This window comes from Paenibacillus sp. FSL W8-1187, assembly GCF_037965485.1.
In the GTDB taxonomy this organism is placed as follows: Bacteria; Bacillota; Bacilli; order Paenibacillales; family Paenibacillaceae; genus Paenibacillus_O; species Paenibacillus_O pasadenensis.
In genome coordinates this window covers 15001-71558 of record NZ_CP150181.1, presented here as the reverse complement: position 1 = coordinate 71558, position 56558 = coordinate 15001, and the positions used below count along the sequence as shown (strand labels likewise).

General features: G+C 63.6%; 54 protein-coding genes, 2 rRNA genes and 1 riboswitch (2 of these 57 only partly in view). Of the genes, 7 read left to right on the top strand and 49 right to left on the bottom strand.

The genetic code is table 11. The features are described 5' to 3' along the window. On the bottom strand, positions 1–1048 hold the 5' portion of the coding sequence (locus tag NYE40_RS00335) for a PilT/PilU family type 4a pilus ATPase (protein ID WP_028598236.1). The gene continues 2 nt to the left of window position 1, outside the view; the window shows 1048 of its 1050 coding nt (coding positions 1–1048); the start codon lies at positions 1046–1048; its stop codon straddles the left edge of the window (only 1 of its three bases is visible, at position 1). Between the two features lie 119 nt (positions 1049–1167). Further along, on the bottom strand, positions 1168–2832 hold the full coding sequence (locus NYE40_RS00330) for an ATPase, T2SS/T4P/T4SS family (protein ID WP_028598237.1): 1665 nt from the start codon (positions 2830–2832) through the stop codon (positions 1168–1170). A gap of 318 nt (positions 2833–3150) precedes the next feature. On the opposite strand from NYE40_RS00330, the gene NYE40_RS00325 reads away from it, so the two are divergent. Further along, positions 3151–7398 (top strand): DUF5057 domain-containing protein, encoded by a 4248-nt coding sequence (locus NYE40_RS00325; RefSeq protein WP_194843227.1) that lies wholly within the window; start codon positions 3151–3153, stop codon positions 7396–7398. A 101-nt stretch (positions 7399–7499) separates the two neighbouring features. Here the strand turns inward: NYE40_RS00325 and NYE40_RS00320 are convergent, their stop codons facing one another. From NYE40_RS00320 to NYE40_RS00270, 11 genes are all read right to left on the bottom strand, one after another. Beyond that, positions 7500–9590, bottom strand: coding sequence for a hypothetical protein (locus NYE40_RS00320; protein ID WP_339279146.1), 2091 nt, complete (start codon positions 9588–9590; stop codon positions 7500–7502). 12 nt (positions 9591–9602) lie between these two features. Beyond that, entirely contained in the window at positions 9603–10148 is a 546-nt protein-coding gene (locus NYE40_RS00315) for a prepilin-type N-terminal cleavage/methylation domain-containing protein (RefSeq protein ID WP_028598240.1), read from the bottom strand. Continuing rightward, complete coding sequence (locus NYE40_RS00310) at positions 10132–10704, bottom strand: type II secretion system protein (RefSeq protein WP_028598241.1); 573 nt, start codon at positions 10702–10704, stop codon at positions 10132–10134. Before NYE40_RS00310 ends, NYE40_RS00315 begins: the two co-directional genes overlap by 17 nt. A gap of 194 nt (positions 10705–10898) precedes the next feature. After that, complete coding sequence (locus tag NYE40_RS00305) at positions 10899–11450, bottom strand: S1 domain-containing RNA-binding protein (protein WP_028598242.1); 552 nt, start codon at positions 11448–11450, stop codon at positions 10899–10901. A gap of 158 nt (positions 11451–11608) precedes the next feature. Then, positions 11609–11902 carry a septum formation initiator family protein gene (locus NYE40_RS00300; RefSeq protein WP_043111124.1) on the bottom strand — a complete coding sequence of 98 codons (294 nt, stop codon included), beginning with the start codon at positions 11900–11902 and terminating at the stop codon, positions 11609–11611. Between the two features lie 58 nt (positions 11903–11960). Beyond that, positions 11961–12569 carry a spore cortex biosynthesis protein YabQ gene (yabQ, locus tag NYE40_RS00295; protein WP_028598244.1) on the bottom strand — a complete coding sequence of 203 codons (609 nt, stop codon included), beginning with the start codon at positions 12567–12569 and terminating at the stop codon, positions 11961–11963. Further along, complete coding sequence (gene yabP, locus NYE40_RS00290; RefSeq protein WP_028598245.1) at positions 12566–12850, bottom strand: sporulation protein YabP; 285 nt, start codon at positions 12848–12850, stop codon at positions 12566–12568. Before yabP ends, yabQ begins: the two co-directional genes overlap by 4 nt. A gap of 237 nt (positions 12851–13087) precedes the next feature. Further along, a complete protein-coding gene (locus NYE40_RS00285; RefSeq protein ID WP_028598246.1) occupies positions 13088–13369 on the bottom strand; it encodes an RNA-binding S4 domain-containing protein in 282 nt (93 codons plus the stop codon). After that, the gene (locus NYE40_RS00280) at positions 13370–13642 is read right to left on the bottom strand and encodes an HU family DNA-binding protein (protein WP_028598247.1); all 273 of its coding nucleotides are present in this window, start codon (positions 13640–13642) and stop codon (positions 13370–13372) included. 267 nt (positions 13643–13909) lie between these two features. Next, positions 13910–15601 (bottom strand): nucleoside triphosphate pyrophosphohydrolase, encoded by a 1692-nt coding sequence (gene mazG / locus NYE40_RS00275; protein ID WP_101808268.1) that lies wholly within the window; start codon positions 15599–15601, stop codon positions 13910–13912. A 1205-nt stretch (positions 15602–16806) separates the two neighbouring features. Continuing rightward, entirely contained in the window at positions 16807–16938 is a 132-nt protein-coding gene (locus NYE40_RS00270) for a hypothetical protein (RefSeq protein WP_339279145.1), read from the bottom strand. 191 nt (positions 16939–17129) lie between these two features. Between NYE40_RS00270 and NYE40_RS00265 the strand changes: the two genes are divergently transcribed. The 3 genes from NYE40_RS00265 (at position 17130) to NYE40_RS00255 (ending at position 20159) form a co-directional block, all read left to right on the top strand. Beyond that, positions 17130–17393 carry a hypothetical protein gene (locus tag NYE40_RS00265; protein WP_339279144.1) on the top strand — a complete coding sequence of 88 codons (264 nt, stop codon included), beginning with the start codon at positions 17130–17132 and terminating at the stop codon, positions 17391–17393. Positions 17394–17515: 122 nt separating this feature from the next. After that, entirely contained in the window at positions 17516–17800 is a 285-nt protein-coding gene (locus tag NYE40_RS00260) for a hypothetical protein (RefSeq protein ID WP_339279143.1), read from the top strand. Positions 17801–18734: 934 nt separating this feature from the next. Then, positions 18735–20159 carry a DUF4397 domain-containing protein gene (locus tag NYE40_RS00255; protein ID WP_339279142.1) on the top strand — a complete coding sequence of 475 codons (1425 nt, stop codon included), beginning with the start codon at positions 18735–18737 and terminating at the stop codon, positions 20157–20159. Positions 20160–20264: 105 nt separating this feature from the next. Here NYE40_RS00255 and spoVT read toward each other — a convergent pair whose 3' ends face one another. From spoVT to NYE40_RS00200, 11 genes are all read right to left on the bottom strand, one after another. After that, on the bottom strand, positions 20265–20807 hold the full coding sequence (gene spoVT / locus NYE40_RS00250; RefSeq protein WP_028598250.1) for a stage V sporulation protein T: 543 nt from the start codon (positions 20805–20807) through the stop codon (positions 20265–20267). Between the two features lie 413 nt (positions 20808–21220). Further along, positions 21221–21922, bottom strand: coding sequence for an urea ABC transporter ATP-binding subunit UrtE (gene urtE / locus NYE40_RS00245; RefSeq protein ID WP_339279141.1), 702 nt, complete (start codon positions 21920–21922; stop codon positions 21221–21223). Beyond that, positions 21916–22677 carry an urea ABC transporter ATP-binding protein UrtD gene (urtD, locus tag NYE40_RS00240; RefSeq protein ID WP_153782514.1) on the bottom strand — a complete coding sequence of 254 codons (762 nt, stop codon included), beginning with the start codon at positions 22675–22677 and terminating at the stop codon, positions 21916–21918. Before urtD ends, urtE begins: the two co-directional genes overlap by 7 nt. Continuing rightward, on the bottom strand, positions 22649–23707 hold the full coding sequence (gene urtC / locus NYE40_RS00235; RefSeq protein WP_339280001.1) for an urea ABC transporter permease subunit UrtC: 1059 nt from the start codon (positions 23705–23707) through the stop codon (positions 22649–22651). Before urtC ends, urtD begins: the two co-directional genes overlap by 29 nt. A gap of 61 nt (positions 23708–23768) precedes the next feature. Next, on the bottom strand, positions 23769–24674 hold the full coding sequence (gene urtB / locus NYE40_RS00230; RefSeq protein ID WP_028598253.1) for an urea ABC transporter permease subunit UrtB: 906 nt from the start codon (positions 24672–24674) through the stop codon (positions 23769–23771). Positions 24675–24814: 140 nt separating this feature from the next. Further along, positions 24815–26104 (bottom strand): urea ABC transporter substrate-binding protein, encoded by a 1290-nt coding sequence (gene urtA, locus NYE40_RS00225; RefSeq protein ID WP_339279140.1) that lies wholly within the window; start codon positions 26102–26104, stop codon positions 24815–24817. A gap of 511 nt (positions 26105–26615) precedes the next feature. After that, positions 26616–27692: a peptidylprolyl isomerase gene (locus NYE40_RS00220; RefSeq protein ID WP_028598255.1), complete on the bottom strand. Its 1077-nt coding sequence runs from the start codon at positions 27690–27692 to the stop codon at positions 26616–26618. 142 nt (positions 27693–27834) lie between these two features. Beyond that, positions 27835–31371, bottom strand: coding sequence for a transcription-repair coupling factor (gene mfd, locus NYE40_RS00215; RefSeq protein WP_028598256.1), 3537 nt, complete (start codon positions 31369–31371; stop codon positions 27835–27837). Between the two features lie 224 nt (positions 31372–31595). Beyond that, a complete protein-coding gene (locus NYE40_RS00210) occupies positions 31596–31829 on the bottom strand; it encodes an anti-sigma-F factor Fin family protein (RefSeq protein WP_028598257.1) in 234 nt (77 codons plus the stop codon). Positions 31830–31897: 68 nt separating this feature from the next. Beyond that, positions 31898–32458 carry an aminoacyl-tRNA hydrolase gene (gene pth, locus NYE40_RS00205; RefSeq protein WP_028598258.1) on the bottom strand — a complete coding sequence of 187 codons (561 nt, stop codon included), beginning with the start codon at positions 32456–32458 and terminating at the stop codon, positions 31898–31900. Between the two features lie 179 nt (positions 32459–32637). Next, entirely contained in the window at positions 32638–33282 is a 645-nt protein-coding gene (locus tag NYE40_RS00200) for a 50S ribosomal protein L25 (protein ID WP_028598259.1), read from the bottom strand. A 219-nt stretch (positions 33283–33501) separates the two neighbouring features. Between NYE40_RS00200 and NYE40_RS00195 the strand changes: the two genes are divergently transcribed. Then, positions 33502–34404 (top strand): AraC family transcriptional regulator, encoded by a 903-nt coding sequence (locus NYE40_RS00195; RefSeq protein WP_028598260.1) that lies wholly within the window; start codon positions 33502–33504, stop codon positions 34402–34404. A 131-nt stretch (positions 34405–34535) separates the two neighbouring features. On the opposite strand, the gene glmU is transcribed toward NYE40_RS00195, so the two are convergent. The 13 genes from glmU to NYE40_RS00130 form a co-directional block, all read right to left on the bottom strand. After that, complete coding sequence (gene glmU, locus NYE40_RS00190) at positions 34536–35933, bottom strand: bifunctional UDP-N-acetylglucosamine diphosphorylase/glucosamine-1-phosphate N-acetyltransferase GlmU (RefSeq protein WP_028598261.1); 1398 nt, start codon at positions 35931–35933, stop codon at positions 34536–34538. A 133-nt stretch (positions 35934–36066) separates the two neighbouring features. Beyond that, on the bottom strand, positions 36067–36354 hold the full coding sequence (gene spoVG, locus NYE40_RS00185; protein ID WP_020620824.1) for a septation regulator SpoVG: 288 nt from the start codon (positions 36352–36354) through the stop codon (positions 36067–36069). Between the two features lie 129 nt (positions 36355–36483). Continuing rightward, the gene (locus NYE40_RS00180) at positions 36484–36873 is read right to left on the bottom strand and encodes a RidA family protein (RefSeq protein WP_028598262.1); all 390 of its coding nucleotides are present in this window, start codon (positions 36871–36873) and stop codon (positions 36484–36486) included. A 13-nt stretch (positions 36874–36886) separates the two neighbouring features. Then, positions 36887–37717, bottom strand: coding sequence for a pur operon repressor (purR, locus tag NYE40_RS00175; protein WP_028598263.1), 831 nt, complete (start codon positions 37715–37717; stop codon positions 36887–36889). A gap of 65 nt (positions 37718–37782) precedes the next feature. Beyond that, positions 37783–38655: a 4-(cytidine 5'-diphospho)-2-C-methyl-D-erythritol kinase gene (ispE, locus tag NYE40_RS00170; RefSeq protein WP_028598264.1), complete on the bottom strand. Its 873-nt coding sequence runs from the start codon at positions 38653–38655 to the stop codon at positions 37783–37785. A 112-nt stretch (positions 38656–38767) separates the two neighbouring features. Further along, positions 38768–38950, bottom strand: coding sequence for a small, acid-soluble spore protein, alpha/beta type (locus NYE40_RS00165; protein ID WP_028598265.1), 183 nt, complete (start codon positions 38948–38950; stop codon positions 38768–38770). Positions 38951–39118: 168 nt separating this feature from the next. After that, positions 39119–39391, bottom strand: a complete 273-nt coding sequence (locus NYE40_RS00160) for a Veg family protein (RefSeq protein WP_028598266.1) — start codon at positions 39389–39391, stop codon at positions 39119–39121. A 136-nt stretch (positions 39392–39527) separates the two neighbouring features. After that, positions 39528–40418 (bottom strand): sporulation peptidase YabG, encoded by an 891-nt coding sequence (gene yabG / locus NYE40_RS00155; RefSeq protein WP_028598267.1) that lies wholly within the window; start codon positions 40416–40418, stop codon positions 39528–39530. An 87-nt stretch (positions 40419–40505) separates the two neighbouring features. After that, a complete protein-coding gene (gene rsmA / locus NYE40_RS00150; protein ID WP_028598268.1) occupies positions 40506–41384 on the bottom strand; it encodes a 16S rRNA (adenine(1518)-N(6)/adenine(1519)-N(6))-dimethyltransferase RsmA in 879 nt (292 codons plus the stop codon). Further along, complete coding sequence (gene rnmV / locus NYE40_RS00145; RefSeq protein ID WP_028598269.1) at positions 41381–41929, bottom strand: ribonuclease M5; 549 nt, start codon at positions 41927–41929, stop codon at positions 41381–41383. Before rnmV ends, rsmA begins: the two co-directional genes overlap by 4 nt. A 147-nt stretch (positions 41930–42076) precedes the next feature. Next, entirely contained in the window at positions 42077–43231 is a 1155-nt protein-coding gene (locus NYE40_RS00140; RefSeq protein ID WP_028598270.1) for a 3D domain-containing protein, read from the bottom strand. A 236-nt stretch (positions 43232–43467) separates the two neighbouring features. Beyond that, positions 43468–43691: riboswitch (cyclic di-AMP (ydaO/yuaA leader) on the bottom strand. Positions 43692–43871: 180 nt separating this feature from the next. After that, entirely contained in the window at positions 43872–44645 is a 774-nt protein-coding gene (locus tag NYE40_RS00135; protein WP_028598271.1) for a TatD family hydrolase, read from the bottom strand. 13 nt (positions 44646–44658) lie between these two features. Continuing rightward, positions 44659–45975, bottom strand: coding sequence for an HD domain-containing protein (locus tag NYE40_RS00130; RefSeq protein ID WP_043111125.1), 1317 nt, complete (start codon positions 45973–45975; stop codon positions 44659–44661). A 274-nt stretch (positions 45976–46249) separates the two neighbouring features. Here NYE40_RS00130 and NYE40_RS00125 point away from each other — a divergent pair, with 274 nt between their 5' ends. Next, complete coding sequence (locus NYE40_RS00125) at positions 46250–46504, top strand: AbrB/MazE/SpoVT family DNA-binding domain-containing protein (RefSeq protein ID WP_028598273.1); 255 nt, start codon at positions 46250–46252, stop codon at positions 46502–46504. A gap of 108 nt (positions 46505–46612) precedes the next feature. Here NYE40_RS00125 and rsmI read toward each other — a convergent pair whose 3' ends face one another. The 10 genes from rsmI to NYE40_RS00075 all read right to left on the bottom strand — a co-directional run bounded on the left by rsmI (position 46613) and on the right by NYE40_RS00075 (position 53975). Then, the gene (gene rsmI, locus NYE40_RS00120) at positions 46613–47482 is read right to left on the bottom strand and encodes a 16S rRNA (cytidine(1402)-2'-O)-methyltransferase (RefSeq protein WP_043111126.1); all 870 of its coding nucleotides are present in this window, start codon (positions 47480–47482) and stop codon (positions 46613–46615) included. Continuing rightward, the gene (locus NYE40_RS00115; RefSeq protein ID WP_028598275.1) at positions 47448–48233 is read right to left on the bottom strand and encodes a tRNA1(Val) (adenine(37)-N6)-methyltransferase; all 786 of its coding nucleotides are present in this window, start codon (positions 48231–48233) and stop codon (positions 47448–47450) included. Before NYE40_RS00115 ends, rsmI begins: the two co-directional genes overlap by 35 nt. Before the next feature lie 81 nt (positions 48234–48314). Further along, entirely contained in the window at positions 48315–48716 is a 402-nt protein-coding gene (locus NYE40_RS00110) for a DNA replication initiation control protein YabA (protein ID WP_028598276.1), read from the bottom strand. Between the two features lie 55 nt (positions 48717–48771). Further along, entirely contained in the window at positions 48772–49575 is an 804-nt protein-coding gene (locus NYE40_RS00105) for a stage 0 sporulation family protein (protein ID WP_028598277.1), read from the bottom strand. 3 nt (positions 49576–49578) lie between these two features. Next, complete coding sequence (gene holB / locus NYE40_RS00100; protein WP_028598278.1) at positions 49579–50559, bottom strand: DNA polymerase III subunit delta'; 981 nt, start codon at positions 50557–50559, stop codon at positions 49579–49581. Positions 50560–50577: 18 nt separating this feature from the next. After that, positions 50578–51021, bottom strand: coding sequence for a YaaR family protein (locus tag NYE40_RS00095; RefSeq protein ID WP_028598279.1), 444 nt, complete (start codon positions 51019–51021; stop codon positions 50578–50580). 15 nt (positions 51022–51036) lie between these two features. Then, the gene (locus tag NYE40_RS00090; RefSeq protein WP_028598280.1) at positions 51037–51366 is read right to left on the bottom strand and encodes a cyclic-di-AMP receptor; all 330 of its coding nucleotides are present in this window, start codon (positions 51364–51366) and stop codon (positions 51037–51039) included. 42 nt (positions 51367–51408) lie between these two features. Next, the gene (tmk, locus tag NYE40_RS00085; RefSeq protein ID WP_028598281.1) at positions 51409–52047 is read right to left on the bottom strand and encodes a dTMP kinase; all 639 of its coding nucleotides are present in this window, start codon (positions 52045–52047) and stop codon (positions 51409–51411) included. Positions 52048–52124: 77 nt separating this feature from the next. Further along, entirely contained in the window at positions 52125–53696 is a 1572-nt protein-coding gene (locus tag NYE40_RS00080; RefSeq protein ID WP_043111127.1) for an aminotransferase class I/II-fold pyridoxal phosphate-dependent enzyme, read from the bottom strand. A gap of 102 nt (positions 53697–53798) precedes the next feature. Beyond that, on the bottom strand, positions 53799–53975 hold the full coding sequence (locus NYE40_RS00075; RefSeq protein WP_323744212.1) for a sigma factor G inhibitor Gin: 177 nt from the start codon (positions 53973–53975) through the stop codon (positions 53799–53801). Between the two features lie 228 nt (positions 53976–54203). Here NYE40_RS00075 and NYE40_RS00070 point away from each other — a divergent pair, with 228 nt between their 5' ends. Next, a complete protein-coding gene (locus NYE40_RS00070; RefSeq protein WP_028598284.1) occupies positions 54204–54746 on the top strand; it encodes a hypothetical protein in 543 nt (180 codons plus the stop codon). A gap of 110 nt (positions 54747–54856) precedes the next feature. On the opposite strand, the gene rrf is transcribed toward NYE40_RS00070, so the two are convergent. Next, positions 54857–54973, bottom strand: a 5S ribosomal RNA gene (rrf, locus tag NYE40_RS00065). Between the two features lie 84 nt (positions 54974–55057). Further along, positions 55058–56558 (bottom strand): 23S ribosomal RNA (locus NYE40_RS00060); it runs 1440 nt beyond the window's last position.

Here is a 56558-nt window from a genome sequence, read left to right as displayed (position 1 = left end):
ACTCCCCTCTCTCCTGCAGGTAAGCCCTGGCGTCGGCCGGATCGGCCGCGCCCTGGCGCAGCAGCTCCTGCACGCTGCTCTCCAGCGTAGCCATCCCCTGCTGCCGGCCCGTCTGCATGACGCCGCGCAGCTGATGGACCTTCTCGGTCCGGATCAGATTGGCGACGGCCGGCGTGTTGACGAGGATCTCCGCGGCGCAGACGCGCCCGCGTCCTCCCGCCCGGCGCAGCAGCCGCTGGGCGTGCACGCCGATCAGCAGCGAGGCGAGCTGCGCCCGAATCTGGCCTTGCCTGTCCGCTCCGAAAGCATCCACGATCCGGTCGACCGCCTGCGGCGCGTCCGCCGTATGGAGCGTGGACAGCACGAGATGCCCCGTCTCCGCCGCCGTCAAGGCGGCCGCCATCGTCTCCGCGTCGCGCATCTCGCCGACGAGGATGACGTCCGGCGCCTGCCGCAGCGCGGCCCGCAGGCCGCTGGCGAAGCTCGCCGTATCGCGGCCGATCTCCCGCTGGTCGATCAGCGAGCGCTCCTGCGGGTACACATGCTCGATCGGATCCTCCAGCGTGACGATGTGCAGGCTGCGCGTCCGGCTCAAGTGCCCGACGAGCGCCGCCAGCGTGGACGACTTGCCGCTGCCGGTCGGGCCGGTGACGAGCAGCAGCCCTTGCCGCCGCTGCGCCCAGTCCGTCAGCATGCGCGACAGGCCGAGCTCCTCCAGCGTCGGCGTCCCGTCCGGCAGCACGCGCGCCGCGAGCCCGAGGCCGCCGAGACGGCGGAATACGTTCAGCCGGTAGCGGCTGCCGTCCGTCTCGCAGGCGAGATCGGCCTCGCCCTCCGCGTCGAAGCGCTCCCTGCGGCTGCCGAGCAGCGGCAGCAGCAGCGCCTCCGCTTGCTCGCGCCCGAGCGGCGCCGCCAGCGAGACGGCTGGCGCCAGCGCCCCGTCGATTCGCAGCAGCGGCGGCGCTCCGGCCGCCAGATGCAGATCCGAGGCGCCCCGCTCGCGGGCCTCGCGCAGCAGCTCCCGCAGCAGTCCCTGCGGTTCGTTCATATCGGTCCAGCCTCCTTTTGCCCTTGCAGGCGCAGCCTGATGCGGTTCCCCGCGCGAGGCCGGCCGAGCCTGGCGCGCCGGCGCCCTGCTGCCCGCCTCGGACGCTCCATGGTCCATCCTCAGCGCAGCGCCGCCTCGCGCATCACTTCCTGCACGGTCGTCTGTCCCTGCAGCACCTTGTCCATGCCGTCCTGCAGCAGGCCGGCCAGGCCGGCCCGCTCCGCGGCTGCCCGCAGCTCGAGCACCGAGGCGTCGTCGCCGATCATCCGGCGCAGCTCGTCCGTCACGGCCAGCACCTCGTGGATCGCGATCCGGCCGCGGTAGCCGGTCTTGCTGCAGCTGCCGCAGCCGGCGCCGCGGTACAAGCGGTCCGTCTCGATGCCGTAGCTGCGCAGCAGGATCCGCTCCTGCTCGGTCGGCTCATGCGCCTGGCGGCAGTCCGGGCAGATTCGCCGGACGAGCCGCTGCGCGACGACGCCGACGAGGGAGCTGGCGATCAGATAGCTGGCGATGCCCATGTCGCGGAACCGGGTCACCGTGCTGACCGCGTCGTTCGTATGCAGCGTCGACAGCACGAGATGGCCGGTCAGCGACGCCCGGATGGCGATCTCCGCCGTCTCCGAGTCGCGGATCTCGCCGACCATGACGATGTTCGGGTCCTGGCGCAGGATCGAGCGCAGCCCGGCGGCGAACGTCAGCCCGATCGCCGGGTTCACATGCACCTGGTTGATGCCTTCCAGCTGGTATTCCACCGGATCCTCGACGGTGATGATGTTCTCGCTGTCGCGGTTGAGATGCTGCAGCGCCGAGTACAGCGTCGTCGTCTTGCCGCTGCCGGTCGGCCCGGTGAGGAGCACGATGCCGTAAGGCGACTCGACCATTCCTTTGAACAGCCGGTAGTTGTCCGGGCTGAAGCCGAGCTGCTCGATGCCTTTGACGCCGACGCTCAGATCGAGGATCCGCAGCACCAGCTTCTCGCCATGGATCGTCGGCAGCGAGGAGATCCGGATGTCCACCGTGCGGAAGTCGACCTGCATCTTGATCCGGCCGTCCTGCGGCAGCCGCCGCTCGGCGATGTTGAGCTTGGCCATGATCTTGAGACGCGCCGTAATGTAGCCCTGCATCGCCTTGGGAATGACCCGCTCCGTGCGCAGCTCGCCGTCGATCCGGTACCGGATGAGCACCTGCGTCTCGCCCGGATCGACATGGATGTCGGACACCTGCAGCTGCACCGCCTGCTGGATCATGCCGTTCACCAGCCGCACGACCGGCGAGTCCTCGTCGGTGATCTCCATCTCGCCGATCTCGTCCTGCGTCGGCAGCTCGCCCAAGATCTGGCTCATGGAGTCCTGCAGGCCGTAGAAGCGGGCGATGGCGCGCTGCAGCTCCTCTTTGGTGGAGATCGCCGGCTCGATCCGGAAGCCGGTGCTCATCCGCAGCTCCTCGATCGCGAAGTAGTCGAGCGGATCGGCCATCGCCACCATCAGCTTGCCGCCCTCTTTATGAAGCGGGATGACTTGATAGCGGCGCGCCAGGCTCTCCGGGATGATCTGGGCGATGGAAGGATCGATCTGGTACTTGAACAGGCTCACATGCGGAATTCCCAGCTGGAATTCCAGCACCTCGATGAGCTGCTGCTCGGTCATGTAGCCTTGGGCGATGAGCAGATCGCCCAGCTTCTGTTTCGTCCGTCCCTGCTCGCGCAGCGCCTCCTGGAGCTCCGTCTCCGTAATGACGCCGCTCTCGACCAGCAGGTCGCCGAGCCTTTTCCTCACCCTGTTCATCCCGCTTCCCCGCCTTCCTCTCTCCCCGCCGTCGCGGCTTGTCCTCCTAATTATCGAAAGGAAATATCGATAAGTTTAGGTCTTTAGTCTCAACTCGAAAAATAAATGAACGATTTTTCATAAATCGCATAGATATTATCGTTTAATCAATAAATATCGTCTTTTTATTTCAATATGTGAATAAAACCAGGTCTTTAACTTCCAATATGTGTTTTTTCGATGTCGAATCGATTATAATCAAACTATCCAAAATTAGTCTATATGAACTATGACCTTTTTCCGTATTCCACCATTCCATTCTGGAGGTAGATGCTCCCCATGGCCGCCCGTCTCCGCTCCGCGCTCTGCGCCCCTTTGGCGATCCTGCTGCTGCTGGCATCGCTGCTGTCGCTCTGGCCGCCATCCGTTCCTTCGGCGTCGGCGGCATCCGCCGCCAAGATCCGGCTGCTCGAACTGACGGACGCCGGCACGTCCGATCTGAAGCCGCTGCTCGGCTCCGCCGACTACGAGATCACGACGATGAAGATGAAGACGTTTGTCGCCTCCCGCGTCGACATCGACGGCCTGTACGACGCCGTCTACATCGGCAAGGGCAAGTACAATCCCGAGTCGATGTCCTATCTGTCCACGTCCGACGCACGCAATGCGGCGCATGACACGTCCAAGAAGCTCAACGACATCACGAACCTCAAGGCGCAGGAGCTGATCGACGGCTACGTCAACCGCGGCCTGCTCGTGCTTCTCTACAGCGACAAAGCGACGTCCGACGGCCTGCTGTATCAGCCGGCCCTCCCGAACGGAGAGTCAGGCGTGCTGAAAAAAAGATTTTCCATCTACCAGGAGAGCGGCAAGCAGCGGGAAAACGTGCTGTTCCTCGACAAGCAGGGGCTGAGCGCGATCGCCTCCACCTTGAAGCAGAACAAGTACGCGCGCCTGCTCTCGCTGAGACCGGAGCTGAACGTGACGGAGGCGCCGACCGACTATGTGACGAATCCGTCCCATTTCTACCGCGCGGGCGACACGCTCGTCTTCCGCTACGAACAGCCGGCCGAATCCCGCCTGCGCGCGAACCTGTACCTCAACCTGGACGCGTCGCTGCGCTTCCAGGCGGAGCAGGTCGTGGCGACTTCCGACGCCTCCGGGCCGTCCGGCGAGCTGCGGTACCGCATGCCGCGAGGCTACTCCGGGCTGTACTATTGGAAGCTGGAGCTGGTCGAGCTCGAGACCGGGCTGAAAAGCTACGCCTCCGGCGCCGTCCGCTTCCGCGACCGCCAGACGGAAATCAGCGTCCTCCAGGTGCTGCCGGGCAACGCCAACAGCGACTTGACGAAGGACACGGTGCTGAAGCAGAGCTACCTGAGCACCGAGGACTACCGGATCGCGCTGAAGACGGCCACGATCCAGGCGTTCAACACCAAGGGCGGCCCGTACGGGTACGACTCCATCGGCGGCAAGTACGACATGCTGATCTTCGGCTTCAAGGACTCGTACAACGGCAGCGCCCCGATCAGCGAGACGGCCGCCAAGGCCGTCAAAGACTTCATCGAGACCGGGCAAAGCGTCCTGTTCACTCACGATACCGTGTTCATCTCCGACGGCACGACCGACAACGTCTGGACGCGGAACTTCAAGCCCGTCACCGGACAGACCGGCCTCCACACGAACATCGGGCTGGGAGCGCCCAAAACATCCTCGACCGTCGCCAAAGTCAACGACGGCCTGCTGACGAAGTTCCCGTTCAACCTGGATGCCGGCACGCCGTCCGTCGCGACGACGCATGACCAGTACTTCATGCTCGATCTGGAGGATCCGACGCTCGTGCCGTGGTACAACATCACCGGCGGCACGCGGGACAACAGCGACAGCTGGAATCATTACTACACCTATTCCAAAGGCAACGTCACCTACTCCGGCACCGGCCACCAGGGCGACAGCGGCACGTTCCCCGATTGGGAGCAGCGCCTGTTCGTCAACACGATGTACCGCGCCTTCATGGGCTCCAACCATAAGCCGGAGCTGGCCGTCCACGCTCCCGCCGCCTACTCGGCCCAAGCAGGCAACTACATCCCGCACTACCAGCAGATCCCGGTCAGCTTCACCGCGGAGGATCCCGACTACAAGGACCGCCGGATCAGCGCCAAGGTGGAGTTCCTGTACACGGGCACGGACGGCAAGCCGGTCGTCCGCACGATGTCCGAAAACGCCTCGCTGCTGTCGGGCACGCTCGTATCCGAGTCGTATCCGAATCCGCTGCCTCAGGGCGGAGAGCTGACGGTACGCATCACCGCGACCGACCGGCAAGGCGCCTTCTCGACCGAGTCGGTGCGCGTCGTCGTGCGGCCCGTGACGGCCGGCCTGCAGGTCGACCGCTCCGTGACCGGCACGTTCAAGGAAGCCTATGTCGAAAAGGGCAAGGACTTCACGCTGAGCTACGTCGTCCGACCGCAGCCGGTGACGGCGGCCAAAGGCCAGTCGGATCTCGTCATCGCCGCTCCGGCGTTTCAGGAAAAGCTGCCGCCGAATCTCGAGCCGGTCTCGCTGCCGCCCGGATTCCAAAAGAGCGGCACGCTCGCAAGCGGCTACACGGTGACGGGCACGCTGCCCGACATCCGCTACGCCGCCGATCCGTCCGGAGACGGCACGCGCTACGTGGCGGATCAGGTCCCGTTCTCGATTACGGCCAAAGCCGCCGCGATCGGCAGGCTGCCGCTCGACCAGGCGACGCTGACGTACCGCAATCTCGGCCAGATCGCAGGCACGTCGCTCCGCTTCAACGCCCTCACGCTCGAGGCGATCGTCAAGCCGACCGCGCTGTCGCTGCCGGCGGAGGTCGACATCGCGTTCGGCCAGAGCTTCAAGCTGCTGCTGACGATGGATCCCGCGGAAGCGTCGGTCATCGGCTTGAAATGGACGACGAGCCAGCCGGCCCATGTATCCATCGAGGAGAGCGTCATCGGCGGCATCATGGTGAAAGGCTTGAAAATCGGCCAGTCCTCCGTCGTCCAGGTGACGGACGAGCTGACCGGCCTCAGCGCCAGCACGAAGGTGAATGTGATTCAGCCGGGCTTGTCGCTGAGCACCGCGGACGGAGCCTCCGTCTACACGCTCGGCAGCCGGATCGGACTGAAGTCGGTGCTCACCAAGGTGACGAGCGACGTGGTGCCGAGCGGCGCGCAGGTCGAATGGTCCGTCAGCCCGCAGCAGGCGGGTGCGGAAAGCATTCGAGAAAGGCAGCGTACGCCGGGCGTCTGGGAGTGGACGTCAGGCTTCTATCCCTCGAGCCCCGGAACGTACACGCTCCGAGCCCGGCTGACCGTGCAAGGGCTGAACGACAAAGGCGAGCTCGTCTCCCGGACGTACGAATCGCCTGAGCCTGAGCTGAAGCTGGACATCGTCGCCCCCGACCTGCAGGTGAGCGGTCCGGCCGTCATCGTCGCCGGCGACAGCGCGGCGTCATGGACCCGTAACTGGGGCGATAGGCGGCCGGTCGGCACCGATGTCCCAGGCCGGGCTCTGACGTACGCCTGGAGCTGGGAGCCGTCCGCAGGCCCATCGAAGAGTCTGCCCGCCGACAGCGGCTATCAGAGCGTTCGCATGGATCCATCCCTGACAGGGAGCGGCCATGTAGCGCTCAAAGTCACTCAGCCGCTGCAAGCCGGCCAGACGCCGATCGAGCTGGCCAAGGCGGCCCAGCCGGTGCGCATCATTGCCAAGCCGGCTCTTGCCGCCGGCAAGAGCGAGCTGCTGCCGGGCGAGCAGACGCAGCTGTCGCTCCGCTGGGACGGCGTCGCCGCGGCCGACATCCCCGAGCATACGGTCAGTTGGACCGTCAGCGGCTCCGGCACGCTCCAGGGCGATGCCGCGAACAGCCGCACGCTGACCGCCTCGAAGCCCGCGGGAAGCAGCGGCAAGGCGAAGGCAGCGGCCATCGTGACGATGGCGACGGGCTATTCCTTCACGGTAGAGCGGGAGCTGGGCGTGTTCGCGCCGGAGCTGGCGCTGTCCGCGCTGCCGGAGAGGCTTGCGGCGGGCCAGCAGCTGACGGTATCCGCGAGCTGGAGCCCGGCCTATAGCGGCAGCCTGTCCGCTCTGATCTGGAGCCTCGGCGGCGCTCCGGCCGATCGGGCGACGCTGGCGCCGATCGCCGGCAACCCCGCCAAGGCGCTGCTGTCCGCGGTCAGCCCCGGCAGCGCGACCGTGACCGGCTCGATCGAGCTGGGCTCCGGCTATCGCTCCAGCGTCTCCAAGTCCGTTCTGATCGGGGACTTCTCCCTGCCTGCCGCCCTGACGCTCGAGCAGGGCGCGCAGCTGCCGCTGCGGACGAGCGGCCTGCAGGCGCAGCCGTCCTCGCTCGCAAGCGAGATCCTAGGCGCCCTGCGCTGGGGCAGCAGCTCCCCGGCCGTCGTCTCGGTCGACGCAAGCGGCCGGCTGACCGCCAAAAAGCCGGGCTCCGCCGTCATCAGCGCTGTCTGGCGGGCGAACGGACTGCCGGGCGGCTCGCTGCAGCGGACGATTGCAGTGACGGTGAAGGCGCCGTCCGGCGAACGCCTGGGCGATCGCTATTGAAGGATGGCAAATGAAAAAACGGGACCAAGCGGAGATTTTCTCCGCTTGGTCCCGTTTTTTCATTTGCCAGGAGCGGGCCGGCCCTCGGCCGCCCGATCCGTTCAGCCGTCCTGCGGCAGGAGCCGCAGCGGTCCGGTCGTCAAGCGGACCTTGCTCACCCGCGGCAGCGCCGCTTCCTGGCTGGCGAACACCGAGCTGTTGTAGTCGATGATGAAGCGGGCCTTTTCCTTGCCGAGGCTGCTCTGCTCCTGAAAGCTCAGCCGCTGCCGCGCCTCGTCCTCGACCGTGGACCCGAGCACGGCGTTCAGCGTCAGATCGCCCTTGGCGAAGAAGCCGCCGCGCATCCAGAAGGCGCTGCCGACGCCGTACAGGCTGGCCGAGCTCTCCGTGTAAAGGAACGCGTCCAGCACCTGTCCGTCCGCCTCGGCTCCGCTGCCGAATCCGGCTCCGACGGGCTGGAACGAGCTCACCCGGTACAAGTCGATCGGCCCCCCGCCGATCAGCACGAGCTCCTTGCGCGGGGCCGCGCCGCCCGGCTGCAGCCCGCGGATCGCCCCGTCGCGGATGTCCGTCCGGCCGAGCACGTAGACGGTGGCGTCGACATCGACTTGACCGGACAGCGTCATGCTGCCGGTGACGAGCACGTTGCCGCGCAGCCGCAGCGGGCTTGCGCCGCTGCCCGAAGCGCCATCCGCGCCGCTGCCCGCGCCGTCTTCTCCGCCGCCAGAGCCGCTCCCGCCGGGCTCCGCTCCTGGATCGGCGGCTTCATCGGCGCCGATGGCCGGACCGCGCAGCTCCAGATCGCCGTCCACGATCAGCCAGTTATGCTTGCCCTTGGAGGCAAAGTCGATCGCCGGAACGCTGGCGTCGAGCACGAGCGGTCCCGTCACGACAGCCGATCCGGCCAAGCCGGGAGCGCCGATCGAGGTCAGCCCCGCGCGGAATTCGGCCAGCTGCCGTTCGTGCTCGGCCACGGCGAGCTCATACTCGGTGACGGCCTGCTCATACTCGAGCCGAGCCTGCTCGTAAGCCTCGGGATCCGGACCCGCGCCAGGCGCCGCCGGGTCCGCCGGGCTCCCGCCCGGATCGGAAGGCTCCGGTCCGAGCAGGATGTCCGGCACCGCCGGCTCCTCCGCCGTCAGAGCCGGCTGCGCGCCCAGCCGCTCGTAGCGGGAGGCGTAGCTGGATTCCAGCAGGTCGACCAGCGCTGCAGCACCGCCCGACGCGTAGACGTTTTCGATGACGGTCCGATCCTGCTTGCCCGCCCCCTCGCCGAGCGAATCCCGCACCTTGTCCAGGAAGCTCGAACGGACATCGATCGAGACGAACTTTTGCGGAGGCTCGACGCGGATGCGCTGGCCGAGGCCATGCGTCTTGTCCCGGTCCACGCCGTCCGCTCCGGCCAGGCTCCGGTCGTACACCGCCATGTAGCGGTCTACGCCATCGGGATACGAGACGCCGTAGCCATAATGCAGCCTGCCGCCGTCGCCGGCGATGATCCAGCCGCTGTCGTCCAGCGGCCGGCCGTCCGCCCCGAGCATCGGGTCGAGAAAGAGGAACTGGGAAACCTGCGTCCGCCGCTTCCCGGCATAGACGTAGTCGGCCGTGTCGCTCAGCTGCAGCGCCTCTCCGGCGTACAGATTGCCGCGAAAATAAGGAGCGCCCCCGATCGTCACGACGCCTTCGGAGCCGAAGGCGTACTTGAGGAAATCCGGGTACGTGTCGAGCATGACCTCCTGCTGAAGCCGGCGCTTCGCCCCGTCCACCTCGGCCTCCGCGGTCACGACGAGCGAGTATTGGTAAGCCGCGCTGCCGGCGCTGCCCCGCGAGAGGCATTCGCCGTCGTCCGCGCAGCGGACGCTGACGACCTGATAGAACGGACGCGCCGCATCGAGCCGGCTGCCGCCGCTTCCTCCCTGAGCCAGCTGCTCGTTGAACGCATCCGTGAAGCCGGCCAGCTGCGAGCCGAGCGATTCCGGGTCGATGAAGCGGCCGTTGAACCGGTCATAGATGGCGGCGATCGCCTCGTCGAGCCCCTTTTGGGCGAGATGCACGCTCTGCACGTTCTCCTCGCTGCGCTCGGTCCGCATCGCGCCCCCGAGGCTCGCTCCGAGCACGGCGACGCCGAGCAGCGACAGCAGCAGGATGAGGAATACGACGAGCAGCAGCGAGGAGCCTTTGTCCTCCTTCATGGCCGAAGCCTCCTAAAAGCCGAATTTGCTTGCCAGATCGAGCGAGTACACCCGCCCGCCCGCTTCCCGCAGCAGGCGGAGCCGAATTTCCAGCAGACCGCTCGAGCACTCCCCGCCGCCGTCCGGACAGCGCAGCTCGATCGCCGAGCGGCCCTCGCCCTCCGTCGCCAGCTCCGAGCCGAGCTCCAAGGGCGTGTCCCCGATATACAAGCGGCCCTTGCCCTCGGCATCGCGGCGGATCGCCACCTGCTCGGATCGCGCCTGGCCGCTCCCGTCCGCGGCCGCCTGCATGACGATGCCGCTGCCCGCGGCTGCCTCCGCCTGTCCGATCCGCTCGGCGCCGAACGCGTACAGCCGCGCCATGACGGCGCTCATCGCCGAATCCGCATCCTCGCGCAGCCCGTTCTGCGCCTGCACGCGTCCGTAGGCGTCCGTGCCGAAGGAAATCGTGGCGTAGATGACGCCAAGCACGAGCGACAGCAGGCTGAGCGCGGCGATGAGCTCGATGAGCGTGTAGCCGTCCTCGCTGCGGCGCAGCCGTTCAACGAATCGTTTCATCAGTCAGATATCCCTCCACTCGCACCGAATCGCTGCGGCCGCCCGTCTCGGCGGCGACCTCCACCTGGACCGGCAGCAGATAGGCGGACAAAGCCTCCGCGCCGCCGCCGGCCGCCGCGGATCGGCCCTCGTCCTCCGCATCGGGACCGATGTCCAAATACGGCGTCAGCTCCGGCTGATAAGAGATGCGCACGACATAGGCGACTTCATTCACTTCCGGACGCAGCACATGGAGCAGCACGGCCGGGTCGCGCACCAGCTCCGCGTAGTCGGCGCAGTCCGACTCGCAGCGGGAGCCGTCCAGCACGGCGTAGCTGCCGCCTGCGTCCGGCACGGCCAGATAGTCGCGCAATGGAGCGAAAGGCTCCTTTTGGATGGAAGCCAGCGCGTTGCGCGCCAGATGGACGGCGATCGTCTTGCTCTGATTCTGCTTGCTGTAGCTCATGGCTTGGACGAAAAAGCCGCTGAGCGTCAGCGCCACGACCGACAGGATGACGATCGAGGCCATGATTTCCAGCAGGGTGAAGCCCTGTTCCTCGTTCACTCGCCGAAGCATGCCATACCTCCCGATTCCCGGATAACCCGCATCCCTTGAATATCGACCGGGAAAGGCTCGTTCATTAGGCCGAAGGTCTTAGGAAAGGAGGTCCTAAGGCCTTTTTTTATCGCCTTGCGGATATGTTCTGGACGAACAGCAAAAAGAGCAGCATCCGGTTAGGGATGCTGCTCTCTGCGTCGTCCTGTCGAAACCTATACGCGTTTGGCGCCGCGGCCGCCGCGCTTGCCTTCCGTGTTCTTCTTCAGGGACGAAATCCGTTCTTCGCTGTCTTTTAGGAAACGGGACATCTTATCCTCGAAAGAGGGCTTGCCGAACGCTGGACGACCGCCGCCGCCCTTGTTGAACGGCCGGCCGCCGCCACCGCCGCCAGGGCGTCCGCCGCCGAAGCCGCCGGGGCCGCGAGGAGCGCCGCCGCCGGGACCGCCAGGACCGCGTCCGCCGCCGAAGCTGCCGCCGCCGCCTTCACGGTTGAAGCGCTCGCGCGCAGGAGGCGCGCTCCCTTCTGGACGGTCGATCGCCTGCTTGATGGACAGACCGATCTTGCCGCTCGGATCGATGTTGATGACCTTGACGGTCACGACATCCTCCAGCTTCAGATGATCCTTGACGTCCTTCACATAATTGTCGGCAATCTCGGAAATGTGCACGAGGCCGGTGACACCCCCCGACAGATCGACGAATGCCCCAAAATGTGTAATGCCTGTCACTTTTCCCTGTAGTTTGGCGCCCACTTCTATTGCCATAAAATAAAATGTTCCTCCCTAAAAGTTGTGCGAAGCATGTTAACTGCCGCTACCATGCACTTCCCTGCATTAGAGGGCACGCTTGGTCTCAATTATACCGTAAGGCCAAAAGCAAGGTCAACAGACGGATGTCCCGGTCTGTCCCCGCCGAGAGCCCGTCATTCCGGGGCTGTAAGCAGCTCCTCGCCAGGCTTGACCCATCCCTGCTGCTTGCTCGCGAGCTGGGAAATATATTCCGGATCGTTGAGCTGCTTGATCTTGGCCTGCAGCTCATCGGTTTGCTGATGCAGTTGCTCCAATCGGTCCTTGGCGAGCGACAGCCGTTCCGCGGTCTCCGCCTGGCGCTGCGTTTGAGAGAACAGGGCATATCCTGCCCACGCTAGAATAACCGTCATCGCCACCAGCCACAGCTTGAATCTTCTGCGCGCGCCCGTCGTTTTCGGACTTTCCATCACGTGAATCCTCCCGTCTCTTCCAAGGGTTCGGCTTGTAGGACCGGAGCGAATCCAATCACCTGCGGAAAAGCCGCTTCCAAGCCTGCTTGAATCCATTCGACACTCGGGCCGCCTTTTCCTTCCATTCCCAGCGGACCATGAGCTGCCCCAGCTGCCTGCCGATCGGACGCAGCAGCGGACCCAGCATCCAGAGGATCAGAATTCCTGCAGGACGAACCAATTGTAGCACAATGCGGAAAAGGAACAAAGAAAAGGCGATCAAAAAACCTGTCAAAACGCGAACTAAGCGGTAGATCCCTATCAAGGGACGAATGACCAGCATGTCCGTCAGACGGACAAGCCAGCCGATGACCGCCTTCGCCGCCGCGATCATCCATTTGGTGAGCCCGACCACCAGTCCGCTGAACAGCAGATAATGAAGGCAAAGCCCGATGCCGAGCCCGAGATAGACGTACGCCCGCACCTCGCCGTCGTTGCTGGCGTACAGCACCCGGAATACGGCCAGCGCCGCGATCATCCAATAGGCGACGTCCAGCGGCGGCAGCATCCAGCGGGGGAAGCGCAGCTCGCGGGACACGACGCGGTAGCCGTCGAACGCCGTGCCCATGAGCACGCCCGACAGCAGCATCAGCGCCATCGTGAGGCCTTGGGTCTCCAGCGTCACTTGAAGATCTTCCCGAACAGGCTCTTGGACTTGGCCTGCTGCGTGCCGTCCAGATAGGCGAGCGTATGGATCAGACCCTCGATGGCGACCAGGCCCTGCTCCAGGCTGAGATGCTTCATATGCAAATTCTGGCCGCGGATGGCCAGAAATCCGAGCTCGGTCTCCAGCAGGAACTCCTCGTTGTCGAAGCTCTCGACGTTCAACACGCCCGTTATCTCCAGCAGCTTGCGGTTCAGCATCTTCACTTCCTGCCGCTTCTGCCCTTTCATCGGTTCACTCATGCCTCGTCCCCTCCTTATAAGCCTATGCTTATTAGGAGGGGACGAGGTTTAGAACCTATAGGAGTGGGGGGTAAGCTTCATTACCCGCGGCTCCGGCGGGCCAAACAGGCCGCGAAATTTTTTTTAAGATCAGGCGTCATGCCCCTTCTACGGATCGGCCCCGAGGGCAGGGACAATGAAAAAAGACCCCTCGCAAGGGGTCTTCAAAAGGCAATGGCTGGAAGCTGCGGCGCCGGGCTAGAAGCCCAGGCCGTCGTCCTCGCGCTCGCGCGCTTCTTCCTTGAGCAGCGTATAGAGCGTAGCCGCTTCATCCTTGCGGGTCGTCTCCGCCGTGCGCTCGACGCGCACGGTGATGTACTTTTGCCCGTACTGGATGCGCAGCTCGTCGCCGGCTTTGACGGAGCTGCTCGGCTTGGCCTCGCGGCCGTTGATCCATACGCGGCCCTGCTCCGACACATCCTTGGCGACGGTGCGCCGCTTGATGAGCCGGGAGACCTTAAGGAATTTATCGAGCCTCAATTACTTGATGGCTTCTTTCAGCTTGTTGCCGGCTTTGAATGCAGGAACCTTGGATTCCGGAATCGTGATTTCTTGGCCCGTTTGCGGGTTGCGGCCCGTACGGCCGGAGCGGGTGCGGGTCTCGAACGTGCCGAAGCCGATCAGTTGAACCTTGTCGCCGGAAGCGAGCGCTTCGGTGACTTCGCCGAGGAAGCCGTTCAGGACGGACTCGACGTCGCGCTTGGTCAGGCCGCTTTTCGTTGCGATGCTGTTGATCAGGTCGTTCTTGTTCATGATTGTTTCCTCCCGGAATAAGTAATGGATTCGGTTGAAGTGCATGTGCGCTGCCTCTCGGCAGCATCAGGGTCGAAACAAGAAGGCTCGGCCGCAGCGCGCGGGAAGCGTCCCGGACGGAAGCCGGCGGCGCCGCTTTTTTTCGAGGGATACGTAATTCGTGCCCCCGATGAAAAAATCCTGCTGCATTCGGAATTTTTTTTGCAGAATTCCGTCGAGAACGGGCGAACGATGGCGCAAAGGAGGCCGAATTCCAAGCGGGCGAATCTATAACCCTCTCTTCTTGGCTTCCTCCCACCAGCGGTCCATCTCTAGTAGATCAGTCTGGTCAAAAGATTTGCCGTTTATACGAAGCTGCTCCTCGACGTAGAGAAAGCGCCTCTTGAACTTGGCGTTCGTCCGCGCCAGCGCCTCCTCCGGGTCGGCGCCCAGGAAACGCGCGGCGTTGACGACGGCGAACAGCAGGTCGCCGACCTCTCCGGCGCTCGCCTCGGCGTCGCCAAGCCCGGCCGCCTCGCGCACCTCGCGCAGCTCCTCCTCGATCTTGGCCAGCATCGGCTCCAGCTCGTTCCAGTCGAAGCCGACCTTGGACGCCTTCTTCTGGAGCTTGTAAGCGGCCAGCAGCGCCGGCAGATCCTTGGGCACGCCGTCGAGCACGGAGCTGCGGTCCGCGTCGCGGCCCTTGATGCGCTTCTCCTCCGCCTTCATCCGCTCCCAGCTGGCGAGCGCCTCGCCCGCATCGGATGCGCCGTCCGCGCCGAACACATGCGGATGGCGGAAGATCAGCTTCTCGTTCAGCTCCTGGATGACGTCGTAGACGGTGAAGGCGCCCGTCTCCTCCTCCATCTGGCTGTGCAGCATCACTTGCAGGATGACGTCGCCGAACTCCTCGCGCATGCCGTCCGGATCGTCCGCGTCGATCGCCTCGAGCGCCTCGTACAGCTCCTCGATGAAGTTTTTGCGGATCGACTGATGCGTCTGCTCGCGGTCCCACGGGCAGCCGTCCGGACTGCGCAGGATGGAGACGATCTCGTGCAGCCGGTCGAAGCTGCGGCTGCGCAGCCGCTCGTCGTTGCTGGCGGGCACGTAGACGAGGCTGAGGTTGCCGTAGTCCTGTCCCCGGTCAAGCTCGTAGAGCGGCACCGTGACGATGCGCTCCTCCCCGGCGACGCCGAGCGCGTGCCCGATCGTCACCGGATGCTCCTCGGGATAGCGCTCCATGAGCGTCAGCTTGACGTCCGAGGCGGTGAAGCCGTCGTACACCTGGCCGATCAGCGTATGCAGCTGAGGCTGCAGCAGATGCGGCTGCAGTCCGGCCGCGTCGAGCAGCTGGAAGCCCTCGATCGGGTCGAAGCCGAGCCGCGTGAAGGCGATGTCGAGGAAGCTCTCGCCCCCGAGCACGGTCAGCTCGACGCCTTCGCGGGGGCAGCGCTCCCGCAGCAGCTGCACGGTGCGCTCGGCCACCATCGGATGGCCGGGCACGGCGTAAAGCACGGCTCGGCCCAGGCCGGCGGCAGCCGAAAGTGTAACGGCGGCGTTAGGCGGTACGGCGGCGGCGTCCGGCGGTACGGCAGCGGCGTTAGGCGCCACGGCAACGGCGTTCGGCGGTACGGCAGCGGCGTCAGACGGCACGGCAGCGGCGTCAGACGGCACGGCAGCGGCGTCAGGCGGCGCCGAGCCCTTGGCCAGTCGGATCAGCTCGTCCGCGATCGCGTCGTACACCTCGGGGAACGACTCCGACTGCTCGTACAGCCGGTCGAAGGAATGGATCGGCACGCCGGTCTCGCGCAGCATGTCCATCATCGGATGCTTCGCGGTGCGGACATAGATCGCGTCCGCGGCTTGCAGCCGCCGCCAGATGCCCAGCGTCAGCTGGTCCGGATCGCCGGTGCCGAGGCCGGCTACCGCGATCGACGGCACGGCTCCGCCGGAGCGGTTGAGGCTCGAATCGGATGTCATGGCGCGGTTCCTCCCTGTGGCAGGCGCGGCCCTTGCTCGCGCCCTGCGGCATAAGCCCCGGAAACCCTTCCGGGGCCGCCTCCTTTAAGACTTTACTTGGCTTGAAGCCAGGAATCAAGCGGCATCGTTCTCATTAAGGAAATATATGTAAGAAGTAGGGCGGGACGAGCCGGCGCAGTGGCTTAGGACTCCCTCGCGGGGGCAAAGGCGCCGAGATCGGCGGGGCAAGGCACTCTCGGCTCCCTCGCCGGGGCGGAACTGCCGAGTTCGGTGGGTCAAGGCACTCTCGACTCCCTCGCCGGGGCGGAACTGTCGAGATCGGCGGGTCAAGGCACTCTCGGCTCCCTCGCGGGGCCGGAGGCGCCAAATTCGGCGGGTCAAGGCACTCTCGACTCCCTCGCGGGGGCGGGGGCGTCGAGATCGGCGGATCAAGGCACTTTCGGCTCCCTCGCGGGGCCGGGGGCGCCAAGCTCGGCGGATCAAGGCACTCTCGACTCCCTCGTCGGGGCGGAGGCGACGAGTTCGGCGAATCAAGGCACTCTCGGCTCCCTCGCGGGGAAGGAGGCGCCAAGCTCGGCGGGTCAAGGCACTTTCGGCTCCCTCGCGGGGACGGGGGCGCCAAGCTCGGCGGATCAAGGCACTCTCGACTCCCTCGTGGGGGCGGAGGCGTCGAGATCGGCGGGTCAAGGCACTTTCGGCTCCCTCGCGGGGACGGGGGCGGCGAGCTCGGCGAATCAAGGCACTCTCGACTCCCTCGCGGGGCGGAGGCGACGAGTTCGGCGAATCAAGGCACTCTCGGCTCCCTCGCGGGGAAGGAGGCGCCAAGCTCGGCGGGTCAAGGCACTTTCGGCTCCCTCGCGAGGGAGGTGGCACCGCGTTCGGCGGCTCAAGGCACTCTCGGCTCCCTCGCCGGGGCCGGGGGCGTCGAGATCGGCGAATCAAGGCACTCTCGACTCTCTCGCGGGGGCGGAGGCGCCGAGATCGGCGGGTCAAGGCACTCTCGACTCCCTCGCGGGGCCGGGGGCGTCGAGATCCGCGGGTCAAGGCACTTTCGGCTCCCTCGCGGGGGCGGAGGCGTCGAGTTCGGCGGGCTAAGGCACTCTCGACTCCCTCGCGGGGGCGGAGGTGCCGTGTTCGGCGGGTCAAGGCACTCTCGGCTCCCTCGCGGGGGTGTCGAGCTCGGCGGATGCCCGCATGGGTCCGCCTTACGGCATCAGCCGCCAGCGGCGCAGGCGGGCGGCCATCCGCTCGCCGCCCGGCAGCAGGCGCAGCTCGGCGGCGCTTACGGCGCCGAGCAGCAGCAGCGCGGCGCCGTAGACGGCGGCGCCGAGCAGCACGCCGCCAAGCGTCTGCGCGGCGGCGGAGGCGCGCGGCGCCAGCGAGGCCGCGCCGGCGGCGAGCTCGGCGAGGCGCGCGCCGGCAAGCGCCGCCGCGGCAAGCGCCGCGAGCGCGAGCGCGCAGGCGGCGAGGCGGCGCAGCCGCGGCCGCGCGGCGCGCGGCGGGCGGCGCCGGAGCGAGCGCTGCCGCGGTGCGCGCCGCCGCGAGCGCGCCGAGGCCGGCGGCGAGCGCCGTGGCGGCGATGCCGGCGGCGGCCGCGCCGGCGATGCCGAGCGGCGGCACGAGCGCGGCGTTGAGCGCGGCCTTGGCGAGCGCGGCGAGCCCCAGCAGCGCGGCCGGCAGGCGCAGCGCGCCGAGGCCCTGCAGCAGCGGCGCGGCGACCGCGCTGACGGCGGCGGCGAGCGCCGTGCTGCCGACGAGCGCAAGCGTGCCGGTAGCCTGCGCGTCGGCGTAGAACATCACGTTGAGCGGACGCGCCAGCAGCGCGAGTCCGAGCGCGGACGCCGCGCCGACGAGCGCCGACGAGCGCAGCCACAGCCGGACGAGCGCCGCCGCCTGCGCCGGATCCGAGCGACGATGCCGCACGAGCTGCGGCACGAGCGCTCCGGCGGCCGCGCCGGCGACCATCGCCACGAGCTGGATGAGCGGCTGGCCCCGGCTGTACAGGCCGAAGGCCGCCATCGCCTCGGCCGCGTCCATGCCGCCTCGCAGCAGCCGCGGCACGGTGAACGCGTCGATCGCCCCCAGCACCGGCGCGACGATCGCTCCGAGCGCCGCCGGCAGCGCGAGCGCACCGAGAGCGCCCATCTCGCGGGCCAGCGGACGGAGCCGCGAGAGCCCAAAGACCCGAGAGGCCCGTAACGCCGGCTCTCTGCCCCCTTCCTCGCTCGCCGTCCGCACCGGAGCCGCGTCCGAGTCGGATCGCCGCCCGAAGCCAGTCAGCCGGCCCACTCCACGAACGCTATCCGCATCCAGAGGAGGCGAAGCTCCCGTTGCAGCGCCTGTCGCCGACGCCCCGCGCCGCAGGAACACGGCCAGCAGCGCCAGTCCCGCCGCGCCGCCGAAAAACGACCCCCACATCGCGCCGGCGGCGAGCCGGTCGTCGCCCCAGCCGGCCGACCAGCCGATGCGCAGCAGCAGCAGCATGGCGGCGACGCGCACGACCTGCTCGACGAGCTGCGACCAGGCGGTCGGCCGCATGTCGCCAAGCCCCTGCGTATAGCCCCGCAGCGCGGCCAGCGCCGGGGCAAACCAGAGCGCCGACGCCACCGCGCGGATCGACAGCTCCGCAGCCGGGTCGCCGACGAGCGCGGCGAGGCGATCGGCAAGCAGCCACAGCGCGGCGAAGCCGGCCGCCCCAAGCAGCGATAGCAGCGTCACTCCGGCCACGGCCGCGCGCCGCGCGCCGAGCCGATCGCCCTGCTCGAGCAGCGCCGCCGTGCGGATCGAGACCGCCACCGGCAGGCCGGCGGTCGCCAGCACGAGAATAAGCTGGTAGAACGGATAAACCGCGTTGTAGATGCCGAACACGCGGTCTCCGGCGACGTTCTGCAGCGGAATTTTCTGCAGCGTCCCGATCAGCTTGGAGAGCAGGGCCGCGCCGGCCAGCAGCGCCGCGCCCCCGAGCGCCCCGCGGCCCCGCCCCGCCTGTTGCTCCTTGTCGTCCATCGTCCCGTTCCTTTCGACTCGTTCGTTCTCCTCATTATAGCGGCGGGCGTCCGTATGAGCCATGCTTCGGGCGCATAGGCTGGGAAAGGACGTTTTTCGGCATGATTCCGCAAGGAGGCAGCAGCCAATGGAAATGGAACGGCATCCCGTCTGGACGGAATGGCAAAAAGCCAGCCTTTACCGCATGCTGGCCGACTATCACCGCGACTCCGAGCCCGCCGCGGCGGGCTCCTACGAAGGTCTCTACCGGGAAGCCGTGCAGCGGCTCGCCGGGCTCGTCCGGCTATACGGCAATCCGTTCGGACAGCCGCCGCTCCCTGGCCTCGGCGCCGCCGCCCAGGGCTGGCCGCCGGAGGCGGCGTTCTCCGGCATGTCGGGCGGCTTGCCGCCCTATGCGGCGCCAGCGGCGGCGTACCCGTCCGGCGCTTATGCCGCGCCGGCCGATTACCCGCCCTATCCCGCGCCAGCGGCGTACCCGCCGCCGGACGCCTACTCCGCGGCGTCGGCGCCGCCCGGGTCGGCCTGGCCGTCCTACGCCTCCGGAGCTTCGTCGCCCTGGCCGGGCTATGGCGGCCCTTTGCCGACCTCGCCTTGGCAGCCGCTGTCCGGCAGCGGATTGCCGGGGCTCGCGCCGCCGCTGCCCGGCGGCTATGGACCGCCCCTCGCGCAGCAGCCGGCCATTCCGGAGCCGTATGGCTGGAGCTTGGCGTCCGGATCGGGGGCCGCGGCCGGCCATCCCGGCTGGCCGGGCATGCAAACGCCGGCCTCCAGCGCCGGCGCCGCCCCGTCAGCAGCGGGCTGGACCGCGCCTCCACCGGCCGCCGCGCCCGCTTCGCCGGCTCCGCAGCCGGCAGCGTCCGCTCCCGACCCGCCGGACGCGGCTGACGATTCCGGCTCCTCCGCAGAATTCGCCGGCCCGGGCATCCGCCCGCCCGCGGCCGAATCCGCTTCGACGCAGGCGCTGCCCCGGCCGAGCTCCTACGCGCGGCTGCGGCTGATCCACGCCGCTCCCGGACAGCCGCCGCTGGCGCTGCAGGCCGGCGAAGCCTTTGCGCAGGCCGGCTATCTCTCCGCCTCCTCCTACGCGGATGTGCCTGCCGGTCCGCTGAGCGTCCGGCTGTCTCCCGCCGCTTCCGCGACGCCGCAGCAGGCGGACGACGGCGACGTCTTCGAGCTGTCGCTCGAGGCGGGCCGAAGCTATACGGCGGCGGCTTGCCCCGATCCGGAGGGAGACGGACTGCGGCTGCTCGTTTTTTTCGACGGCAAAGAGCTTCGCGACGACTGCGTCAAGCTGCGCCTGCTCCATCTCGCCCGCACCGGCCCCGTCGACCTGATGGTCCGCGACGGCGGCACGCTGTTCCGCAAGGTCGCGCCGGGAAGCGCTTCGTCCTACATCACGCTGGCTCCGTCCGAGCCGGAGCTTGAGCTGACCGAGGCGGGCTCGCTGCGTCTGCTTCATGCCGCGCCCCCGCTGCCGCTGCCGGGAGCGACAGCGCTCACGCTGCTGCTGGCCGGCGAGCCGCCGCAGCTGACGGCCTTCGAGGACGGCTGAGCTGACGCGGGCCGCGCGGACTCTGCCGCTTCCCGTTCGACGGCAAACAAGCTTCCGCTCGGGATTCCACCGAAAAGGAAGCTTGCCTGAAGGGCGGTATTCCGCCTACTGCTCCATCTGCTTGGCGAGGAAGCCCGCGGCCGTCTCGGCCATCTTGATTTCCATCTGCGCCATCTTGGTCGAATCCTCCTTGCTCGCCAGCACGACCGTGCCGATCGGATCGCCGCCGGCGATGATCGGAGCCGCGACAAAGGAGGTGTAGGTTTCCGGAGCGTTCTTGATGATCTCATGCTCGCCGCTGGCGGTTTCGGTGGCGGTCTTGCGGCTGTCCATCGCCTGCTCCAGCAGCTGGCCGACCGGCTTGTCCATATAATCCTTCTTGGAGGCGCCGGCAACGGCGATGACCGTATCTCGGTCGGAGATGAGCGTAATGTGGCCGGTGCTCTCGCTCAGCGATTCGGCATATTCCTTTGCGAAGTCTCCGAGCTCGCCGATTGGGGAATACTTCTTGAGGATGACCTCGCCGTCGCGGTCGACGAAGATTTCAAGCGGATCTCCCTCGCGGATGCGAAGCGTACGGCGGATTTCTTTCGGGATGACGACGCGGCCGAGATCGTCGATTCGACGCACAATTCCAGTTGCTTTCATTGTCATGTTGCCCCACTTTCCTCGAAGAATGGTAAGTCCACTGGATGCCTAGCTCCGACTGATTTATTTCGTGAGTTGGGATTGGATCGTTCAGGCGTTCACCTTCGAATCTGACCATAGTATTCATCCGCTCCCAGTTTCTTATGCACCGCGCCAGCCCGCGCCGGCAGAGGCCGGAAAGGCGATTTCCGCCTTTTACGGCGCGGGTTTCCGCCCTTCCTGCACAGGCTGGGAATTGCACCCACAACGGCTGATGGGGGTGCCGGTACCGCTTGAGGACAGGCCTCCCTTGGATGCGGGACGCAAACAAGCCAAGACCGCGCGGCTTCCGCTGATGCGCGCGATCCTGGCTTGCCTTGCCGGGACAAAGGAATCGTCCGCAGCCTCTTTTTTCCTGCCCAATCTTCCCGTTCCTACACCGTCAAATACCGGCGTACCGTCTCGTCGTCCAGCGCCTTGAGCTCCCCTTGCCAGGCAATGGCGCCTTTTTCGAGGATATAGACGTAATCGGCGACGCTCCGCACGAACTCGAGGCTCTGCTCCACGAGCAGGATCGCGGTCCGTCCGTCCGACTTGATCGAGCGGATCACGTCGCGGATGTCGTCGACGATCGACGGCTGGATGCCCTCGCACGGCTCGTCGAGCAGCAGCAGCTCCGGCTCGGCCGCCAGCACGCGCGCGAACGCCAGCTGCTGCTGCTGGCCGCCGCTCAGGTCGCCGCCGCGCCGGCCGTACATCGTCGGCAGCACGGGGAAGCGCTCGACCGCCGCCGGCGGGATGTCGTCGCCGCGGCGCTTGCCGCGCGCGGCCTCCAGCCCGATCAGGATGTTCTCGCGCACGGACAGCTGCCCGAAAATCTCGCGGCCCTGCGGCACGTAGCCGATGCCGCTGCGCGCCCGCTCGCCGGGCGCCTTGCGCGTCAGGTCGCGGCCGCCGTAGCTGACCGTGCCGCCGCGCGCCTTGAGCACGCCCATGACGCTCTTGACGAACGTCGACTTGCCCGTGCCGTTGCGGCCGAGCAGGCAGACGACCTGGCCGGGACGCACCTGGAGCGTCACGCCGCGCAGCACGGCGCTCTCGCCGTAGCCGGATTCCAGCTTCTCCACCGTCAGCATGCCGCTTCCCTCCTTTTGCCCAAGTACACCTCGGCGACCCGGTCGTCGGCCTGCACCTGGTCCATCGTGCCCTCCATGAGCAGCCGCCCCTCGTGCATCACCGTCACCAGGCTGGCGAAATTCCGCACGAACTCCATGTCATGCTCGACGACGACGACCGCGCGGTCCTTGGCGATCTCCTGCAGCAGCTCGCCGGTCTTCTCCGTCTCGCGGTCGGTCATGCCCGCCGCCGGTTCGTCGAGTAGCAGCAGCGACGGCTCCTGCAGCAGCAGCATGCCGATCTCGAGCCATTGCTTCTCGCCATGCGACAGGCTGCCGGCGCGAGCCCGCTGCCTGCCGGCGAGTCCGACCGTCTCCAGCTGCTCGGCGAGCCGCTCCCGCTCGGCCGCGGCGAGCTTCGCCCGCAGCGTCGCCAGGATGCCGCGCTTCTGCTTCATCGCCAGCTCCAGGTTCTCCTCGACCGTCAGCGTCGGAAAGATCGACGGCGCCTGGAACTTGCGGCCGATGCCGAGCTCGGCGATCTGATGCTCCTTGCGCCGGGCGAGGTCGATCCCGTCCCGGTAGAGGATGCTGCCGCCGGACGGCTTCACCTTGCCGCAGATGGCGTCGAGCAGCGTCGTCTTGCCCGCGCCGTTCGGTCCGATCAGGAACCGCAGGCCGCTCGCCTCGAGCGAGAGGTTCATGCCCTGCACCGCCTTGAAGCCGTCGAACGACACCGTCACGTCCTCACACTGCAGAATAGCCTTTTCGCTCATGCTCGGGTACCTCCTTCCGCCTGCGGACGATCCGCCTCGCCTTGCGCCAGCCGTCTACCGCCAGCCCGGCGATGCCGCGCGGCAGGAACACGGTCGTGACGATGAACAGCGCGCCCATGAAGAACAGCCAGATGTCGGGATACGATTCGCTGAACGCGCTCTTGGCTCCGTTCAGCAGCAGCGCGCCGAGAGCGGCTCCGATCAGCGTGCCGCGGCCGCCGATGGCGACCCACAGCACCATTTCGATCGACGGCACGATGCCCATCATCGACGGCGAGATGATGCCGACATGCAGCACGAACAGCATGCCCGCGATGCCGGACAGCGTCGCCGACAGGACGAACACCCCCATCTGGTAGCGGGCCGGATCGTACCCGAGGAAGCGGACGCGGTTCTCGCCGTCCCGGATGGCGCGCAGCACCTTGCCGAAGCGGCTCTTGACGACGATCCGCGCCACCAGGAACGTCGCCAGCAGGACGCCGGCCGTCACATAGTAGAGCGCCAGCTTCGTCTCCGGCGCGGCCAGCGAATGGCCGAGGATCTGGCCATACCCGGTAATGCCGTTGGTGCCGCCCGTAAACGCCTGCTGCCCGGTGATCAGCGTGACGCTGATGATGACGAGCGCCTGCGTCAAAATCGTGAAGTAGACCCCCCGGATGCGGTTGCGGAACGTGAAGAAGCCGAGGAACAGCGCCACCGCCGCCGGTATGGCCATACCGAGCAATACCGCTCCTCCGAAGCTCTGGAACGGCGTCCAGAACCACGGCAGCTTGGTGAGGCCGCTCCAGTCCATGAAGTCCGGCAGCCGTCCCCCGCTCGCCTGCAGCTTCAGGTGCATCGCCATCGCGTAGCCGCCGAGGCCGAAGAACACGCCATGCCCGAGGCTCAGGATGCCGGTATAGCCCCACAGCAGGTCGAGGCCGACCGCGGCGATCGCGAACGCCAGGAACTTGGCCAGCAGGTTCAGGCGGAAGTCGCTCGTGAACAGCGGCGCGGCCAGCAGCAGCGCGGCGGCCAGGAAATACCACATCGCCAGCCCGTACCGGGAGGCGCCCGTCTTGATCATCCACTGCGTCATGTCTATCGCCTCCTTAGTCCAGCGACCGGGTGCGCATGGCGACGAATCCCTTCGGCTTCCATTGCAGGAAAGCCACGATGCACAGGAATACGAGCACCTTGCCCAGCGATGCGGTCGTCCAGTATTCGAACAGCGTGTTCGTCATGCCGATGCCGAGCGCGCCGAACACGGTGCCGACCAGCTTGCCGACGCCGCCGAGCACGACGACCATGAAGGCGTCGACGATGTAATAGGTGCCGATCGTCGGCCCGATCGGACCGATCAGCGTCAGCGCGCAGCCGGCGATGCCCGCGAGGCCGGAGCCGATCGCGAACGTCAGGCTGTCGACGCGCCGCGTCGAGATGCCGAGGCAGGCCGCCATGTCGCGGTTCTGCATGACCGCCCGCATGCGCCGTCCCGCCGTCGTGCGGTAGATGTACAGGAACATCGCCAGCAGGCAGACGGCTACGAGCGCGAGGATGAACAGCCGCTTGTACGGCAGCACGAGCCCTTGCGTGACGGATAGGCCGCCCTCCAGCCACGACGGGCTTTTGACGCCGACGTTCGGCGCGCCGAAGATGGAGCGGGCGAGCTGCTGCAGCACGAGGCCGACGCCCCAGGTCGCCAGCAGGCTGTCGAGCGGGCGGCCGTACAGGAAGCGGATGAGCGTCTTTTCCAGCAGCAGGCCGATCAGGAATGCGGCCGCGAAGCTGGCCGCGATCGACAGCAGGAAATACTGGCTGAACCAGGAAGCGGGCAAATAGGATTGGAACAGCTTCTGCGTCATGTAGGTCGCGTAGGCGCCGACCATGATCAGTTCTCCGTGGGCCATGTTGATGACGTTCATCTGGCCGAACGTGACCGCCAGGCCGAGCGCGATCAGCAGCAGGATGGAGCTGACGCTGATGCCGTTGAACAATTGCAGCCAAAATACGTCCATGCGCGGCTCTCCTCTCTCGCGCCGGGGCCAGCAGGACCGCCGCCCTCTCGGGACAGCGGCGCGGCTGGCCCCGCCGCTTGGGTGCAGGATGAAATCGATGCGGCTCGGCCGGCGGCGGTTAGCTGCCGACCCGGCGGCGGTTAGCCGCCGGAGCTCAGGCCCGAAGCCCAGGCGTATGTCTTGAGGTAAGGGTCCGGCTTGACCGGCTCGCCGGAGCTCCACACTTCCTTGAACTGGCCGTCCGCCTGCACCTCGCCGATGCGCACCGTCTTGTACAGATGCTGCGTCTCGCCGTCGATCTTGACCTTGCCCTCCGGAGCGTCCCACTCCAGCTCCTTGGCCGCTTCCTTCACGGCCGCCACGTCGGTGGAGCCGGCCTTTTCGACCGCGGCCGCCCACAGGTACACCGCATCATAGCCGGCCTCGATCGGGTCGGCCGTCACGCGGTCCGCGCCGTATTTGGCCTTGTAGGCTTCGACGAACGTCTTGTTCTCCGGCGTATCCGTCGTCTGGTAGTAGTTCCAGGCGGCCAGATGCCCCTCCAGCACATCCGCGCCGATGCCGCGGATCTCCTCTTCGGCGACCGAGACCGACAGCGTCGTCAGGTCGGCGGCGCTGATGCCGGCGTCCTTGAGCTGCTTGAAGAACGCGACGTTGCTGTCGCCGTTCAGCGTGTTGAACACGATGTCCGGCTTGGCGGCCTTAATCTTGCTGATGATCGTCGTATAGTCGGTATGGCCGAGCGGCGTGTACTCCTCGCCGGCCAGCTCTCCGCCTTCCGCCGCGAGCTGCGCCTTGATGATCTTGTTGGCCGTGCGCGGGAACACGTAGTCGGAGCCGAGCAGGTACATCTTCTTGCCGCGGTTCTCCAGCAGCCAGCTGACGGCCGGCACGATCTGCTGGTTCGTCGTCGCTCCGGTATAGAAAATGTTCGGCGAGGACTCCAGTCCTTCGTATTGGACCGGATACCAGAGCAGCCCGTTCAGCTCCTCGAACACCGGCAGCATCGCCTTGCGGCTGGCCGACGTCCAGCCGCCGAATACGGTCGCGACCTTGTCCTCGGACAGCAGCTTGCGCGCCTTCTCCGCAAAGGTCGGCCAGTCGGAGGCTCCGTCCTCGACGACCGGAATCAGCTTTTTGCCAAGCACGCCGCCTTTGGCGTTGATCTCGTCGATCGCCATCATCTCGGCGTCCTTGACCGATACCTCGCTGATCGCCATCGTGCCGCTGAGCGAGTGGAGGATGCCGACCTTGATCCCATCGCCGCTTTCCCCCGATGAAGCGCCAGCCGCCGGAGAAGCTGCCGGAGACGCGCTTCCCGCAGCCGGTTCATTCTGGCCGCAGCCGCCCAGCACGAGCGCCAGCGATACCGCCGCCAGCAAGCCCTTCCCCATATGCCTCTTCTTGATCTTCGTTCCCGTCTGTCTCATCTCTCTCCACTCCCCTTCGCGAATCCGAACGTTATGTATGGGCTTCGTTCTATCGTTCGTGATTGTAGTATAGGCGGAGGACAAATTCGATGTCAATATATCTAACATAAAAATATGGAAATGAGGACTTTAGGCCTTGTTTTCGACAATTCGATTCCAAATCCGGACGAAAAACGAATCGAACCTGCCTTGAAAGCATCGGTTTGATTATCAAACGTGTTTAACCGCCTCATTAACGTCAGATTATCTGATGCATAAACAAAAACGAATCATCCTTTTGCTCGCGAGCGTCATGAACCTGGGGGTTTCAATCAACGCGACGGCCTAAACCTGCTCGATGCTGCGGCAATTGTTGCGCGGCCGGCGCCACCGGCTGCACCATGAAAAAAGCGTCTTTTCGGGGCCAGGGGCCGCGAAAAGACGCTTCTAGCTTGCATGGAGCAGGTTTTGCGCGCGATTGCCGGATCGCCGGCGGGCCAGACGCATAGCGCGCCGTCCGCCATCCATCCGCTTAGCTGCCGGTATTGCTCGCCGCATCGGGCGCGGCATTTTCCGCGCCGGCATCGTTCGACGGCGCTTCGGCGTTTTCTCCCGCTCCGCCGCTGGCGGCCGGGCTCGGCTCCGGATCCTTGAACTCTTCTTTTTTGGTGATGAGTCCCGGAACCTCGTTCTGCATGTAGTCGTTCAGCTGCGTCTGGGCGAGCGTCTGCTTGATCTCTTCCTTGGACGCCTCGAACGTCGGCAGCTCGCGCTTCTCGACCTGGATGACGTGGTAGCCGTACTCGGTCTCGACCGGCTCGCCGACGACGCCGATCTCCTGGGCGATCGCCGCCTTCTTGAAGTTCTCCACCCAGCCGCCGGCCGCCTGGTCGGCGTACTGGCCGCCATTCTCGGCCGAGCCCGGATCCTCGGAGTATTCCTTGGCGAGAGCGTTCCAATCGGCCCCGTCCGCCTCCAGCTTCGCTTTGGCTTCCTTGGCGCGGGCGAGAGCGTCTTCCTTGCTGCGCTCCTTGCCTTCCGGATCGGTGAAGCCGACGAGGACGTGGCGGAGCGTGACCTTGGTCAGCCCTTCCTTGTTCTCGTCATAGTATTTTTGCGCGTCGGCATCGGTCACCTTGGCGGCCATCGCGTCGGACACGCCGATCGACAGCCTGATGAAGTCCTTGATGTCCTGCGCGGTAATGTTGTTGTCCTTCATGTTCGTTTCGAGCGTTTCTTTCGTGTAGGCTTCCTCGATCTGCTTGTACTGCTCGTCCGCCTCCGCGGCGGCCTTGTCCTTCACTTCCTTGGAAGCGTCCTTGTACACGAGCTGGTAGCCGATGTACTGGTCGAGGATCATGTTTTTGTAGGCGGCCATGTCGAGGTAGGCGGCTACTTGCGGATTCACGACGCGCAGCACGCTCGTGAATGTCGTGAAGTCCTTCTCGCTCACCGTCCCGCCCTTGTACTCGGCGATCGTCTTGCTGTCGTCTCCGCCCGCGGAGCCGTCCTCTTTTTTGCCGCACGCGGCTAAAGTGAACGCCAGCACCGCCGCCAGCGCAAGCAGAAGCATGCGGCTCGCGGCCGGGCGCTTGATGGAAATCTTCATAATGGTCTCCTCTCGGTTCGTTCAGGCATGGGTCCAGTTTACCAGATGTGGACCAGCCGCGCATTAACGTCGCCTTAAAGACGCCGCGAAAAAGCCGGAGCCCGGCTTCGGGCCCGGCTCCGGCTCCTCTGTCCTGCGGCGGCTACTTGCCCGCCGCCTGCGCCGCTCCGGCCGGGAGCAGCGCTTCGCCCCAGCGGCGCAGCAGGCGCAGCGTCAGCTCAAGCCGCTCGGCGCTGCCGAGGCCCTTGCCGCGCAGCGTCAGCTCCATCGGCTCGCCCTTGCCGCCTCCGCCGATGCGGCGGAAGCGGTTTTCGAACTCGAGGCACAGCCCGTCGATCGTGCGCGTTTCGGCGCTGCGGGAAGCGGCCTCGCTGAATTTGAGCGTCCACTCGTCGTTTTTGTTCGCGCTGATCGACGCGATGCCGTAGCGGGCGCCGTACACCTTGAGCCGGCCGACGTCGAGCAGCGTCGCGACCGCGTCCGGCAGGTCGCCGAAGCGGTCGGTCAGCTCGTCGAACAGATCGTCCGTCTCCTCCAGCGAGGAGAGCGCCGCCACTTTTTTGTAGATCTCGATCTTCTGGATGCTGTCGTAGATGTAGTCCGACGGCAGATAGGCGTCGAGGCTGAGGTCGATGACGGTGTTGACCGGCTTCTCCTCCGCTTCCTCCTCGCCGTACATCTCCTTCTTGCGCCGCGCGATCTCGTCGGCCAGCATCTGCGAGTACAGGTCGAATCCGACCGAGGCGATGAAGCCGTGCTGCTCCGCGCCGAGCAGATTGCCCGCGCCGCGGATGGCCAGGTCCCGCATGGCGATCTTGAAGCCGGAGCCGAGCTCGGTGAACTCCTTGATCGACTGCAGCCGCTTCTCTGCGACCTCGGTCAGCACTTTGTCGCGCTGGTAGGTGAAGTAGGCGTAGGCGATCCGGTTGGACCGGCCGACGCGCCCGCGCAGCTGGTACAGCTGGGAGAGGCCCATCTTGTCCGCGTCATGCACGATCAGCGTGTTGACGTTCGGGATGTCCACGCCCGTCTCGATGATGCTCGTGCTCACGAGCACGTCGGATTCGCCGTCGAGGAAGTCGAGGATCGTCTTCTCCAGCTCCTGCTCGGACATCTGGCCGTGGCCGACCGCAACCTTGGCCTCCGGCACGAGCGAGCCGAGCAGCTCGGCCATCTGGTAGATGCCCTGCACGCGGTTGTACAGGTAGTACACCTGGCCGCCGCGCGCCAGCTCGCGCTCGATCGCCTCGCGCACGAGCGCGGTGTTGTACTCCACGACGTACGTCTGCACGGGGAACCGGTTTTCCGGCGGCGTCTCGATGACCGAGAGGTCGCGCACGCCGAGCATCGACATATGGAGCGTGCGCGGGATCGGCGTCGCCGTCAGCGTCAGCACGTCGACGTTCGTCTTGAGCCGCTTGAGCTTCTCCTTGTGGGAGACGCCGAAGCGCTGCTCCTCGTCGACGATGAGCAGGCCGAGGTCCTTGAACACGATGTCCTGGCTGAGCAGCCGGTGCGTGCCGATGACGACGTCGACGGCGCCGCTCTTGAGCCCCTTCATCGTCTCGGTCTGCTCCTTGCGCGAGCGGAAGCGGCTCAGCACCTGCACCTTGAACGGGAAGTCGGCGAAGCGCTCGCGGAACGTCTCGTAGTGCTGCTGGGCGAGGATCGTCGTCGGCACGAGGATGGCGACCTGCTTGCCCTCGATCGCCGCCTTGAACGCCGCCCGCACGGCGACCTCCGTCTTGCCGTAGCCGACGTCGCCGCAGAGCAGCCGGTCCATCGGACGCTGGGTCTCCATGTCCTTCTTGATCTCGCGGATCGCCCGCAGCTGGTCCGGCGTCTCGTCGTACGGGAACATCGCCTCGAACTCGTTCTGGTACGCGGTGTCCGGCCCGAAGCCGAAGCCCTTGGCCTCCTGGCGCTGGGCGTACAGCTTGACGAGGTCGTCGGCGATGTCCTTGACGGAGCTGCGCACCTTGTTCTTGACGCGCGTCCACTCGTTGCCGCCGAGCTTGTAGACCTTGGGCTCCTTCTCCTCCGACCCGACGTACTTCTGGATGAGGTCGATCTGGTCGATCGGCACGGACAGCTTGTCGCCGCCGGCGTACAGGATATGCATGTAGTCCTTGTGGATGCCGCCGATCTCCAGCGTGCCGATGCCCATGTACTTGCCGATGCCGTGGTTCTGGTGGACGACGTAGTCGCCGACCTTGAGCTCGGTGTAGCTCTTGATGCGCTCGGCGTTGTCCATGTTCTTGTCGACGCGGCGCGTCTTGCGCTGCTTCTGCGTGAACAGCTCGCCCTCGGTGATGACGACCAGATGCGAGCCGGGCAGCTCGAAGCCGCTGCCGAGGCTGCCCTCGAGCAGCTGCGGCGGCTCGATGTCATAGTCGCCGAGCACGCGGCGCAGCCGGTCCATCCGCTCGCCGCTGCCGGCCAGCATGAGCACCTGGGCTCCCGCCTTCTTCCAGCGCTCCATCTCCGCCCCCAGCACGTTCATCTGGCCGTGGAAGTTCTGCATGCCGCGGCACATGAAGTTCAGGATGTTCTGCGGCTGCGAATGCGGCACCTGGCGCAGGAACAGCGACAGCAGCAGCGTCGGGAACGGACGGTGATGCAGCACGTCGTCGCTCTCGCGCGCGAGCTTGAAGCTCGGCAGCGACTTGCCCGTGCCGAGCAGATGCGCCTGCCACTCCGCCTCGTCGCGCTCGAGCTGGCGGGCCGTCTCGATGAGGCGCGTCGGCTCGTCGAGGACGAGCAGCGTGTCCTTCGGCATGTAGTCATAGAGCGTCTGGCGCTCCGGGTAGAGCAGGGCGATGTATTTATAAAGTTCGGGGAAATAGATCTGCTGCCGCAGCCGCTCCAGCTCCGCGCCGAGCTCGGAGCGCAGCCGGTCCTTGGCGGTGCGGTCGGTCATCCGCTCGAGCTGCTGCTCCAGCAGCTCGGAGGCATGCTGCGCGGCCGCGGCGAAGCGCCGCCCGTCCGCGATCAGCTCCTGGCACGGCGTCACCGTATACGCTTCCAGCTTGGCGTTGGAGCGCTGCCCCTCGGGATCGAACGTGCGGATCGAATCGATCTCGTCGTCGAACCACTCGACGCGCACGGCCGATTCGGCCGTCAGCGGGTAGAAGTCGACGATGCCGCCGCGCACGCTCAGCTCGCCCCTGTTTTCGACGCGGTCGGCGCGCACGTAGCCGAGCGCGTTCATCCGCTGCAGAAACGCCTCCATCGGCAGCTCGGCCCCGACCTGCAGGTCGATCTTGGCCTCCGCCATCACGTCCCGCAGCGGCAGGAAGCGGCGCACCCCGGAAAAAGGCGCAACAACGATCCCGCGGAAGCCGCGGGACAGGCGGATCAGCGCCTCCATGCGCTGGGCGAGCATCTCCGGGCTGGAGACGGCCGACTCGGCCGCGACCAGCTCGTTCGCCGGATAGAGCAGCACGTCCTCGCCGCCGCTCAGCTCCTGCAGATCCTCCACGATCTTCTGCGCGGAGAACATATTGTGGGTGACGACCAGCATCGGCTGATCCAGATCCCGTTGGAGCGCCGCCATGAGCACCTGGCGGGACGAGCCGGCCAGGCCCGAGACCATCTGCTCCTTCATGCCCTTGCGGAAGCCGGCGAAGACGGACTGGTAGTCGCGGTCGGCGGCGAATGCCTCGATTAACGCTTTCAAATGGAGCACCTCTCTTTCGCTTGAGCCCGCTTCCCGCCGATCCCCCGGACGCCGCTCCTGCCGGAGAGCATCCGGAGCCGGAGACGGCAACAAAGGCCTCCTGATCCGCGAGGGGCCTTGGGGCGACAACGGGCAGCAGCACGCAAAGAAGCCTCAGCTACCCGCCAAGGCTCTTGCCTATGTTGTCGTACTTGTGTACTTGTTGTCGAAGGGAATCGAATCCGCTACTGCAGCGGGCTGGATACGAGAAGCAGCTCCGGATGCCGCAGCGCCGCCTCGCTGCAATAGTCGCAGACGAGCTTGACGACCATGTCGCCTTGCGGATTATACGCTATTATATCGCTGCGTTCCTCGAGGGTCAAGAAATGCAGGCCGAGCCGGTTCTCCGGAATGCCGTGCAGGCTGGAGATCGTGCCAAGCGGCGTCCGGCAATGCCGGCACTCGTAATGAATCGCCATGAAAGGGGCCTCCTGTCCAAGGGTTTGGCTCCAGTATGCCCACTTTCTGGCTCTTTTAACGCAGTCCGCTAGCCGTTGAACTTGCCCATCGTGTCGTCGAACGGGTGGACCAGCGCATGCTCCGCCGCGTCGCAGGCCCGTTCGGTCATCGCCAGCACCGCCTCGCGCTCGCTTTTGGGAAAGTTGGAGAGCACGTAGTCGGCGATGACCATGCCGTTCGTCGGCCGCGAGACGCCCATGCGGATGCGGTTGAAGCTCTGCGTGCCCATATGCTGGATGATCGACTTGATGCCGTTATGGCCGCCCGGGCCGCCCTGATAGCGCAGCCGGATCTTGCCCGTCTCCGTGTCCATGTCGTCGTAGACGACGATGACATCCTCGAGCTTCGCGTCGAAATACTTCATGAACGCCTTCATCGACTCGCCGGACAGGTTCATGTACGTCATCGGCTTGACGAGCCACACCTTCTCGCTCCCGACGCGGCCGTCGCCGATCAGCGCGCGGCACTTGGCCTGCGTCACCTTGATGTCCCATCGCTCGGCAAGCGCGTCGACCACCTTGAAGCCGATGTTGTGGCGGGTATCCGCGTATTGCGGCCCGGGATTGCCGAGCCCTACGATCCATTTCATTTGTCGCTGCACCTTTCTGTTCGTCGTCTACGAACCACTGTACCATATCCGCGGCCGCTTCGCCCACTGCGGACCGCCGAGCCTCTCCGGCAGGAACGGCCGGTCCGGCAGGCCGCTGCCGCCCTTTCCGTCCGCACAAAAAAGCGCGCCCCGTGCGGGGCGCGCCGTGCGGCCAAGCTCTATTCTTCGTCGACCGCGTTCGCATCCTCGGAACGGGCCGCCGCCTTCTCGTCTTCCTTCGCCGATTCCTCGGCCTCGTCCTCGGAAACTTCCTTCTGCGGCGCCAGCACGCCGGCGATGATCTGCTCCGGATCGGTGACGAGCTGCACCTTGTCCGGCAGCTTCAGCTCGCCTGCGGACAGGTTCTCGCCGACCCCGAGGCCGGAGATGTCCGCTTCAAGCGACTCCGGAATATCGTTCGGGAGGCATTGCACCTCGACCTCGTGCAGCGTCACCGACAGCACGCCGCCTTCGCGGACGCCTGTGGAGTCGCCGGTCAGATCGACGCGAACCGAAGCCTTGATCTCCTCGTTCATATTGATCTGATGCAGATCGACGTGGATCAGCCTGCGTGAGAGCGCGTCGCGCTGCACGTCCGTAATCATGACCGGCTGCTTGCCGGCCTCCGGAATCGAGAGCTCGATGATGGCATTGGGCTGGGAGCGAAGCAGATGAAGCACTGCCTTCTCCTCCAGGGAAATAACCGACGAAGATTCGAGCTTTTTGCCGTACACGACTGCCGGAACCCGGCCCTCCTGGCGGAGCTTGCGAAGGCTTCCCTTCGACGCGTTGCTGCGGGCTTCGGCTTGCATGGTAATCGCCATGATTGTCTTCCTCCTCTTTAGGTCCCTTGCACCTGTGGACAAGATGTCCAGCTTTCCCTAACTATACCCATGCGCGGCGAGCTTTAAACACGGAGGCGGTGGAAAGAAGAGCTTCCGCGCATCCGCCGGCGCCCCCGGACGTAAGCAACCGAAGTCCGCAAAAACGGTCAAACCATTCCGCTCCGCTCCGGCTATGCTGGAATCAGAGGAGGCAAAACGATGACGCAGCAGCAGAGCATCCAAAAGGCGATCCGCTACATCGAAGCCCGGCTGCACGAGCCGCTGGGGCTCAAGGACATCGCCGCCGAAGCCGGATTTTCGGCCTATCATTTCCACCGTCTTTTCCGCGAGCAGACCGGCCACAGCATCGGCGGATACTTGCGCATGCGCCGGCTGGCGCTGGCATCGCGCAGGCTGCTGGAGGAGGAGCTCGGCATCCTTGACCTCGCTCTTTCCTGCGGCTTCGAGAGCCAGGAGGCGTTCACTCGGGCTTTCAAGCGTCTGTACGGACTGCCTCCAGGCCGCTACCGCCGTCTGTTCCGCCACCACCACTCTACACTCGAAAGGATTGATCCTTCCATGTCGACGAACGAAGCCCTTGCCGGCAGTCCCTTGAAAGGCTGGTTCCTCAGCGGAAGCCATCCGCATCAATACCGCATCTCACTGGACCGCTCGATCATCCATCAAGGCAGCGCCTCCGGCCATCTCGAATCGCTTGGCGAGACAGCTCCCGGCGGCTTCGCCACGCTTATGCAGCAATTCCGGGCGGACGAGTACCGGGGCAAACGCATGCGCCTCTCCGGATTTGTCCGGACACGCGGAGCAAGCGGCTTCTGCGGCCTCTGGATGCGCGTCGACAACGCGGCTGAGGACGTCCTGCAGTTCGACAACATGAACGATCGTCCGCTGGCCGGCGACCTCGACTGGAACCACTACTCGATCGTGCTGGATGTCCCCGAAGAGAGCGCGGTCGTCTCGTTCGGACTTCTGCTGTACGGTCCGGGCCGCGTCTGGTTGGACAGCCTGCGTTTCGAGGAGGTCGACTCCAGCGTGCCGACGACAGGCCAGCCGGCGGTTCCGGAGCTGCCTGCCGGTCCCGTCAACCTGCGCTTCGAGGACTGAGTCCGGCTGTCCGGCGGCCAGCGCCCCCGGACGACCAAAAAAAGCCGTCCCGGCCGGGACGGCTTTTTGGCCTGACAAGACAGGAGGAACGAATCGCTCTGTCCTCGTGTCTTTTGGAGCGGGCCCTTCGCTCAGCTTTTGCCGCGCTCCTTTTTCGCCTTGGCGCGGGCGCGGATCTTGTCCGCGTAGCCCGGCTTGTTGACCTGGCGCTCGCGCGCGATGGCCAGGTCTCCGCCCGGCACGTCATGCGTGACGGTGGAGCCGGCGACGACGTACGCGCCGTCGCCGATCGTGACCGGCGCGATCAGGTTGACGTTGCTGCCGATGAAGGCGTCGTCGCCGATGATCGTCTTGGACTTGTTGAAGCCGTCGTAGTTGACCGTAATCGCGCCGCAGCCGATGTTCACGCCGCTGCCGACCTCGGCGTCGCCGACATAGCTCAGATGCGACACCTTGCTCTCGTCGCCGAGCACCGCGTTTTTGAGCTCGACGAAATCGCCGATCTTGCACGCCTTGCCGAGCTTGGAGCCCGGGCGCAGGTTCGCATATGGACCGATGGAGCTGCCCTCGCCCGCCTCCGACTGGTCGACGGTGCTGTAGCGCACCGTGACGCCGCTCGCGAGGGTCGAGTCCTTGATGTCGGCTTGCGGTCCGATGACGCAGTCCTCGCCGATGACCGTGCGACCGCGCAGCACCGTTCCCGGATAGATGACCGTATCCGCGCCGATCTCTACGCCGTCCTCGATGTAGGCCGCCGTCGTGTCGATGAACGTCACGCCGTTCACCTGGTGGCGGCGCACGATGCGGGCCTGCATGAGGCGCTCCGCCTCGCCGAGCGCGATCCGGTCGTTGACCCCGATCGCCTCCGCCAGATCGGACGTGCAGTACGCCTGTACCGTCTCGCCGCCGGAGACGAAGATGCCGACGACGTCGGTCAGGTAGTATTCGCCCTGGGCGTTGTCGTTGGTGACGCGGGCGAGCGCCTCGAACAGCTTGCGGTTGTCGAAGCAGTACGTGCCGGTGTTGATCTCCTTGACCGCCGCTTCCGCCGGCGAGCAGTCCTTCTGCTCCACGATGCGCGTCACCGCGCCCTCGTCGCCGCGGATGACGCGGCCGTAGCCGGTCGGATCGGCGAATTCCGCCGTCAGCACCGTCGCCGCCGCTCCGCTCGCCTCATGCAGCTCCAGCATCGCCTCGATCGTCTCGGCCGTGACGAGCGGCGTGTCGCCGCAGATGACGATCGTCGTGCCTTCCTTGCCGGCCAGCAGCGTCTCGGCCTGGCGCACGGCGTGGCCGGTGCCCAGCTGCTGCTCCTGCAGCGCGAACCGAGCCCGTCCCTCGAGGTAGCTCTGCACCTGGGCCGCTCCATGTCCCGTCACGACGACGATTTCCTGACAAGCCGCCTTTTCCACCGTATCGACGACATGCCCTACCATCGGCTTCCCGCATACGGGATGCAGCACCTTGTACAGCTTCGACTTCATGCGCTTGCCTTGTCCTGCAGCAAGCACGACCGCCATCCGATTCACAGCTGACCGACCTCCCTGATTTCCGTTGTTCTCGTTTGACTAGCATTCCTATATATATATCCCATCCCACGCAAAAAAGAAAGGGAGCCCGAAGGCCCCCCAACCATGCTGAACTGTTCCGGCCCCGATGGGATCAGGCGCCTTCTTCGATTGCAACTTCCTCTTCCGTTGCGGCTCGCTCATACTCGGCGAGCACAGCGGCTTGAATTTTCTCCCGGGTGGTGGAAGAGATGGGGTGGGCGATATCCCGGAATTCCCCGTCAGGCGTACGCTTGCTCGGCATCGCGACAAACATGCCATTGTTCCCGTCGATGACGCGAATGTCATGAACGACAAATTCATTATCGATGGTGATGGATGCGATAGCCTTCATACGACCTTCGGAATTAACGCGGCGGAGTCTGACATCAGTAATCTGCACTTGTGTTCACCACCTTTGCCTATCGAAGACTTGGTGTATTATTCCACAAATCCGTACCGATTCCTTCTTGATTCTGCCAATTCAGAGCCGTTTTATAAAATAAATTTTGGAAATAAACGAAGTTCGGGATCATTCGACATCTGTCGATGCGATCAGCTCGATTTCGACAAGGACATCCTTCGGCAGACGCGCCACTTCCACGGCCGAGCGGGCCGGCTTGTGGTCGCCGAAGAAGGAAGCGTACACCTCGTTGACCGCCGCGAACTGGTTCATGTCCTTGAGGAAGACGGTCGCCTTGACGACCTGCGCGAGCGAGGAGCCGCCTGCGGCCAGCACGGCCTCCAGGTTGCGGAACACCTGCCGCGCCTGCTCCTCGATGCCGCCCTCGACCAGCGTGCCGTCCGGCAGCAGCGGGATCTGGCCGGAGGTGAACAGCAGTCCGCCGAGCTTCACGGCGTGGGAATACGGTCCGATCGCGGCCGGAGCGCCGGCGGCGATGATCGGTTCAAGCTTGGACATGGAGAGCAGCCCCCTATTCGGTATCGAAATAATTGCCCGGCACGATCGTCGTCTGCTTCGTCTTGAGGTCGACGGCCGTCAGCTTGGCGAGCGACACATAGTCCTCGAGCAGCCGGTCCTCGGTGCCGACCTCGCCGGACTCGACGAAGACGCCGACGCCCGCGACCGTCGCATTGAATTCATGCAGCAGGTCCATCATGCCCTGAACGGTGCCGCCGGCCTTCATGAAGTCGTCGATGATGAGCACGCGCGACTGCTCCTTGAGCGCGCGCCGGGCGAGCGACATCGTCTGGATGCGCTTGTTGGAGCCGGAGACGTAATTGATGCTCACGGCCGAGCCCTCGGTCACCTTGTTGTCGCGGCGCACGATGACGACCGGCAGGTTGAGGCAGGAGGCCGTCGCGTAGGCGAGCGGGATGCCCTTGGTCTCCACCGTCATGATGACGTCGATCGGCCGATCGGCGAAAGCGGTCGCAAAAATGCGGCCCACGTCGTTCAGCAGATTCGGCTGGCCGAGCATGTCCGTCATGTACAGGTAGCCGCCCGGAAGCACCCGCTCCGGCTGCTCCAGCTCCCGGCATACCCGCCGGACGATGTCCAGCGACGCCTCGGCGGCCATCCGCGGGATGAACTTGACGCCGCCCGCCGCGCCGGCGAGCGTCTGCAGCTGGCCGATGCCTTCTTCCTCGAATACTTCCTTGATGATGGCCAGATCCTCGCTGATCGAGGACTTGGCCGACTGGTAACGATCCGCGAATGCGGTCAGAGAAATCAACGTATGGGGACGATTGAGCAAATACTGGGTCATCTCGACCAATCGCGCGCTGCGCTTAAGCTTCTTCACCTTGGGGTCCCCCTGGCTAAATCCGAATATTGTAAAGACAATATACCATCTTTATACGGATTTAATCAAGATTGGACTCCGGGAGATGTGAGCATTCTTACCACGTACACTTCCTTGCAGAAGCCGCGCAGCCCGTTGTAGATGCGCGCCAGCTTGGCCTCCTTGGAGACGAGGCCGAATACGGTCGGCCCGCTGCCCGACATGAGCACGCCGTCCGCGCCGAGCCGCAGCATGCTTTCCTTGAGCATCCGCACCTCCGGGTACAGGCGCAGCGTCACGTCCTCCAGCACGTTGCCGAGCTCCTCGCAGACGCCGGTGAACGATCCTCCGCGGATCGCGTCCAGCATGCGCGGCACCGACGGATGGCGGTCGATCGCGCTCACCCGGAAGCGGCCGTATACGTCCGCTGTCGAGACGTTGATCGGCGGCTTGGCCAGCACGACCCAGCAGGACGGCGGATTCTCGATCGGCTCCAGCTTCTCTCCCCGGCCCGTCGCCAGCGCCGTCCCGCCCGTCACGCAAAAGGGCACGTCCGAGCCGAGCTCCGACCCGAGGACCGCGAGCTCCTCGTCCGGAATGCCGAGCCGCCACAGCCGGTTCAGGCCGCGCAGCGCCGCCGCCGCATCGCTGCTCCCGCCGGCCAGGCCGGCCGCGACGGGAATCTTCTTGTCCAGATGGATGTAGACGCCCTTCTTGACGTCATAGCGCTCCTTGATCAGCCTGGCCGCCTGGAAGGCGAGGTTCTTTTCGTCCAGCGGTATGTACCCGGCTTGGCTGGAAATGATGATGGCATCCCGCTGCAGCTCTTCCATCTCGAGCCGGTCGGAAAGGTCCACCATCGTCATGATCATCTCCACCTCGTGGAAGCCGTCCTCGCGCTTGCGCAGGACGTCCAGCAGCAGATTGATCTTGGCCGGCGCCTTCTCGTAGATTTTCATGTCGTCCGATCCACCCGTTCGTTAGATAAACTGCATCTATTATAGCATCCGACCGGGAGAAAAGCGAAAAGGCGGCCCGCCGCTGGACGCGTCCGGATCCGCCTCGTTCCTGCTATCGCTGCTGGCGCGAAGCGGCCTGCTCCGCCATTTGGATGGCCCGCTTCACCATGTTGCCGGCATCCTTCGCCTTGATGCCGCCCCAGCCTTCCTGCTGGACCGTATCGTAGAAGCCCAGATCCTTGGCCAGCTCCACCTTCAGCTGCTCCGACATCGTGCTGCGCCTTCTGCGGCTCATGCTGCATGCCTCCTTTTCGCTCTCAGGTGCGGACGGCAAGCTCTTGCCGCTATCGCCCTCCGTAGTATGAGGGAACGCCCAGCCGAGTATGCGGAGGAAAAACAGCCAAAAAAAACGCGCTGGCAGCGGCCGCGCGCGAAGGTTTCCCCGTGAAACCTGATCTATTCGTCAATGCAGCGGGTTGATCCGCACCTGACCTTCGTCATTGCAGACGGTAACCTCGACCGAGTCCGTCAAAATATCCGCATAGCTGTAGGATACCCGCTTGAATGCGTGCTGATCCTGGTCAAGCTTCACGATGAAAACAGATGGGTAGGTTTCTTCCAAAACACCAGAACGTTCAACCGTCTTGCGCCGGCCTCCATTGGCCCGCAACATGATCTTGGCTCCAATATGAGCTTCCATGCTGCGCTTGATTTCCGACAAAGCATTTCTAGCCATTGGCACTACCACCTCTTTCCTTGTCCATTATAGCCCAAGAAGGATGGCAATGTCAAATAAACGAAAATTATATCATCGTACCAACTTTAGTGTCAATGAATATTTTTCGACTTTCTCAAGGCGCAAGAGCGGGCTTTCACCCTCCCATATAATAAGGATTCGGCTTGACCTGCTTGACCTCGATCGGCTTCGGCAAGCCGACCCGATAGCGTCCCATCGTCTCGATGCCGCCGACGCCATCGATGCCCGAAATCGTGCCGTGGATGACATCCGGCAGGTTCACGCATTCGCGGATCGACGTGTAGCTCGCCTTGATCGCGATGTAGACCGGATCGAGCGCATGGATCAGGATGCGGCCGGGCGAGCTGGCGAAGTTCGCTCCGGACTGCAGCAGCGCCTCGTAATAGGACTGGCAGGCGCCGGCCACGACGACGAGGTTGTCGCGGTTCTTGTCATATTCGCGGGCGACGTGCACCGCGTTGACGAAGTTCTGCGAGTTCTTGTAGCTGCCGATGCTGTACAGCTCGCTGCGGCCCGGCGTCTTGAGCAGCCCGTCATGGCCCGTGATGACGACGATGTCCGGCTTGACCTGCGGGAGCAGACGATAGAGCAGGTCCGCCATCTGGTTCTCCGCCACGTGCAGCCCTTGAGCAGGCACGTTCATCTGGTTGTACAACTGCATGCTCTTGCGCATGTAGTTCGCATCTCCATCGAGATGCAGCACCTTGCCCGGCAGGTCGAAATACGCATGCTTCTCTTCCGGTCGGTAGTCGAGCTCGCTGGCGAAGGCATGGTCGATGAGTTCCGCGCTCATGCGCCGGTTCGAAGCCTTCACCTTGCTTCTCAGCGATTTCGTGACGCCCAGCTCCTCCGGGTTCGCTACCTTCTCCAGGTCGGCGAGCGGCGCGTCCGCGAGCAGACGGTAATCCGATCCTTTAAGTATGGCCGTATCCCCATAAACCGCCTCCACCCGGAAAAGCACGTCTCCTCCATAGGATCGCCGAACGACAAAATCCCCAGTTTCCACTGTGCCATCACCTCTAGCCTCAGCCTATGGGCAATGAGGGCGAATGGTGACAGCCGGATCGGAAACCGGGGGGTTCAAATCATCAGGTCAGGCTTGCTTCAGGCCTTCCCGCTCGAGGGCCGCCGCGAGCGCGGCATACTCCGGCAGCGAGAGCGTCTCGCCGCGGCGCACCGGGTCGATGCCCGTCTCCTGCAGGACGCGGGTCAGCTCCTCGCGCCGGTTTTTGCCGAGCCAGGACGACAGGTTGTTGTGGATCGTCTTGCGCCGCTGCGCGAAGCACGCCTGCACCGTGCGGAAGAAGAAGTCCTCGTCGGCCACCTCGACCGCAGGCTTGTCCCGCATCGCCAGCTTGATGACCGCCGAGTCGACGTTCGGCTGCGGGATGAACACCGTATGCGGCACGATGCAGACCAGCTCCGGCACCGCGTAGTACTGCACCGCCACGCTGAGGCTGCCGTAGGCTTTGGTGCCCGGCTTCGCCGCCATCCGCTCGGCGACCTCCTTCTGGATCATGACGACGATGTTCTCCAGCGGCAGCCGCTGCTCGAGCAGCTTCATCAGAATCGGCGTCGTCACGTAATAGGGCAGGTTGGCGACGACGCTGACCGCGCTCGTCTCCGCGAACTTGTCGCGGAACAGCTGCTGCAGGTCGAGCTCCAGCACGTCGGCATGCACGACCGAGACATGCTCCTCCGCTCCGAGCACCTCCTGCAGGATCGGGATGAGGCGCTGGTCGATCTCGACCGCGGCGACCGCTTTCGCCTGGCGGGCGAGCTGCTCGGTCAGGGCGCCGATGCCGGGACCGATCTCGAGCGCGCCTTTCGTCTTGTCGAGCCCTGCGGCCGACACGATCTTGTTCAGGATGTTCGGGTCGATCAGGAAGTTCTGGCCCAGGCTCTTCTTGAAGGAGAATCCGTGCCGCTCGATGATTTCCTTCGTCCTTCTCGGTGTCGCTACATCGGTCATGATCCGATTTCCTCCTTCATCTGCTCCAGCGCCTCGCGGAACTCCTTCCGGCTGATCCGGAAGCTTGCGCAGCGCTTCATGAACTGCTTGCCGTTGCAATAGCCGATGCCGAGCCGATTGCCCATGAGCAGCCGGCGCCGCGCGGCATCCGGATGGACGAGCAGCCCCGCCTCCATCAGATCGGCATGGGTGATTTCCGGCTCGCCGGCCGCGCCTTCCGTACGCACGGATGCGAGCGCGCGCCGCACCGCCTCCGGCGAAGCGTTCTCGACGCCGATGTCTCCGCGGTAAAGGGCGTCCTCCTGAGGCAGGAACGCATGCTTGCAGCCGGGAATGCGCTGAGAGACGATCTTGCGGATGCGTTCCCCGGCGTGGTCGGGGTCGGTGAAGATGATGACGCCGCGCCGCTCCATCGCCAGCTCGATCCGGCGGAGCACCTCCTCGCCGACAGCCGAGCCGTTCGTCTCGATCGTATCGGCCTCGACGGCCCGCTTGACCGCCGTCGTGTCGTCCTTGCCCTCGACCACGATGATTTCCTTGATCACTGGCTTGTCTCCTTTGGTTCCGCTTGCTTGCGACAGGGTAAAAGATCACAACTAGCTTTGACCCTTTCGCCGTCCCTTACTCCCCGCTATTTCCTTATAAACGCCCAAAACGGGCCGCTGAAAAACAGCGGGCCCGCTCGCAAAAGATCAGCTCAGCTTCGGCTTGGTCGGTCCAAGGACATAGACCGTATAGCCTCGCTTCTTGCCGAATTTTTTCACGTAGGATTCACTTTCGTAGAACACGTCGATTTTCTTGCCGTTGATCGCTCCGCCCGTATCTTCGGCGCGGCGGAAGCCGATGCCTTCTATATACACCCACCATCCCAGCGGGATGACGTCCGGGTCGACTGCAATGGTGCGCCCTTCGGACACTTTCGCTCCGGAGGCGGTGACGCCGTAACCGGGGTCGCCTTTGGATTTGCCCGTGGAGGCGAATCCGGCGGTATACGCGGTCAGGGTAACGTTGGTGAGAACTTTCTTGGCTTTGAGATCGAGACCGGATTTGGTCTGAGCTAGGGCTGGAGATGAGGATGCCGCGGTCAGGACCGCTGGCTTCGGTTTGGGCTTTTCCTTGGTTCCCACCGCCACGACCTTGCTGACGGCTTGTTTCTCCATGGATTTGGCGAGCAGAGTCTTCGTGACCAGTTTGCCGTCCTGGTACACCTTTTCGAAGGTTTTGACGAGTTGGCCGTTCTGGCCGGCCTTCACCATCTTGAGCTGCCCCTTTTCCAGGGTAGCGTCCTGCTTGCGGACGACGGTGAACGGGATGTCGTGCTTGGTCGTAATCTGATGCTTGTCGATTCTCATGACGCGGATCGTCATGTTGGCTTTCAGCTTGCTTTCGGAGCTCGGGAATACTTTATCCTGCTCCCGTACGGCAATATTGGATTCTCCGATCGCCGCTTCCACGGTCTTTTTGGTGGTCTTCACCTGCAGGGCCTTGCCGTCGGCAAGAATCGTCACCGGCACCGCCTGGTCGATCACGATGCGGTCGCCCTCCTGAAGCGCGGCGCCGAGCGGAATCGACAGCTCGTCATGCGGTCCGACCGCGATCGCCTGCTCCTCCAGCAGCTGCTGGAGCGAGGAATGGCTCGTGCTTACGATTTTCTCCTGCCCGTTCAGCACCAGAGAGACGCTTTTTTCCGACGTCCCTTTCAGCAACACCAAAAACATGAAAGTCATTGCGAGTGAGATCGTTATGCTAAGGATAATCAAACGCAGGTTGTCATGCTTCCATCGCCATTGGAAAGACTTGCTGGATGATCGTTGTACATGGGTTTCCTTTAAAGGGATAGCGCCCACTTCTTCGGTCCTCCTTACATAGCCCCGCCGCCTCGTGTTACGCATGATAATTCAAGACGCGACTATTAGGTTTTGTACGTGCCGAGCAGCACGCCGCTGGCAGCCTCGCCTCACCTCCACCGTTAACCCTATGTCGACGTATAATTCATTATTCAAACAAAAAGAAGCCGTCGACAGAGGATCTGTTTCGTGGCTTCCCGGGTGGTCACGATCAGGTGGAAGTGGAGCACGAGGTTGATCTCTCTTATATGCGCTTACGAGGTTAGCTGACGGGTTCGGGCAAGAGAGCTGCCCTATCGGCTCAAGGACCCTGCTCGTGGTCCCGGCGAATTCACCCCTGGAAAAGTACAGCTTGTCTGGCGGTCAAGCGTCATCCCTTCGGTATGTACGGCTTGCGTCCCCTTCTGCTGCGATGGTTCCCCCGCTCCCCCCGTTCGGGGAGATTAAGCGAATGATGAAAATCCTGCATCACTCAAAGCTCTGTGTTGAATCATACCGTTTCCTTCAAGCGATTGTAAAGACACGATAAAATCCTCTGAGATTCAAAATCGAGGGTTTTCGGGCGATGACGGACGTTTTATTCAAGGAAAGGTCAATCTTTCTCCTCCACAAGTCTTTTTTCATCCGATATCACGCCATTTTAAGAAATTTGGAAACATTTTCTTGCATTTGCCGATGTGATGGAAACGATTTCTTCTACAGATTTACCTTTTATTTCCGCAGCCGTTTCGGCCACGAGCGTGACGAAAGAGGTTTCGTTCCGCTTGCCGCGATGGGGGTGCGGAGCGAGGTAAGGAGAGTCCGTTTCGAGCAGCAATCGGTCCATCGGCACTTGCGCGAGCACCTCTTTGGGAACCCTTGCATTTTTGAACGTGACCGGTCCGCCGAAGGAGATGTAGAAGTTCATGTCGAGGCACTGCTTCGCCGTTTCCCAGCTGCCGGAGAAGCAGTGCATGATGCCTCCGACCTCCTCCGCTTTCTCCTCGCGGAGGATGCGGACGACATCCTCATGGGCGTCGCGGTTATGGATGACGATCGGCTTGCGGCATCGCTTGGCGATCGCGATCTGGTCGCGGAACGCCTGCTGCTGGACCTCCTTCGGCGAGGTGTCCCAGTAATAATCGAGCCCGATTTCTCCGAGCGCGGCGACCTTCGGATTGCTCATCAGCGACTCGATCCAGGCCAGATCGCCCTCGCGCAGATCGGCCGTGTCGGTCGGATGCCAGCCGACGATGGCGTAGACGAAGGGATAAGATTCGGCAAGCTCCAGCGTCGTCGGGATCGTTTCCCGGTTGAAGCCGACATTGAACAGCAGCTCCACGCCGGCTTCCCGCGCGCGCTGAATCGCTTCGGCGCGGTCGTTGTCGAATTTCGGTGAGTCCATATGGGTGTGCGTGTCGATGATTCCTTTCATGGTTCGACTCCTTTCATGCTTCGCCGCTCTGCTCCAAGCCCAGACGGGCCGCCGTACGCGGCTTCAGCTTATGCCGGATCCGTCCGGCGGCTTCTTCATCATAATACAGGCGGTAATGGCCTCGGTGCATGCCCGTGATCGAGGGAACGACATCGGAGCGCAGCGAGATTTCCGTTACGGCTCCGCTCGGCTCGAGCAGCAGGATGGGTGGCTTGCCCCTTCCTCCATCGGTCAGGCCCTCGGTCGCGGATCGATACACATGATAAGGAAGATCGTACGGGAAATCAATTTCAAGCTCATAGCCCGGATCCATTCCCGCCGCCGCCATTTCCTCGAAGCACAGCTGCGCTTCTGATTCATGCTCTTTCTCGAAGGTTATATACTTGTACAATTTGCGATGAAGGAACCGCGAGCACAGCTGCGACAGCAGCTTGTCCTCCTCTTCCGTCCATGCCACGAACGCCGTCTGCACGAGCGCCTCGTCGAGCTTCAGGTAGGAAGGAACATCGAGCTGGCCTTGGAACAGCTTGACGATCGGATCCGGAATCCACCCGAACGGATAGCCCGAGCGGCACAGCTCCTGGGCGCGAAGCAAGATTTTCCGGAGGATGATCTCCGAGCTGCGGGTCACCGGATGGAAGTACACCTGCCAGTACATCTGATACCGGCTCATGAGATAATCCTCCACCGCGTGCATCCCGCTCCCCTTGACGACGATCCGCCCCTGATGGGGCCTCAGCACGCGCAGGATCCGGTCCAGATCGAACGTGCCGTAGTTGGCTCCGGTAAAATAGGCGTCCCGGAGCAGGTAATCCATCCGGTCCGCGTCCATCTGGCTCGAGACGAGATTGACGACGATCGGCTTCTCGTAGTTCTTGCGGATGACCGAGGCCACCTTGCTCGGAAAATCGGCCTCCACCGTGCGCAGGAGCCGGTTCACTTCCGTCTTTCCCTCTATTATATGGCAGCTCCATTCCTCATGGTCGAACTCCATCACTTCCTCGATCGAGTGGGAGAACGGTCCATGCCCCAGATCGTGAAGCAGGGCCGCGCACAGACAGAGCAGCTTCTCTTCCCTCGGCCAATCCGGGTACTCGCTCCGCTCGAATTGCGAGATGATCCGGCGGGTAATCTCATATACGCCCAGCGAATGGCTGAAGCGGCTATGCTCCGCCCCGTGAAAGGTCAGGTAGGTCGTGCCGAGCTGGCGGATCCTCCGCAGCCGCTGAAATTCCGGCGTATCGATCAGATCCCAGATCAGCTGATCTTGCACGTAGATATACTTATGGACAGGATCCTTGAACACCTTTTCTTCTTCCAGCCTCGCCATTGCCCCACCTTGCTTTCTGTTCATAGTTTCGACAAAAACCCCAGGTTTTTGTCGAATGATGTCGCAAATATATTTCCAATTGAAACTTGTCTATAGTAAGATAGCCTAAGTTGGAACCCCTTGTACCGCCTGCAATGCCTTATTTCTTCGCGAATCGCGGCCAAAAAGGCAGGTTGACTGTTTTGGGAATGGTTGGTATGATAGGGATCATAAAAAGTAGCTTTTTGTCGAAACATGACGATACATGAACCTACGAAAGGGGTTAAGTTGCCCTATGATGAAGTCTACCGGAATTGTACGTAAAGTCGATGAGCTCGGACGCGTCGTCATCCCGATCGAACTGCGCCGCACCCTCGGAATCGGGGAGAAGGACGCCCTGGAGATCTACGTGGACGGAGAGCGCATCATGCTCAAGAAATACGAGCCTGCCTGCATCTTCTGCGGAAACGCGGAGAACGTCGCTTACTTCAAAGGAAAGATCGTCTGCAATTCTTGCCTTTCCGAAATGCCTTCCCCTGTGACAAAATAGAATAAATCAGGTATACTAGGTTTTAGCAACTTAACCCAAGGTATTTCTAACCTTTTTATACTCCTTACTTGCCTTCCTGAACCGCTCGCGGCTCAGGAAGGTCTTTTTTTATTTACGCATGACTTCATTATAGACGTCGCGCTTGGAGAGGCCCCGGTCGGCGGCCGCCTGCTTGATCGCCTCCTTGCGGTCCTGGCCAAGACGCTCATAATGCTCGACATGCTGCTCGAGCTCCAGCGCATGCCACCATTCCGTGCCGGCCTCGACTTTCTCCGCCTCCCCCTCGGCGATGACGAGGCAGTATTCGCCCAGCGGCTCCTGCTCCTCCAGATGGGCGATCAGCTCGGACAGCCTTCCCCGCGCCGCTTCCTCATGGCGCTTGGTCAGCTCGCGGATCATCGCCGCCTCCCGGTCGCCGAGCCGCTCGAGCAGCGCAGGCAGCGTCTTGCGGATGCGATGCGGCGACTCGTACAGCAGCAGCGTTCCCGGCAGCGCCTTCAGCGGCTCCAGCCATTTCTCCAGCGACTTCTTGTCCCGCGGCGGGAATCCCGCAAAGGTGAAGCGCTCCGTCGACAGCCCCGACATGATCAGCGCCGACAAAGCGGCGTTCGCTCCAGGCACCGGCACGACCGGGATGCCCCGAGCGGCCGCCTCGCGCGCGAGATCCGCTCCCGGATCGGAAATCGCCGGCATGCCGGCATCGCTCACAAGGGCAATCGAGCTCCCTTCCTCGAGCAGCCGCAGCAGCTCCGGTCCGCTGCTCGCCTTGTTGTGCTCGTGATAGCTGACCATGCGGTTGTCGATCTCGAAGCGGCTGAGCAGCTTGCGCGTCTGCCTCGTATCCTCCGCCGCGATCAGCGCGGCTTCCTTCAGGATGCGGATCGCCCGCATCGTCATGTCCTCCAGATTGCCGATCGGCGTCGCCACCAGGTACAGCGTTCCTTTATCCGTCGGTTCGAAGCTCTTCTGCAGCTGCATCCGGCTTCCCCCTTCCTTGATGAAAATAAATGTCCATGATCTCGTCGCTGTACTGCCCGTCGTCCTGATACACGATCAACGGCGGAAGCAGGCGCACGGACGGGCGTCCGCCGCGGACAGCCTCGATCAGCACCATGTTGGCCTCCGAACCGGCATGGGGATGGACGAAACGGATCCGTTTCGGCTCCAGCTTGTGACGGGTCATGGCCGAGACGATCTCGATCAGGCGACCCGGACGATGGACCATGGAGACTCGCCCCCCGGTGCGGAGCAGGCGCGCGCATTGCTCGACGATCTCTTCGAGCGTGCCGTTCATCTCATGGCGGGCCGCCGCCACATGCGGATTTTCATTGCGGTCGCCGCTCGCTGGAGGCAGATAAGGCGGGTTCACCGTCACCGCGTCATAGCTGCCGTAGCCGAGCTGCTTGGCGAGCAGCCGCAGATCGCCTTCGACGATCCGGATCCGCTCCTCGAGCCCGTTGAGGGCGACGCTTCGCCGGGCCATGTCCGCCAGGCGCGGCTGGATCTCCACCGCGTCGATGCCGGCTTCGCAGCGGGTCGAGAGCAGCAGCGGCACGACGCCGTTGCCGGTGCACAGATCGACGATTCGGCCGCGCTTCGGCACGCCGGCGAAGCGGGCCAGCAGCACCGCATCCATCGAGAAGCTGAACACCTCCCGGCTTTGGATGATGCGGAGCCGATGGGTCAATAGATCATCCAGCCTTTCGCTGGGCAGCAAATCAAGCTCCATGATGCATAGCTTCTCCTTCCAGGATAAAATCATAAATGGTCCATGACGACAAACAGGACCCGCAAGCGGGTCCTGGAAGGGTTATTTGTTCAGGAAGGAGAGGCAGAACAGGCAGTCTCCCTCGGTGCGGAGATGACCGTAGTTCACGTTGCAGATGTGGAATCCTTCGTAATAAAGGCGGGCCAGATTGTCATGCCCTTCTCCGACTGCAGGCGCATCCTCCCTATCCGCTTCGTCCGTCAGGACGGCCGCCGCCGCAGTAACGGCTTGCGCCGCTCCGGCCGGATCGGCCTTGCGCCGTTCTCCGTGCGGATTCGTTTCTTTTTTGAGCACCTTGCGCAGCTGGCGGTTCTCGATCGTCAGCTGCTGGTTCGCTTCGAGCAGCTGCTTGACGCTGAGCTTCAGCTCTCCCAGCTCTCGATGGAAGGCGCCAACCGTCGCTTCAAGCTCCTCCAAATGCAGGAAAAGATCTTTTTTGTCCAAGAACTCACACCCCAGAGCTTTGCTGCAAATCATTCAAGCCCGGCTGGCGCCGGCCTTACTTGACTACAACCTCGTCGATCGGCATTTCCTTCGGCCGTCCGCCTTGATCGAAGAGCTGGACGAACACCTTCTTGGACGAGGCATTGATGCCGGTGACGCGTCCCTCTCCATGCGAGGTGACGACCGTCTTGCCGACGGAAGGCATTTCTTCCCGGATGCTCTCGTAGTTATCATGCTCAAATTTCAAGCAGCACATCAGCCTGCCGCATAATCCGGAAATCTTGGTCGGATTGAGCGAGAGACTCTGATCCTTGGCCATCTTGATGGACACCGGATCGAAGTCGCCGAGCCAGGACGAGCAGCAGAGCACGCGTCCGCAAGGTCCGATGCCGCCCAGCATCTTGGCTTCGTCGCGGACTCCGATCTGCCTCAGCTCGATCCGGGTCCGGAATACGCTGGCCAGATCCTTGACCAGCTCGCGGAAATCGATCCGGCCTTCGGCCGTGAAGTAAAAAATGATCTTGTTGCGATCGAACGTAAATTCGACATCGACCAGCTTCATCTTGAGGCCGTGCGCGCGGATCTTGTCCAAGCAAGTCGCGAAGGCGTTCTGGGCGGCGCCACGGTTCTCTTCCACGACTTTGGCGTCCTGCTCGCTGGCGATGCGAATGACTTTTTTAAGCGGGAGAACTACGTCTGATTCGTCTACTTGTTTCTGTCCGACTACGACTTTGCCGTATTCCACACCCCGGGCCGTTTCCACGATGACATGATGGTCCGTGCCTACGGGGTGATCGACGGGATCAAAGTAATAGATCTTGCCCGCTTTTTTGAAGCGGACACCGACGACATTATACAAGGATTAACCCTCCTGTAGACGTACCATTAATTGCTCGAGGGCAAGCTGGGGAGCGACGTTCGCCTTGATCATCCCCGCTGCCCCCATCGTATGCTCCATGCACGAAACCCAGTAAGCCGCCGGCTTCGTAAAGGCATGGGCGCTTATCCAATCCACCTGATCTATGAAAACCATCTTGTCAGACCTTCCGGCCTGAAAATGAATCATGTCTCTGTACCATAACACCAATAAGGACAAAAGCAGCTGCGGATCGGCACCCAGGTCCGTCTTGGACAGGCGCTGCTGGACGGTGACCAGAGCCGCAGTGAATCGAGACAAGCTCTCCTTGCCTAATTGTATCACTACATTTCGGATTTCTGCAAACCCAACTTGCGCCGTCAAAGCCCTTGAGGCATCCTTGCCGGAGGCCAGATGGACGGCCGCCCGCGCGAGCAGCGGAGGCTCTCCTTCGGCGACGAGCTGCTCCAGCATCTCCTCCGTGGAGTAAGGAAGGAAAGGCACGGGCTGGCTGCGGGAAGCGATCGTCGGGAGCACCGATCCGGGATGCGTCGCCAGCAGGATCGCCACCGTCGGCGAGACCGGCTCTTCCAAAAACTTCAGCAGGCTGTTGGCGGCCTGCGGCGTCATGGCATCGGCCTTTTCGATGAGGTATACCTTGCGGCTGCCTGCATCGGCCGTCCGATAGGCCATCTCCCGCTGCAGCTCCTGGATCTGGCCGAGCTTGACCGACTGGCCGTCCGGCGCGATGCGATGCAGATCCGGCTGGTTCCCGTGCTCGAACTTGCGGCATTCGAGGCACTCTCCGCAGGCGTCATCTCCGCGGGAAGTGCAAAAAAGCGCCTGCGCGAACGCAAGCGCCGTCTGCAGCTTTCCGGTGCCGTTCGGCCCGGCGAACAAATAGGCATGGGACACCTTGCCGGTGCGCAGCGCATGCTGAAGAATCTGCTTGGCCTTGCCCTGGCCGGGGATATCGGAAAGTTTCACGGATCGAATCCTTTCTATTTAAAAAAGCAGGTTGATGAGCAAGCCGCGGATATCGCCCACGCTCTGCAGCAGCTGCATCCGCCCCTGCTCCGTCTGCAGCAGCTCCTCCGCCATCGCGAGGAGGCTCTCGTCGACCTCGTCGAGCAGCTTATGCCGCTTGATTCGGCCTCTGCGGTCCATGCTGCGCACGTCCTTGATGCCGACGCCGCGGCGCACCGTCAGCTCGAGGAACTGCTTGACCATCGCCTTGTACGTCTGCAGCTCGCGCACCGTCATGGAGCGGGCGAGCCGGTCTCCCTGCGCCTGGATGTCCTGCAGCTTCTGCTGCAGCTCCTCCCGCGTCCGGCTGCCGTTCTGCTGGTGCATGACGTCGGCGAACGATTTCGGCTGCACCGCGCGCCCGGCTCCGCTGCCCGAGACGCGGTCCTGGCCGAGAGGACGGTACCCTGGATCGATTTTCATGCCAACCCTCTCCTGTCAGAAATGTTCGAAGCGCTCGACCGGAAGCACGAACACCGCCGCGCCTCCCACCTGGACCTCGACGGGAAAAGGAATATACGAATCCGTCGTGCCGCCCATCGGCGACACCGGAGTGACGAGCTGATCGCGCACCTTGCAGTTGGAGCGGATGCAATGAAGCACCTCGTGCACCCGTTCATCCTCGATTCCGATCATGAACGTCGTGTTGCCGGCCTTGAGGAAGCCCCCTGTGCTGGCGAGCTTGGTCGCCCGGAAGCCTGCGCTTACCAAGGCGTTGGAAAGGCGGTTGCTGTCTTTGTCCTGTACAACGGCGATGACGAGCTTCATCCTCATCCCTCCTGTAACGTTTCCGTTAAAATTCGACATGCTTCAGATGGAATCCTGCTGCCGGGGCCAAAGGACCCTCATCGCTTCTTCCCGAATGGCATCGGGCGCCGCCGAGGCGTCCAGCCGGAACATCCGCCGGGGCTCTTGCTCGTGCAGCAGCCGATATCCTTCTCTGACGCGGCGATGGAACGACTCCGCCTCCAGATCGAGCCGGTTGACCTCCCGCTCGCTCGAAGCGGCGATCCGCGCCAGCCCGAGCTCGGGCGGCACGTCGAGCCACAGCGTCACGTCGGGCATCCATTCGCCGATCGCATAGCGGTTGATGCCGCGCACTTCCTCGATGCCGAGTCCTCGGGCGTAGCCCTGGTACGCGAGGCTGCTGTCGATGAAGCGGTCGCAGATGACCCATTGCCCCGCTTCGAGCGCGGGCACGACCTTTTCGACGAGATGCTGCCTGCGGGCAGCCGCATACAGCAGCGCTTCCGTCCGGGCATCCATGCTCGTATGGGACTTGTCGAGGATGACCGCGCGGATCTTCTCGGCGATCGGAATTCCACCGGGCTCGCGGGTCGTCAGCACGGACTGTCCTCTTGCTTCCAGCTCCGCCGCGAGAGAGCGGATCAGCGTCGTCTTGCCCGCTCCTTCTCCGCCTTCTATTGTAATGAAGATTCCTTTAGACACGTTCATGCTCCCTGCATCTGGTTTCCCTTTATCATACCATAGATCGGGCGCGAAACCGCGCGGCTCCGCCGAAAGGCTTATTGTCGCCTTACCCGGATCCAGCCTCGTTCAGACGCATTTTTACCCTGAAACCTCGCTTCTTTCAGCCGCTGCATGCTTGCGATTGCCCGATCCGTAAGCGGCTCTCCCTCCAGCACGAGCGGTATTCCCGGCGGGTAGGGAATGATCGTCTCGGCGCTGATGCGGCCAGCTGCCTCCAGCAGCGGCACCAGCTCGGTTTCCCTTTCCTCCGGCGGGAAGCGTTCCAGCCTGGTCGGCTTGGAGAAAAGAAAGGCAGCCTCGTTCGAGCCGGCCTCGGCATCATCTCCGGAGGCAGCTTCTGCGCCATGCGCCTGTTCGCTATCCGTATCCGATTCGTCATCCCGCGCCTCTGCGCGGCCGAAGGCTCTTTCCACCGCGGACAATCCCTCGTCTACGAGCGCTTCCAGCTCCGCAAGAGCGGCCAGGAGCCGCTCCGCTTCCTCGATGCCGGTACGCGCGCCGACGAGCAGCACGACATAGGACTCGTCGGCCATCTCCGCCCAGATGCCCCGTTCCTCCAGCTGCCGCAGCAGCTCGAAGCCTTGGATTCCGCCCAGCCGGTCATGAACGACCAGTCGCAGCGGGTCCGTGCGAATCTCCCCGTCCTCAAGAAGATCCTCCGCAAGCCCCCATCGCGCGCTTCGGCGAATGCCGCTGCGGATCGCCGCCGCAGCCTCCAGGCCGGGAGCGAACCACTCTTCCCCGTGCTCATCGAGCAGTCCGCGCGCGAGATCGAGCGAAGCCATAATCGGGTACGATGGAGAGGAGCTCTGCAGCGCGGCGAGCATCGCCTTCACCTTCCGTCGATCCAGCCTCTCTCCCTGCATGTGCAGCATCGCCCCCATCGTCATCGCGTGAAGCGTCTTGTGCGTCGACTGGACGACGGCATCCGCTCCGGCCTGCAGCGCTCCTGACGGCAAGCTCGGGTGAAGGCCATAATGCGCGCCATGGGCCTCGTCTACGAGCAGCAAGCATCCGGTCCGATGGACGAGCTCCGCATAAGGATGCAGGTCGCGCGACCAGCCGTAATAGCTCGGGGTGCTGAGAAAAAGCGCCTTGGCCTGAGGCCAGCTGCGAAGCGCTTGTTCGACCGCTGCCAGCTCGGGCAGCTCCGTCAGGCCGCTTGCCGTCTCGATGCGCGGCTCCAGAAAGACGGCTTCCGCGCCGCTCAGCCGGATGCCGTTCAAGACAGATTTATGGACATTGCGCTGGACCAGCACGATGTCCCCTGGCCCCGTGCAGCCGAGCAGAAGAGCGAGATTGCCGGCCGTGCTTCCTCCGACGAGGAACGCCGTCTCCTCGGCTCCGAAGCGGCGGGCAGCAAGCTGCTGCCCCTGCTCGATGGCTCCGGACGGATCATGCAGGTCGTCCGTATCGCTCAGCTCCGTCACATCCATAGGCAGCAGTCCGCCTAGGGCGGCTAGGAACGATGGCGCTCCGTCGTCGCTCTCGTCGTTCCAGCGTTCCGATGCCGCCAGCGATCTCGCGATTCCTTTGTGGCCAGGGACATGAAAAGACAAGGGCCGGGCAGCGGCGTGCCGCTGCAGCATGTCTACGATCGGCATCATTCTCTTCAATGAAACGGCTTCCTTTCCCGCTCAACGGATCTTTTCCTCCATTGTAGCGGTCCGCCCGTCCAAAAAAAAGCTCCCGCCATTCATGGCGGAAGCTCAAGCATTTTTATGGATCCAGATCTGTCTCATCTGATGAACGTAGAAAGGATATTTCTCATCCAGCACATCGGTTTGCACCATTTCCCTCTCGCAGCTCCCGCATATGAATTCAGTCACGATTCGCAATCCTTGGTCATGGGGTTTCAGCTCGCCGCATACGATGCAGTTGCACATGGCTTCCTCATGCATCACCCATCCGCCTTTCTTTCCTTGCAATGATAGTAGCATTATGTCCTTCATTCTAGCAATTCATACCTGCGCTTCGCTATAATAAGCAAGAAGATGACATCGGCCCATCCGCGCTTCTATAAGATATGCCGCTCCTCGCCAAGGGTGATTGGCGCATCCGGTCCACGGCTGGCGCCGTTCCGAGCAGACGGGCTTCATTCCAAGGAGGATTCCATGTTCCAGCCTCTATCCGAGCAGAAGGAAGCGACCATCTATCAATATAAGCTTGTCCGCAAGCTAGCCTTCGAGCAAGGCTTTCAGCGGTTCTACTACATCTCCGGCGCGACCCTTGCGCTCGCGCTTCTTATCGCCGATCCTTGGCCGTCGCTGCTCGGCCTGATGACGGGCTTTATGTTGATTCCCGCCTTGCATGCGGCCATTATCCGCATGGCTCTCCTGCGCAGGCATTCGCTGGAGTCCACTTCCCGCCGCTGGCAATGGAGATGGAAGCTTCCCTTTCCCGGCTATATGCCGGTGCTGCCTATGGAACTGTCCGTCTTCCAGCGGCTTCAGCTCCACAAGCTTTGGATCGGAGCCTGCGCCATCGGAGCTTTCTACCCGTGGCTGTCTCCATGGCTGCTCTCCGCTTATCTGCTGCTTCATCTATGGCTGCTGGCTCCGCTCGTCTATGCCATCGTCCGCCTCCATAAGGAGAACAGGGACGGCGTCATCAAGCTCCCCTTCGAGGAGCCGTTCTTCTCTTACTATCATCGTTAGATCAGGCCGATGCCTGGTCTTCTTTTTTATAACCTGAAGAAGATCGAATGAAGCTCGATCCATGCAAAAAGCCGCCGCATCTTCGGATGCGGCGGCTCGTGGTTGCAAGTGCTTGGCGACGTCCTACTCTCCCAGGACCCTGCGGTCCAAGTACCATCGGCGCTGGAAGGCTTAACGGTCGTGTTCGGGATGGGTACGCGTGGTTCCCTTCCGCCATCGCCACCAAACGTCCTGCTTGCTCAAGGCGTAGGCTTGCGCCCTGAAAACTGGATCGAACGAAATGCCGTGCTGACCGGCTGGTTCTTGCTAAGTAGGATAAGCCCTCGACCGATTAGTACTCGTCAGCTGCACACGTTGCCGCGCTTCCACCTCGAGCCTATCGACCTGGTCGTCTTCCAGGGGTCTTACATACTGGGAAATCTCATCTTGAGGGGGGCTTCGCGCTTAGATGCTTTCAGCGCTTATCCCGTCCGTACGTAGCTACCCAGCGGTGCTCCTGGCGGAACAACTGGTACACCAGCGGTACGTCCATCCCGGTCCTCTCGTACTAAGGACAGCTCCTCTCAAATTTCCTACGCCCACGACAGATAGGGACCGAACTGTCTCACGACGTTCTGAACCCAGCTCGCGTACCGCTTTAATGGGCGAACAGCCCAACCCTTGGGACCTACTTCAGCCCCAGGATGCGATGAGCCGACATCGAGGTGCCAAACCTCCCCGTCGATGTGGACTCTTGGGGGAGATAAGCCTGTTATCCCCAGGGTAGCTTTTATCCGTTGAGCGATGGCCCTTCCATTCGGTACCACCGGATCACTAAGCCCGACTTTCGTCCCTGCTCGACTTGTTGGTCTCGCAGTCAAGCTCCCTTATGCCTTTGCACGCTTCGAATGATTTCCAACCATTCTGAGGGAACCTTTGGGCGCCTCCGTTACATTTTAGGAGGCGACCGCCCCAGTCAAACTGCCCGCCTGACACGGTCCCTTCACCGGCTTCACGGTGACAGGTTAGAACTCCGATACGATCAGGGTGGTATCCCAACGGCGCCTCCTCCGAAGCTGGCGCTCCGGCTTCTTAGGCTCCCACCTATCCTGTACAGATCGTACCAAAGTCCAATATCAAGCTGCAGTAAAGCTCCATGGGGTCTTTCCGTCTTGTCGCGGGTAACCTGCATCTTCACAGGTAGTAAAATTTCACCGGATCTCTCGTTGAGACAGCGCCCAAGTCGTTACGCCATTCGTGCGGGTCAGAATTTACCTGACAAGGAATTTCGCTACCTTAGGACCGTTATAGTTACGGCCGCCGTTTACTGGGGCTTCGGTTCACAGCTTCGGGTTACCCCTAACCGCTCCCCTTAACCTTCCAGCACCGGGCAGGCGTCAGCCCGTATACTTCGCCTTACGGCTTCGCACAGACCTGTGTTTTTGCTAAACAGTCGCTTGGGCCTTTTCACTGCGGCCCCCTCGGGCTATTCACCCTACCGAGGCACCCCTTCTCCCGAAGTTACGGGGTCATGTTGCCGAGTTCCTTAACGAGAGTTACTCCGCGCGCCTTAGCATGCTCTGCTCGCCTACCTGTGTCGGTTTGCGGTACGGGCACCTTCGCCTGGCTAGAAGCTTTTCTTGGCAGCTGGAGATCATGACCTTCGGTACTGTAAGTTTCCCTCCCCATCACAGCCCAGCCTTACGGTTTGCGGATTTGCCAACAAACCAGCCTCACTGCTTGGACGGACACATCCATCGGTCCGCGTCACTACCCTTCTGCGTCACTCCATTGCTCATAACGGCTTACGGTGGTACAGGAATATCAACCTGT

What these genes read in the sequence shown, in the direction of transcription:
- NYE40_RS00095 (WP_028598279.1), bottom strand. Translation starts at nt 51,021, where the DNA reads ATGAAAATCGATCCAGGGTACCGTCCTCTCGGCCAGGACCGCGTCTCG.
- NYE40_RS00310 (WP_028598241.1), bottom strand. Translation starts at nt 10,704, where the DNA reads ATGCTTCGGCGAGTGAACGAGGAACAGGGCTTCACCCTGCTGGAAATC.
- NYE40_RS00165 (WP_028598265.1), bottom strand. Translation starts at nt 38,950, where the DNA reads ATGAGCCGCAGAAGGCGCAGCACGATGTCGGAGCAGCTGAAGGTGGAG.
- urtE (WP_339279141.1), bottom strand. Translation starts at nt 21,922, where the DNA reads ATGCTGACGGTGGAGAAGCTGGAATCCGGCTACGGCGAGAGCGCCGTG.
- NYE40_RS00325 (WP_194843227.1), top strand. Translation starts at nt 3,151, where the DNA reads ATGGCCGCCCGTCTCCGCTCCGCGCTCTGCGCCCCTTTGGCGATCCTG.
- NYE40_RS00330 (WP_028598237.1), bottom strand. Translation starts at nt 2,832, where the DNA reads ATGAACAGGGTGAGGAAAAGGCTCGGCGACCTGCTGGTCGAGAGCGGC.
- NYE40_RS00075 (WP_323744212.1), bottom strand. Translation starts at nt 53,975, where the DNA reads ATGTGCAACTGCATCGTATGCGGCGAGCTGAAACCCCATGACCAAGGA.
- NYE40_RS00300 (WP_043111124.1), bottom strand. Translation starts at nt 11,902, where the DNA reads ATGGAAAGTCCGAAAACGACGGGCGCGCGCAGAAGATTCAAGCTGTGG.
- NYE40_RS00320 (WP_339279146.1), bottom strand. Translation starts at nt 9,590, where the DNA reads ATGAAGGAGGACAAAGGCTCCTCGCTGCTGCTCGTCGTATTCCTCATC.
- NYE40_RS00135 (WP_028598271.1), bottom strand. Translation starts at nt 44,645, where the DNA reads ATGAAAGGAATCATCGACACGCACACCCATATGGACTCACCGAAATTC.
- NYE40_RS00130 (WP_043111125.1), bottom strand. Translation starts at nt 45,975, where the DNA reads ATGGCGAGGCTGGAAGAAGAAAAGGTGTTCAAGGATCCTGTCCATAAG.
- NYE40_RS00210 (WP_028598257.1), bottom strand. Translation starts at nt 31,829, where the DNA reads ATGGCGATTCATTACGAGTGCCGGCATTGCCGGACGCCGCTTGGCACG.
- urtD (WP_153782514.1), bottom strand. Translation starts at nt 22,677, where the DNA reads ATGAGCGAAAAGGCTATTCTGCAGTGTGAGGACGTGACGGTGTCGTTC.
- rsmI (WP_043111126.1), bottom strand. Translation starts at nt 47,482, where the DNA reads ATGCAGCTGCAGAAGAGCTTCGAACCGACGGATAAAGGAACGCTGTAC.
- pth (WP_028598258.1), bottom strand. Translation starts at nt 32,458, where the DNA reads ATGAAATGGATCGTAGGGCTCGGCAATCCCGGGCCGCAATACGCGGAT.
- NYE40_RS00070 (WP_028598284.1), top strand. Translation starts at nt 54,204, where the DNA reads ATGTTCCAGCCTCTATCCGAGCAGAAGGAAGCGACCATCTATCAATAT.
- urtB (WP_028598253.1), bottom strand. Translation starts at nt 24,674, where the DNA reads ATGGACGTATTTTGGCTGCAATTGTTCAACGGCATCAGCGTCAGCTCC.
- NYE40_RS00305 (WP_028598242.1), bottom strand. Translation starts at nt 11,450, where the DNA reads ATGGCAATAGAAGTGGGCGCCAAACTACAGGGAAAAGTGACAGGCATT.
- NYE40_RS00115 (WP_028598275.1), bottom strand. Translation starts at nt 48,233, where the DNA reads ATGGAGCTTGATTTGCTGCCCAGCGAAAGGCTGGATGATCTATTGACC.
- NYE40_RS00125 (WP_028598273.1), top strand. Translation starts at nt 46,250, where the DNA reads ATGATGAAGTCTACCGGAATTGTACGTAAAGTCGATGAGCTCGGACGC.
- mazG (WP_101808268.1), bottom strand. Translation starts at nt 15,601, where the DNA reads ATGACATCCGATTCGAGCCTCAACCGCTCCGGCGGAGCCGTGCCGTCG.
- spoVT (WP_028598250.1), bottom strand. Translation starts at nt 20,807, where the DNA reads ATGAAAGCAACTGGAATTGTGCGTCGAATCGACGATCTCGGCCGCGTC.
- NYE40_RS00090 (WP_028598280.1), bottom strand. Translation starts at nt 51,366, where the DNA reads ATGAAGCTCGTCATCGCCGTTGTACAGGACAAAGACAGCAACCGCCTT.
- urtA (WP_339279140.1), bottom strand. Translation starts at nt 26,104, where the DNA reads ATGAGACAGACGGGAACGAAGATCAAGAAGAGGCATATGGGGAAGGGC.
- NYE40_RS00255 (WP_339279142.1), top strand. Translation starts at nt 18,735, where the DNA reads ATGGAAATGGAACGGCATCCCGTCTGGACGGAATGGCAAAAAGCCAGC.
- NYE40_RS00160 (WP_028598266.1), bottom strand. Translation starts at nt 39,391, where the DNA reads ATGGCTAGAAATGCTTTGTCGGAAATCAAGCGCAGCATGGAAGCTCAT.
- NYE40_RS00280 (WP_028598247.1), bottom strand. Translation starts at nt 13,642, where the DNA reads ATGAACAAGAACGACCTGATCAACAGCATCGCAACGAAAAGCGGCCTG.
- yabP (WP_028598245.1), bottom strand. Translation starts at nt 12,850, where the DNA reads ATGAGTGAACCGATGAAAGGGCAGAAGCGGCAGGAAGTGAAGATGCTG.
- NYE40_RS00180 (WP_028598262.1), bottom strand. Translation starts at nt 36,873, where the DNA reads ATGTCCAAGCTTGAACCGATCATCGCCGCCGGCGCTCCGGCCGCGATC.
- NYE40_RS00200 (WP_028598259.1), bottom strand. Translation starts at nt 33,282, where the DNA reads ATGGCGATTACCATGCAAGCCGAAGCCCGCAGCAACGCGTCGAAGGGA.
- urtC (WP_339280001.1), bottom strand. Translation starts at nt 23,707, where the DNA reads ATGTGGTATTTCCTGGCCGCCGCGCTGCTGCTGGCCGCGCCGCTGTTC.
- NYE40_RS00260 (WP_339279143.1), top strand. Translation starts at nt 17,516, where the DNA reads ATGCCGCACGAGCTGCGGCACGAGCGCTCCGGCGGCCGCGCCGGCGAC.
- rsmA (WP_028598268.1), bottom strand. Translation starts at nt 41,384, where the DNA reads ATGACCGATGTAGCGACACCGAGAAGGACGAAGGAAATCATCGAGCGG.
- NYE40_RS00080 (WP_043111127.1), bottom strand. Translation starts at nt 53,696, where the DNA reads ATGATGCCGATCGTAGACATGCTGCAGCGGCACGCCGCTGCCCGGCCC.
- NYE40_RS00220 (WP_028598255.1), bottom strand. Translation starts at nt 27,692, where the DNA reads ATGAAGATTTCCATCAAGCGCCCGGCCGCGAGCCGCATGCTTCTGCTT.
- NYE40_RS00195 (WP_028598260.1), top strand. Translation starts at nt 33,502, where the DNA reads ATGACGCAGCAGCAGAGCATCCAAAAGGCGATCCGCTACATCGAAGCC.
- ispE (WP_028598264.1), bottom strand. Translation starts at nt 38,655, where the DNA reads ATGAAAATCTACGAGAAGGCGCCGGCCAAGATCAATCTGCTGCTGGAC.
- NYE40_RS00315 (WP_028598240.1), bottom strand. Translation starts at nt 10,148, where the DNA reads ATGAAACGATTCGTTGAACGGCTGCGCCGCAGCGAGGACGGCTACACG.